This is a genomic window from Chromobacterium alkanivorans (genome assembly GCF_016937655.1).
Taxonomy (GTDB): Bacteria; Pseudomonadota; Gammaproteobacteria; order Burkholderiales; family Chromobacteriaceae; genus Chromobacterium; species Chromobacterium alkanivorans.
Map to the genome: position 1 here is coordinate 1 of NZ_JAFHKL010000019.1, position 56,452 is coordinate 56,452.

The 56,452-nt window shown below is 67.9% G+C and carries 51 protein-coding genes and 1 tRNA gene (1 of these 52 cut by a window edge); 29 read left to right on the top strand and 23 right to left on the bottom strand.

Going from position 1 to position 56,452, the window contains the following annotated elements:
* Nucleotides 1-157: 157 nt before the first annotated feature.
* A complete protein-coding gene (locus tag JW897_RS22610; RefSeq protein ID WP_205467732.1) occupies nt 158-2,698 on the bottom strand; it encodes a TonB-dependent receptor in 2,541 nt (846 codons plus the stop codon).
* Nucleotides 2,699-3,412: 714 nt separating this feature from the next.
* Between JW897_RS22610 and JW897_RS22615 the strand changes: the two genes are divergently transcribed.
* Nucleotides 3,413-3,772, top strand: a complete 360-nt coding sequence (locus JW897_RS22615; RefSeq protein WP_081557136.1) for a DUF2325 domain-containing protein — start codon at nt 3,413-3,415, stop codon at nt 3,770-3,772.
* A gap of 120 nt (nt 3,773-3,892) precedes the next feature.
* Here the strand turns inward: JW897_RS22615 and JW897_RS22620 are convergent, their stop codons facing one another.
* From JW897_RS22620 to hpnC, 8 genes are all read right to left on the bottom strand, one after another.
* Nucleotides 3,893-4,072 (bottom strand): zf-HC2 domain-containing protein, encoded by a 180-nt coding sequence (locus JW897_RS22620; RefSeq protein ID WP_048412672.1) that lies wholly within the window; start codon nt 4,070-4,072, stop codon nt 3,893-3,895.
* Complete coding sequence (locus tag JW897_RS22625; RefSeq protein ID WP_205467733.1) at nt 4,069-4,629, bottom strand: sigma-70 family RNA polymerase sigma factor; 561 nt, start codon at nt 4,627-4,629, stop codon at nt 4,069-4,071. The genes JW897_RS22620 and JW897_RS22625 overlap by 4 nt, the downstream gene beginning before the upstream one ends.
* 168 nt (nt 4,630-4,797) lie before the next feature.
* Nucleotides 4,798-6,159 (bottom strand): DNA repair protein RadA, encoded by a 1,362-nt coding sequence (gene radA, locus JW897_RS22630; protein WP_048412670.1) that lies wholly within the window; start codon nt 6,157-6,159, stop codon nt 4,798-4,800.
* A 27-nt stretch (nt 6,160-6,186) separates the two neighbouring features.
* Nucleotides 6,187-6,750 (bottom strand): hypothetical protein, encoded by a 564-nt coding sequence (locus tag JW897_RS22635; RefSeq protein WP_048412669.1) that lies wholly within the window; start codon nt 6,748-6,750, stop codon nt 6,187-6,189.
* 16 nt (nt 6,751-6,766) lie between these two features.
* On the bottom strand, nt 6,767-7,522 hold the full coding sequence (locus JW897_RS22640) for an SDR family oxidoreductase (protein ID WP_048412668.1): 756 nt from the start codon (nt 7,520-7,522) through the stop codon (nt 6,767-6,769).
* 61 nt (nt 7,523-7,583) lie between these two features.
* The gene (hpnE, locus tag JW897_RS22645) at nt 7,584-8,852 is read right to left on the bottom strand and encodes a hydroxysqualene dehydroxylase HpnE (RefSeq protein WP_205467734.1); all 1,269 of its coding nucleotides are present in this window, start codon (nt 8,850-8,852) and stop codon (nt 7,584-7,586) included.
* 7 nt (nt 8,853-8,859) lie between these two features.
* Nucleotides 8,860-9,705 (bottom strand): presqualene diphosphate synthase HpnD, encoded by an 846-nt coding sequence (gene hpnD, locus JW897_RS22650; RefSeq protein ID WP_205467735.1) that lies wholly within the window; start codon nt 9,703-9,705, stop codon nt 8,860-8,862.
* Between the two features lie 77 nt (nt 9,706-9,782).
* The gene (hpnC, locus tag JW897_RS22655; protein ID WP_048412666.1) at nt 9,783-10,595 is read right to left on the bottom strand and encodes a squalene synthase HpnC; all 813 of its coding nucleotides are present in this window, start codon (nt 10,593-10,595) and stop codon (nt 9,783-9,785) included.
* A gap of 177 nt (nt 10,596-10,772) precedes the next feature.
* On the opposite strand from hpnC, the gene JW897_RS22660 reads away from it, so the two are divergent.
* From JW897_RS22660 to JW897_RS22680, 5 genes are all read left to right on the top strand, one after another.
* Nucleotides 10,773-10,848: transfer RNA gene (locus JW897_RS22660), tRNA-Ala, on the top strand.
* Between the two features lie 167 nt (nt 10,849-11,015).
* Complete coding sequence (locus JW897_RS22665; RefSeq protein WP_205467736.1) at nt 11,016-11,801, top strand: substrate-binding periplasmic protein; 786 nt, start codon at nt 11,016-11,018, stop codon at nt 11,799-11,801.
* A 116-nt stretch (nt 11,802-11,917) separates the two neighbouring features.
* The gene (locus tag JW897_RS22670; protein WP_048412674.1) at nt 11,918-13,084 is read left to right on the top strand and encodes an MFS transporter; all 1,167 of its coding nucleotides are present in this window, start codon (nt 11,918-11,920) and stop codon (nt 13,082-13,084) included.
* Entirely contained in the window at nt 13,081-14,193 is a 1,113-nt protein-coding gene (locus JW897_RS22675) for a class II histone deacetylase (RefSeq protein WP_205467737.1), read from the top strand. Before JW897_RS22670 ends, JW897_RS22675 begins: the two co-directional genes overlap by 4 nt.
* Nucleotides 14,194-14,237: 44 nt before the next feature.
* Complete coding sequence (locus JW897_RS22680) at nt 14,238-15,062, top strand: MoaF C-terminal domain-containing protein (RefSeq protein WP_205467738.1); 825 nt, start codon at nt 14,238-14,240, stop codon at nt 15,060-15,062.
* A gap of 16 nt (nt 15,063-15,078) precedes the next feature.
* On the opposite strand, the gene JW897_RS22685 is transcribed toward JW897_RS22680, so the two are convergent.
* On the bottom strand, nt 15,079-15,873 hold the full coding sequence (locus JW897_RS22685) for an SDR family NAD(P)-dependent oxidoreductase (RefSeq protein ID WP_205467739.1): 795 nt from the start codon (nt 15,871-15,873) through the stop codon (nt 15,079-15,081).
* A gap of 133 nt (nt 15,874-16,006) precedes the next feature.
* On the opposite strand from JW897_RS22685, the gene hpaR reads away from it, so the two are divergent.
* Nucleotides 16,007-16,447 (top strand): homoprotocatechuate degradation operon regulator HpaR, encoded by a 441-nt coding sequence (hpaR, locus tag JW897_RS22690; protein WP_205467740.1) that lies wholly within the window; start codon nt 16,007-16,009, stop codon nt 16,445-16,447.
* 166 nt (nt 16,448-16,613) lie between these two features.
* Here the strand turns inward: hpaR and JW897_RS22695 are convergent, their stop codons facing one another.
* From JW897_RS22695 to JW897_RS22710, 4 genes are all read right to left on the bottom strand, one after another.
* Entirely contained in the window at nt 16,614-17,204 is a 591-nt protein-coding gene (locus JW897_RS22695) for a DUF3156 family protein (protein ID WP_205467741.1), read from the bottom strand.
* Nucleotides 17,185-18,690, bottom strand: coding sequence for an APC family permease (locus JW897_RS22700; protein WP_205467742.1), 1,506 nt, complete (start codon nt 18,688-18,690; stop codon nt 17,185-17,187). Before JW897_RS22700 ends, JW897_RS22695 begins: the two co-directional genes overlap by 20 nt.
* A 99-nt stretch (nt 18,691-18,789) precedes the next feature.
* A complete protein-coding gene (locus JW897_RS22705; RefSeq protein WP_205467743.1) occupies nt 18,790-20,121 on the bottom strand; it encodes an aspartate aminotransferase family protein in 1,332 nt (443 codons plus the stop codon).
* 37 nt (nt 20,122-20,158) lie between these two features.
* Entirely contained in the window at nt 20,159-21,658 is a 1,500-nt protein-coding gene (locus tag JW897_RS22710) for an aldehyde dehydrogenase family protein (RefSeq protein ID WP_205467744.1), read from the bottom strand.
* A 284-nt stretch (nt 21,659-21,942) separates the two neighbouring features.
* On the opposite strand from JW897_RS22710, the gene JW897_RS22715 reads away from it, so the two are divergent.
* Nucleotides 21,943-22,950 (top strand): helix-turn-helix domain-containing protein, encoded by a 1,008-nt coding sequence (locus JW897_RS22715; RefSeq protein WP_048412658.1) that lies wholly within the window; start codon nt 21,943-21,945, stop codon nt 22,948-22,950.
* 11 nt (nt 22,951-22,961) lie between these two features.
* On the opposite strand, the gene hpaA is transcribed toward JW897_RS22715, so the two are convergent.
* Nucleotides 22,962-23,864 carry a 4-hydroxyphenylacetate catabolism regulatory protein HpaA gene (gene hpaA / locus JW897_RS22720; RefSeq protein ID WP_205467745.1) on the bottom strand — a complete coding sequence of 301 codons (903 nt, stop codon included), beginning with the start codon at nt 23,862-23,864 and terminating at the stop codon, nt 22,962-22,964.
* A 254-nt stretch (nt 23,865-24,118) separates the two neighbouring features.
* Here hpaA and JW897_RS22725 point away from each other — a divergent pair, with 254 nt between their 5' ends.
* From JW897_RS22725 to JW897_RS22760, 8 genes are all read left to right on the top strand, one after another.
* Nucleotides 24,119-24,790, top strand: coding sequence for a fumarylacetoacetate hydrolase family protein (locus tag JW897_RS22725; protein WP_205467746.1), 672 nt, complete (start codon nt 24,119-24,121; stop codon nt 24,788-24,790).
* A complete protein-coding gene (locus tag JW897_RS22730; protein ID WP_205467747.1) occupies nt 24,787-25,557 on the top strand; it encodes a fumarylacetoacetate hydrolase family protein in 771 nt (256 codons plus the stop codon). The genes JW897_RS22725 and JW897_RS22730 overlap by 4 nt, the downstream gene beginning before the upstream one ends.
* 9 nt (nt 25,558-25,566) lie before the next feature.
* A complete protein-coding gene (gene hpaE, locus JW897_RS22735; protein WP_205467748.1) occupies nt 25,567-27,036 on the top strand; it encodes a 5-carboxymethyl-2-hydroxymuconate semialdehyde dehydrogenase in 1,470 nt (489 codons plus the stop codon).
* Nucleotides 27,037-27,123: 87 nt separating this feature from the next.
* Nucleotides 27,124-28,008 (top strand): 3,4-dihydroxyphenylacetate 2,3-dioxygenase, encoded by an 885-nt coding sequence (hpaD, locus tag JW897_RS22740; protein ID WP_205467749.1) that lies wholly within the window; start codon nt 27,124-27,126, stop codon nt 28,006-28,008.
* The gene (locus JW897_RS22745) at nt 27,989-28,378 is read left to right on the top strand and encodes a 5-carboxymethyl-2-hydroxymuconate Delta-isomerase (protein WP_048412652.1); all 390 of its coding nucleotides are present in this window, start codon (nt 27,989-27,991) and stop codon (nt 28,376-28,378) included. Before hpaD ends, JW897_RS22745 begins: the two co-directional genes overlap by 20 nt.
* Before the next feature lie 9 nt (nt 28,379-28,387).
* Complete coding sequence (hpaH, locus tag JW897_RS22750; protein ID WP_205467750.1) at nt 28,388-29,191, top strand: 2-oxo-hept-4-ene-1,7-dioate hydratase; 804 nt, start codon at nt 28,388-28,390, stop codon at nt 29,189-29,191.
* A 19-nt stretch (nt 29,192-29,210) separates the two neighbouring features.
* Nucleotides 29,211-30,014, top strand: a complete 804-nt coding sequence (gene hpaI / locus JW897_RS22755; protein WP_205467751.1) for a 4-hydroxy-2-oxoheptanedioate aldolase — start codon at nt 29,211-29,213, stop codon at nt 30,012-30,014.
* Nucleotides 30,015-30,084: 70 nt separating this feature from the next.
* Nucleotides 30,085-31,470 (top strand): MFS transporter, encoded by a 1,386-nt coding sequence (locus tag JW897_RS22760; protein WP_205467752.1) that lies wholly within the window; start codon nt 30,085-30,087, stop codon nt 31,468-31,470.
* 83 nt (nt 31,471-31,553) lie between these two features.
* Here JW897_RS22760 and JW897_RS22765 read toward each other — a convergent pair whose 3' ends face one another.
* Nucleotides 31,554-31,760: a hypothetical protein gene (locus JW897_RS22765; RefSeq protein WP_205467753.1), complete on the bottom strand. Its 207-nt coding sequence runs from the start codon at nt 31,758-31,760 to the stop codon at nt 31,554-31,556.
* Between JW897_RS22765 and JW897_RS22770 the strand changes: the two genes are divergently transcribed.
* The 3 genes from JW897_RS22770 (at nt 31,759) to JW897_RS22780 (ending at nt 35,631) form a co-directional block, all read left to right on the top strand.
* The gene (locus JW897_RS22770; protein WP_205467754.1) at nt 31,759-32,928 is read left to right on the top strand and encodes a p-hydroxyphenylacetate 3-hydroxylase oxygenase component; all 1,170 of its coding nucleotides are present in this window, start codon (nt 31,759-31,761) and stop codon (nt 32,926-32,928) included. The two genes, JW897_RS22765 and JW897_RS22770, sit on opposite strands and share 2 nt — an antisense overlap.
* Nucleotides 32,929-32,996: 68 nt before the next feature.
* Nucleotides 32,997-33,914, top strand: a complete 918-nt coding sequence (locus tag JW897_RS22775) for a p-hydroxyphenylacetate 3-hydroxylase reductase component (RefSeq protein WP_048412647.1) — start codon at nt 32,997-32,999, stop codon at nt 33,912-33,914.
* A gap of 133 nt (nt 33,915-34,047) precedes the next feature.
* Nucleotides 34,048-35,631, top strand: coding sequence for a GMC family oxidoreductase (locus JW897_RS22780; protein WP_048412646.1), 1,584 nt, complete (start codon nt 34,048-34,050; stop codon nt 35,629-35,631).
* 70 nt (nt 35,632-35,701) lie between these two features.
* Here JW897_RS22780 and JW897_RS22785 read toward each other — a convergent pair whose 3' ends face one another.
* The 5 genes from JW897_RS22785 to JW897_RS22805 form a co-directional block, all read right to left on the bottom strand.
* The gene (locus JW897_RS22785) at nt 35,702-36,589 is read right to left on the bottom strand and encodes a DMT family transporter (protein ID WP_205467755.1); all 888 of its coding nucleotides are present in this window, start codon (nt 36,587-36,589) and stop codon (nt 35,702-35,704) included.
* Between the two features lie 302 nt (nt 36,590-36,891).
* On the bottom strand, nt 36,892-37,785 hold the full coding sequence (locus tag JW897_RS22790) for a SphA family protein (RefSeq protein WP_205467756.1): 894 nt from the start codon (nt 37,783-37,785) through the stop codon (nt 36,892-36,894).
* Between the two features lie 62 nt (nt 37,786-37,847).
* On the bottom strand, nt 37,848-39,071 hold the full coding sequence (locus JW897_RS22795; RefSeq protein WP_205467757.1) for an MFS transporter: 1,224 nt from the start codon (nt 39,069-39,071) through the stop codon (nt 37,848-37,850).
* A 148-nt stretch (nt 39,072-39,219) separates the two neighbouring features.
* Nucleotides 39,220-40,197 carry a helix-turn-helix domain-containing protein gene (locus JW897_RS22800; protein ID WP_205467758.1) on the bottom strand — a complete coding sequence of 326 codons (978 nt, stop codon included), beginning with the start codon at nt 40,195-40,197 and terminating at the stop codon, nt 39,220-39,222.
* Between the two features lie 155 nt (nt 40,198-40,352).
* Nucleotides 40,353-41,339, bottom strand: coding sequence for a LacI family DNA-binding transcriptional regulator (locus JW897_RS22805; protein WP_205467759.1), 987 nt, complete (start codon nt 41,337-41,339; stop codon nt 40,353-40,355).
* Between the two features lie 313 nt (nt 41,340-41,652).
* Here JW897_RS22805 and ptsP point away from each other — a divergent pair, with 313 nt between their 5' ends.
* The 3 genes from ptsP (at nt 41,653) to JW897_RS22820 (ending at nt 46,902) form a co-directional block, all read left to right on the top strand.
* A complete protein-coding gene (gene ptsP, locus JW897_RS22810) occupies nt 41,653-44,169 on the top strand; it encodes a phosphoenolpyruvate--protein phosphotransferase (protein ID WP_048412640.1) in 2,517 nt (838 codons plus the stop codon).
* Nucleotides 44,166-45,113, top strand: a complete 948-nt coding sequence (gene pfkB, locus JW897_RS22815; protein WP_205467760.1) for a 1-phosphofructokinase — start codon at nt 44,166-44,168, stop codon at nt 45,111-45,113. Before ptsP ends, pfkB begins: the two co-directional genes overlap by 4 nt.
* A gap of 109 nt (nt 45,114-45,222) precedes the next feature.
* Nucleotides 45,223-46,902 (top strand): PTS fructose transporter subunit IIC, encoded by a 1,680-nt coding sequence (locus tag JW897_RS22820; protein ID WP_205467761.1) that lies wholly within the window; start codon nt 45,223-45,225, stop codon nt 46,900-46,902.
* A 95-nt stretch (nt 46,903-46,997) separates the two neighbouring features.
* Here JW897_RS22820 and JW897_RS22825 read toward each other — a convergent pair whose 3' ends face one another.
* Nucleotides 46,998-48,266, bottom strand: coding sequence for a hypothetical protein (locus JW897_RS22825; protein WP_048412637.1), 1,269 nt, complete (start codon nt 48,264-48,266; stop codon nt 46,998-47,000).
* A 169-nt stretch (nt 48,267-48,435) separates the two neighbouring features.
* Here JW897_RS22825 and JW897_RS22830 point away from each other — a divergent pair, with 169 nt between their 5' ends.
* Nucleotides 48,436-49,161 (top strand): substrate-binding periplasmic protein, encoded by a 726-nt coding sequence (locus JW897_RS22830; protein WP_205467762.1) that lies wholly within the window; start codon nt 48,436-48,438, stop codon nt 49,159-49,161.
* Nucleotides 49,162-49,228: 67 nt separating this feature from the next.
* Here JW897_RS22830 and JW897_RS22835 read toward each other — a convergent pair whose 3' ends face one another.
* A complete protein-coding gene (locus JW897_RS22835) occupies nt 49,229-49,786 on the bottom strand; it encodes a GNAT family N-acetyltransferase (RefSeq protein ID WP_240352343.1) in 558 nt (185 codons plus the stop codon).
* A 145-nt stretch (nt 49,787-49,931) separates the two neighbouring features.
* Between JW897_RS22835 and JW897_RS22840 the strand changes: the two genes are divergently transcribed.
* The 6 genes from JW897_RS22840 to JW897_RS22865 all read left to right on the top strand — a co-directional run.
* Complete coding sequence (locus tag JW897_RS22840) at nt 49,932-50,978, top strand: Tle-like phospholipase domain-containing protein (RefSeq protein ID WP_205467763.1); 1,047 nt, start codon at nt 49,932-49,934, stop codon at nt 50,976-50,978.
* A 335-nt stretch (nt 50,979-51,313) separates the two neighbouring features.
* Nucleotides 51,314-51,730, top strand: a complete 417-nt coding sequence (locus JW897_RS22845; RefSeq protein ID WP_205467764.1) for a hypothetical protein — start codon at nt 51,314-51,316, stop codon at nt 51,728-51,730.
* 255 nt (nt 51,731-51,985) lie between these two features.
* Nucleotides 51,986-52,960, top strand: a complete 975-nt coding sequence (locus JW897_RS22850; protein ID WP_205467765.1) for an ABC transporter substrate-binding protein — start codon at nt 51,986-51,988, stop codon at nt 52,958-52,960.
* Between the two features lie 19 nt (nt 52,961-52,979).
* On the top strand, nt 52,980-53,810 hold the full coding sequence (locus tag JW897_RS22855; RefSeq protein ID WP_205467766.1) for an ABC transporter permease: 831 nt from the start codon (nt 52,980-52,982) through the stop codon (nt 53,808-53,810).
* A 156-nt stretch (nt 53,811-53,966) separates the two neighbouring features.
* Entirely contained in the window at nt 53,967-54,758 is a 792-nt protein-coding gene (locus tag JW897_RS22860) for an ABC transporter ATP-binding protein (RefSeq protein WP_048412630.1), read from the top strand.
* Nucleotides 54,759-54,785: 27 nt separating this feature from the next.
* Nucleotides 54,786-56,452 carry the 5' portion of an ATP-binding protein gene (locus JW897_RS22865; protein WP_205467767.1) on the top strand. It continues 169 nt past the right edge of the window, so 1,667 of the gene's 1,836 nt are visible here — the first part of the coding sequence; the start codon lies at nt 54,786-54,788; the stop codon falls past the right edge of the window.

The following is a 56,452-nucleotide window of genomic DNA, read 5'->3' on the forward strand; positions in this document are numbered from 1 at the left end:
CCCACAATTGCTGCGGCTTGGGCCGGCACCTACCCCGTCTTGTGAACGGACCGGAGGCCGGCTCGGCCGCCATCTGCCACTCCGGCTTTCGCGTGAAAGCCGGTTCCTGCGTCCTCCCTCCTGCCGGGACGGCGAAGACCGCCCCGGCATGGCGGAGTTACATCTTGTAGCTGGCCTTCACGAAGTAGGCGCGGCCCACCGCGTCGGTGAAGCGCGGGTCATAGCCCTGGGGCGTGGTTTCGCCCTGATTGCTCCACGGCGGCAGCTGGTCGAACAGGTTCTTGATGCCGGCGGTCACCGTCAGTTGCTTGTTCCAGGCGTAGGAACCGGACAGGTTCCAGGTGGAGTAAGGCTTGACCATGTGGCTGGGGTCGGAATCGGTGTAGCCCGATTTGTAATCCTGAGCCAGGATGCCGCTCCACGATCCGCGCATCCAATTCAGCGCCAGATTGTGCTGCCAACGGAAAGTGGGGCTGCCGTTGACGTAGGCGCCCAAGTCGCTGTGGTAGTCGCCGCCCTTCTCGTACTGGAAACTGTGTTTGCTGATATAGGTGCCGTCCAGGTTCACCGTGAAGTCGCCGATGGAGGTGCGCGGCAGACGGTAGGAGAAACCCAGATCAACGCCAGCGGCGCTGGTGTTGCCCAGGTTGTCGGTGAGGTCGGTCACGTACAGCAGGTTGTTCTTCGAATCCCGGACAAACAGGTTGGCGTATTTGACCGGGTTGGCGAAGATGGTCTGCTCGTTCAGCAATCCGATGGAGTTCTGGATATTGGTCCACCAGAAGTCCACGCTGGTGGTCAGGTCCTTGACCGGCTCCAGCACCATGCCGAAGGAGATGGACGAGGACTTTTCCGGCTGCAGGTTCTTGTTGCCGCCCGTCATCAGGTTTTGCTGAGTCTTGACGCAAGAGGTCGAGCCGGCGCCGGGCTGAGCCACGCCGCCCGGACACAACACCGGGTCGGTATAGTTCTTGGCGGTCAGTTGCTGCTGGGCCGGCTGGTTGATGTCGTACAGCGACGGCGCGCGGAAGCCGGTGCTGGCGGAGCTGCGCAGCAGCAGTTGCGGCATCGGCTGGTACTTCAGCGAAACCTTGGGGTTCACCGAGCTGCCGGAGTCGCTGTAGTGGTCGTAACGCACCGCCAGGTTGGCGTCCAGGTGCTTGATCACCGGGATGTCCACCTCGCCGTACAAGGCCTGGGCGTTGCGCTGGCCGCTGCCGTCGTTGGTCTTGGTCAGACCAGTACTCAGCGTATCGGTGGACAGCGCATGGTTATAGGTATGCTCGATGGTCTCGCGGCGCGCCTCGGCCCCGATGGCCACCGCCAGCATGCCTGCCGGCAATTGCAGCACTTCCTTGCTGACCTTGAAGTCGGCAAGGTCGAGCTTGGACTTGGCCTGCTCGATGCGGCCGCTGGACGAGAATGGCTTCCAGGCTGCCGGATCGGCGGTGCCCGGATCGAAGCCGTTGTTCAGCGCGTTCTGCAGCTTGCTCTGGCTCAGATAGCCGCCTTGCAGATCGTGAGTAACCTTGCTTTCCGAGTGGCCGAGGCCGGCGCGGTAATCCCAACCGGCGATCAGGCCTTCCAGATTCATCTGCAGACGCTGGGTGGTGGCGGTGGTGCTGTCCACACGCTCGCCGGCCGGCACCGAACGGCCATAGACCGGGAACGGCCCGTCCGCCGGGTTCTGGCCCGGCGCGGTCGGCGAGCTGACGTCGCCGGCGAACGGGGTAGGCGCCACCCAGGTAGTATTCTTGGTCTCGGTCACCAAGTATTGCAGCGACAGCTCGTGGTCGCCGATGCGAGTAGTGCCTTTGAGCACGCCGGTCTGCTGTTCGATCTCGGGCTGGATCGACGGGTACAGCGAATACAGCTGCGAACAAGCGCCGCTGCCGTCCGGCGTCGAATACGGCGGCGCGCAATTGGGCGAACCGGTGATCAGGTCGCCGCTGGGCAACAGGTAGTTGGGGGGGAAGCTGTTGACGCTGCGCTTGGTGCTGCTGGTGATCTGGGACGCGAAATCGCGCTGGGTGGCCATGATCTTGTTGGTCTTGTGATACTCGTAAGCGCCGTAGATGTTGAAGCCGTCCTTGCCCAGGTCGCCGTAGCCGTAGGACAGGTTGACGCTGCGCTCTTGGCCGCCGGAACGCTGCGGAGACAGCAGCTCGCCGCCGATGGACAGGCCCTGCATGGTTTTCTTGGTGATGAAGTTGATCACGCCGCCGATGGCGTCGGTGCCGTAAATGGCCGAGGCGCCGTCGCGCACCACTTCGATGCGGTCAATCACTGTCAGTGGAATGGCGTTGAGGTCGACCGAGGTGCCGTCCATCGGCTGGTTTACGATGCGACGGCCGTCCAGCAGGATCAAGGTGTACTGATGCCCCAGGCCGCGCAGGCTGGCGTAGGAGGCGCCGCCGGTGGAGGCCCCTACCGCGGCATTGGCGCCTTGGGAGGACTGATTGGAAGCTAGGCTGTTGACCACTTGCTCAACCGACGTCATGCCCTGTTTGATCAGGTCGTCGGTCTTGATGATGGTCATCGGGATCGCCTGCTCCTGCTTGATGGAGCGCTTGATGTTGGAGCCGGTGACTTCCACCCGGTCCAGGGTGGCGCTGTTGTCGTCGGCGTAAGCCAGAGACGCGGCGCCGACACCGAGCATGGCGAGCGCCAGCGCGATTTTCTTCTTGCGACAATTCATGATTCTCCAATCCCTTGTAAGTTCATTTGGCCACTGACCTCGTCGGGTTTATGGCTCTATCGAGAGCATCGTCGTGCTCATTTTTTGATCTGAACCGAAGGCGATCCGAGTGTGCGAATTAATCATGACCAGCGTCAATAAACTTTTCCGCGGCCGCCCCCCGCCATCTTCAGAGCGAGCAGGCACTATGTTTGAAGCAATACTTCTTAACGACTCAAAACCGTTATTAAACAAGCGTCTAACCGGAATTCGAAATCCACGCCCCAGAAAAACCAAATGCATATTTAGAGCAGTCGCTACAAAAAACAAGCATGTTTCAATCCCATAGTCATGTTGCTTTTTTGCAATCGCGTTAAAAACCGGGCAGCGTAAATACTTCTTATTCTTTGTTTTTAACACTTGTTACATGTGAAAACCTGATAACAGCCATGATTTATTGGGATGCCGCTCTCTAAGCCTGGAACGTCGCGCGCCTCAGCCGCCAAAACGCCGATCCCCATCGCCGGCCGCCCTCGCCGCCCCCACCGGCCAGCGCATGAGCCGCGCTCATGCGAAGCCTGCAACCTCTCCGCCCGGCGGGGCCAAGCGGCGCAAGCTGCGCGGCCGATCCGCCACAGTTCACCCCTGTCCTGATTGCCATTTTCAAAGTTTGTGATTGACCAGCTAAATGATAACGATTATCATTTCTAAAAATTCACCCAGGAGGGATGTCCAATGAATGCCATGCTTGTGGGAGCCGATACCCTCGGCAATATTCCGGATGTGCTGCGCGATTTCGGCATCAACATCCATCGTCACGTCAGCGGCCGCAACAGCTCGCACCAACGCAAGGTGGACCGCCTGCCGGCCGGCACCGACCTCTTGATCCTGTTCACCGATTTTCTGGGCCACAACGTGATGCGCCATTTCCGCGAACTGGCCTCGGAAAACCAGATCCGCTTCATCGCCTGCCGCCGTTCGGTCTGTGCGCTCAAGCAATCGCTCACCGGAGCCGGCCTCAACGACAGCCAGTGCGCCGCCTGCCCGCATCAGTGCGCGGCGGCCAAGAGCAGCGGCGGCAAGCGCAAGCGCTGAGTTTTTTCTTACCACCCTTGAAATTAAAAGCCGGCTCCTGCCGGCTTCTTTTTATCCCGCGCCGCGGGCAAGAAAAAACCGGCCACAAGGCCGGTTGCTCGCCGCGCTTCAAACAAGCGGCTATTCGCCGCGCCCCGCCTTCCGCGCGGCCTCGCTCAACTGCTTGAGCTGCTGAGAGAAATTGCGGCAATTGCCGCACATGAACAGGTGCACGCGCAGGCGCACGTATTCCCACTGGCTCAAGGGACGGTCCTGAGAGGCCGAGATCAAACGGCTGGCCTGACGACAACTCAACTTCATACGCTAGCCTCCCGGCTCCAGCGGATCGAAAAACACTCCCGCAAGCTCATGCGGGCGCGATACAGCAATACGGAACAGTTGGTCGCGGTGATCTCCAGATTCTTACAGATCTCCGCAATCTCCATGCCCATCACCTCGCGCATCACGAACACCATCGCGGTGCGGCGCGGCATCACTTCCGAGCACTGTTCGAACACCTCCCAGAACTGGCGCGAAACCAGGGACTGCTCCGGGCCGCTCCAGGCCTTGACCGGCTCGCGCCAGTGGCCGTCCCGGCTGAACAGGCCGTCGAAATCTCCGTCGTCGGCCTCGTCCTCCAGCGATTCGAACAACTTCTCCTTGCCCTTGCGGCGCAAGGCGTCGATCAGCTTGAAGCGCAGGATGGAGGTCAGCCAGGTGCGCAGCGTGGATTTGCCGCTGAAGGAGGCGCGCGACTCCAGCGCCGCCAGCAGCGTCTCCTGCACCGCCTCATCGGCGGCGTCTCTTTCGCGCAGCTGCGCCAGCGCGTAGCGGAACAGATACGGCCGTTCCGCTTCTATGTCTCGGTCTTCTATCATTCCCTATCCGCTTTCTTAGAGTCTGTTTACAATCTCGCGAACTAAAGCGAGACAAGGCGAAAACAGCTGAGAAAGCGGAGTGTACACACGGTACATGAGCATTTCGAAGTTGTACTCACCGTGCCACGCTCCACGACGCGCAGCAGATCGTAAACAGGCTCTTACCGCTCATTCGCGGCAGAAGTCCACCGCCTGGTCCAGGCGCTCCACCGCGATCACCTGCAGCCCCTCTATCGGCTGGCGCGGCCGGTTGGCCTGCGGCACGATGGCGCGGGTGAAGCCCAGCTTGGCGGCCTCTTTCAGACGCTCCTGGCCGCGCGCCACCGGGCGCACCTCGCCGGCCAGGCCCACTTCGCCGAACACCACCAGCTTTTCCGGCAAGGCCTTGTTGCGCAGCGAGGACACCATGGCCAGGATGATGGCCAGGTCGGCCGCCGGCTCATTGATCTTGACCCCGCCCACCGCATTGAGGAACACGTCCTGATCAAAGCAGGCGACGCCGCCGTGGCGGTGCAGCACCGCCAACAGCATGGCCAGCCGGTTCTGCTCCAGGCCCACGGTCAGGCGCTTGGGCTGGAAGCCGTGGCAATCGTCCACCAGCGCCTGGATCTCCACCAACAACGGGCGGCTGCCCTCTTGGGTGACCAGCACGCAGGAACCGGACACGTCGTCGCGATAGGAGGACAGGAAGATGGCCGAGGGATTGGACACGCCCTTGAGGCCGCGGTCCGTCATCACGAACACGCCCAGCTCGTTGACCGCGCCGAAGCGGTTCTTGATCGCGCGTATCATCCGGTAATTGGAGTGGGAATCGCCCTCGAAATACAGCACGGTGTCCACCATGTGCTCCAGTACGCGCGGGCCGGCCAGCGAGCCTTCCTTGGTGACGTGGCCCACCAGCAGGATGGTGATGCCGGTCTGCTTGGCCATTCGCGTCAGCTGCGCCGCGCATTCGCGCACCTGGGACACCGAGCCCGGCGCCGAGGTCACCTGGTCGGTGTACAGGGTCTGGATGGAGTCGATCACCGCCACTTCCGGCTGCTCGCGCTTCAGCGTTTCCAGAATGGCTTCCAGCCGGATTTCCGCCAGCAGGTTGACCCGCTCGGTGGCCACCGACAGTCGGGTCGCGCGCAGCGCGATCTGCTGCGGCGATTCCTCGCCTGACACGTAGAGCACCTTGCGGCGCGCGCCGATTTCGGACAAGGCCTGCAGCAGCAGCGTGGATTTGCCGATGCCGGGATCGCCGCCGATCAGGATCACCGCGCCGCGCACCACGCCGCCGCCCAGCACCCGGTCCAGCTCGTCGATGCCGGACGGGTCGCGCGGCACTTCCTCGGTTTGCACATCGGACAGTTTCTGCACCTGGGTGGCGCTGTCGCTCCAGGATTGAAAACGGGCGTTGGCCGCAGGCGCGGCCTGCACCGCCTCGGTCAGGGTGTTCCAGGCATTGCAATGCGGACACTGGCCCTGCCATTTGGGCGTTTGACCGCCGCACTCGGCGCAACTGAAAACGGTTTTGATTTTTGCCATCAGGACAACGGAAAGAAGTGGACGGGCTCAGCCGTGCGAACCAGGCGCAGGGCTGTTCTTATTGAGTTCATTGATGATGTTGAGCAGACGTTTCTGCTCCGGCTCCGCGCCGGAGGCGGCCTTGGATTTCTCGCCGCCCTCGCCGGCGGGCTTGTTGCGTATCGCCGCCAGCACCGCCTCCACTTGCGGATCGGTGCGCGCGGCGCGCTCGGCCTCTTCGTTGCTCAGCGGCCTGGGGCCGGAGGACGAAAGGTTGGCGCTGGATTTTTCCGTCGGCGCGGACGCCGCGCCGTGGCTGCTGGCGGTGGGCGCCGGCATGCCGGCGGGGGCGGACGCTTCCTTGGGCGGCTCCATGGTGTCCAGCTTGTTCTTGGCCATGTACTCGTTCATCTCGCGCCAGCCGGCATAGATCGCCGCCTTGTCGGCTTCGGGATTGCGCAGATAGCACTCTTCCAGCGAACGGCCGGTCTGACGGCAGGCCGCGCCTATCGCCTTGTTGGCGTCCTTGGTCAAACCGGTGACGTTGCCCACCCAGTTGCAGCCGGTCAACGCCAGCAACAGCGGCAACCACAGCCATCGCCCTATGCTCATGCCTCGCCCCTTCCCCTCAAGCGCGCCGGGCGCGCAAATCCAGTTCCACGATCTCGCCGCTGCGGCCCTGGCTGGCGGGCCCCAGCCAATACACCAGGTGCGGCATCAAGTCCGCCAGATCGCCGCGCTCGGACTTGTCCTCGCCCGGGTGAGTGCGGTTGCGCTGCGGCGAATTCACCGGCCCCGGGATCAGCTGGTTGACGCGCAGCTGCGGGTAAACGTCCCATTCGTTGGCGGCCACCTGGGTCAGGTAGTTGAGGCCGGCCTTGGACGCGCCGAAACCGCCCCAGTACGGCGCCGGGTGCAGCGCGTGAGTTTCGCCGACGAACAGCACCGCCGCGTCCGGCGAGTCCTTCAACAGCGGCAGACAGGCCCGGGTCAGCGCGAACGGCGCCACGGTATTGATCCGGTACTGGTCCATCCACTCTTCCACCGTCTGATTGGACAGCGGCGACAGCGCGTAAAAATGCGAGGCGCAGTGCAGGATGCCGTCCAGCCGGCCTAGCTCGCGTTTGATCATCATCGCCAGATTGTTGAAATCGCCCTCCGCCGCCTTCAGCAAGTCCAGCGGCACCGCCGCCGGCTCCGGCCCGCCGGCGGCCGCTATTTCATCGTAGACCTTCTCCAAGCCTTTGACGCTGCGCGCCAGCAACACCACGGTGGCTCCGTGGCGCGCCAAAGTCAGCGCGGCTTCACGGCCTATGCCCTGGGTGGCGCCGGTGACCAGCACCACGCGGCCTTGAAATGCGTTAGAGGCGATATCTGTCGTCATTTTTTTTCGCTATCTTGTAATCAGGGCCATCGGCGGCGCGCTTCTGCGGCCGCCGGATGGCTCACAGTCTTCCAATCACCGCGCGGGCGGCTGCGACGCCGCTTCGAACGGCCCCCTCCAAAGTGGCAGGATAATCAGCATGCGTCCAATCTCCCGCCAAATAAAGCGATTGTACCGGGCTTGGCTGCGCCGGTCGCCTCATATCGACCAAACTGGCAAAAGTGGCCCGCCGCTCCGCCAGCACCCGGAAATCAAGCCGCCGGCCGGCGCGCGGATCAAGGCGGCGCACGTCGGCCTCCACCAGAGCAGCCAGTTCCTCTTGCGCAAGCGCGTCCAGATGCTGCGGCGCGCTCATCACCGCGGCCACCCAGCCGGTTTCGCCCATCAACGCGCCGCGATCGAACAGCCAGTCGGCGACGCCGCCGCTGCAGGCGCACATCGGCGCCGGCAGGCGGAGCGCGCCTTCAAACTGCAGGTAGACGGTGTAGATGGGCCAATAACGATAAGCATCGGTCAGCTGGCGCAGCGCTGGATCCGCCGTCAGTTCCGCCGCGTGATACGGCGCCACCGCCAGCACGGCGGCATCGAAACGCTCGCCGTCCACGCTCACCCCCGTTGAATCCTCCGCCACGCCGCGCACGCGCCGGCCGGCGCGCAGATCCGCGCCGCGCGCGGCCAGCCAGCGCCAGGCCGGCTCGGGGAACAGCGCGGACAAGTCCGCTTTCGGCAGCAAGAGATCGCTGGCGGCGCGGTCCGCGCCCAGGCTGTCGCGCAGCACCGCGGCCAGCACCCGCATCGACGCCAGCTCCGGCGGCGTATTGAGGCCGGACAGCACCAGCGGCCTCCAGAACTCGCGGATCAGCGCCTCCGACTGCCCTTGCTCCGTCAGCCATTGCGTCACCGCGCAATCCGGCTCCACCCGCCAGCCCCGTCCTTTCAAACGCTGCAGGGCCAGCGCCAGCCGCGCCTTGTCACCCCAGCTTACGCCGCGCGCCGTCAACAGGCCGGCGGCCAGGTGCAAGGGCGCCGGCAGCCGCGGGCAACGCAGGCTGATGCCGCCCTGGCGCCGCCAATTCATCGGCAGGCGCAGCAAGGCCCGGCTCTCGTCCACGCCCACCGTCGCCATCAGCCGCAGGCATTCGCGGTAGGCGCCGATCAGGATGTGCTGGCCGTTGTCCAGCCGGCTGCCGGGCACGCCGATGCGGCGCGCGCGGCCGCCCGGCTCGCGCCCGGCCTCGAACACGGTCAGCTCCGCCCGGCCGGCCAGCTCCACCGCGGCGGCGAGGCCGGCCCAGCCGGCGCCGATCACGGCGACGCGCGGCTTGCTCATCGGCGGCTCACGGCCGGTAGCCGAAGGTCCAGGTTTTCCATGCCAGCCACAGTTTGCGGATGGGGGTCAGCGACAGCCGCTGATTGAGCACCTTGGCCGGGCCGTCCAGCTTGATTTCCTCCAGCGTGGCGCGGTAGATCGCCGCCATCAGCAGGCCGGGACGCTGCGCCTTGCGGTCCGCGGCCGGCAACATCTCCCAGGCTTGGCGGTAATACTGCTGCGCGCGTTCGATCTGGAATTCCATCAGCGCCTTGAAGGCCGCGCTTTCCTCGTAGTGCAGGATGTCCATCGCCGGGCAGTTGAAGCGCTGCAACTCCTCCATCGGCAGATAGATGCGGTCGCGGCGCGCGTCCTCGCCCACGTCGCGGATGATGTTGGTCAGCTGGAAGGCGATGCCCAGCTCGTGCGCGTACTCCAGCGTCTTCTCGTCGCGATAGCCGAAGATGCGCGCCGCCAGCTGGCCCACCACACCGGCCACGCGGTGGCAGTACAGCAGCAGGTCCTGGAAGCGCTGATAGCGCGCCATGCTCAGGTCCATCGCCATGCCGTCTATGATTTCCTCCAGCTCGCTCTGCGGCAAGCCGAAGGCGCGCGCGTGCGGCTGCAGCGCCTGCATCACCGGGTGTTCCGGCGCGCCCTGGTAGAGCTTGGCCACTTCGCCGCGCCACCAGGCCAGCTTGGCGCTGGCCACATTGGGATCGTGGCATTCGTCCACCACGTCGTCCACCTCGCGGCAAAACGCGTACAGCGCGGTAATCGCGCGGCGGCGCGGCTCCGGCAAGAATCGAAAGCTGTAGTAGAAGCTGGAGCCGCTGGCGGCGGCCTTGTCCTCGCAATACTGATCAGGCGTCACGCGCCACTCCTGTCCTAGCGGCGGCCGCGGCGGGCCGCCGTCCTTCAATCATATTCATCGTCGTCGCGCCGCGGCGCTCACTTGGCGCGCGCCGCGCGCCACAGCATATAGAGCCAGTCGCGCCAGTTCAGCACCGGACGGCTGCGGAACACGTCGCCGCCGGAGTCGTGCAGTTTCTTCAGGATGCGCTCCCCGCCCAGGATGATCAGCCTCAGCTCCAGCCCCATCCTGCCCTTCAATACTTTGCCCAGCGGCGCGCCGGCCTGCAACATCTTGCGGGCGCGCTCGATCTGGGCGCGCATCATCGGCTGCCACAGGCCGCCGGCGTCGCGCGCGGCGATCTGCGCCTCGGTCACCCGAAAGCGCTGCAAATCCTCCTGCGGCAGGTAAACCCGGCCCTTGCGCCAGTCCAGCTCCACATCCTGCAGGAAGTTGATCAGCTGCAGCGCGGTGCAGATGCCGTCCGACATCGCCAGCGAGCGCCTATCATTCTCGCCGTACAGGGCCAGCATCAGCCGGCCCACCGGGTTGGCGGAGCGGCGGCAGTAGTCCGCCAGCTCCGCGTAATCGCGATAGCGGGTTTTTTCCACGTCCTGGCGGAAAGCCGCCAGCAGATCGTGAAACGGCTGCAAATCCAGGCCGTGCTCGGCGATCGCCGCCGCCAGATTGCGCATCAACGGCGTATCCGGCGTCTGGCCGGCGCCGATGCGCTCCAGCTCCGCGCCCAGCCGGTCCAGTTCGGCCAGCCTCCGCTCGGGGGCGTCGTCGCCCTCGTCCGCCACATCGTCGGCGTAGCGCGCGAAATGGTAGATCGCATGCACGGCGCGGCGCATCCTGCGCGGCAGCAGGACGGAGCCCACCGGGAAATTCTCGTAATGCCCAACCGACATCGGCTTGCTTCCTGTTGTATGGCCGGCGAATCGGCGATTATAACCGAGCATCCCGGCGCGCTCCTATGCCGCCGGCCGCGCCGCCTCCGGAAAATTATCCAAAAAAAGTGAAGCCGGCTATTTACAAGCCAAGGGCCCTGCCATATACTGCGCAGCACTGTGAAACGCAGCCGGTGCGGGGGTATAGCTCAGTTGGGAGAGCGCTTGCATGGCATGCAAGAGGTCAGCGGTTCGATCCCGCTTACCTCCACCAAAAACTGCGCCACAGACAAGACGCCGCCCGATGCGGCGCGCAGCGAAAGCCGATTCCGAGGAATCGGCTTTTTGCATTTCTCCCCCGCCTTTTCCCGCTTGCCTTTTTTTGTTGCGGCGCAAATAACTAAAGCAAGTTCATTCCGCCTCCCGTCGCGGAGCCTCCGTATGCCGCGAGTCCGCCTGATCTTCCTGCTGCTGTCGCTGTGCGCGCCCGTCGTCGCGGCCGAGCCGCGCCCGGCCGCCCTGCGGCTGTGCACCGAGGACATGGACTCGCCGCCGTGGCGCAGCCAGAACGGCCCCAGCCTAAGCCTGCTGATGCTGAAGGCCGCCGCCCAGAAAACCAATATCAAGCTGGAAATCCGGGAGATGGCCTGGATACGCTGCCTGAGCGAGGTGCAAAACAATCAGATCGACGGCGTGTTCGAGATCAGCTTCAAGCCGGATCGCCTGCGCATCGGCGTCTACCCGATGAAGGGCGACGCCCCCGATCCGGCGATGCGCATGCATCTGGACGGCTATAGCCTGTACCGGCTGAAGGGTTCGAAACTGGAATGGGACGGCCAGAGCCTCAGCCATCTGGACGGCGCCGTCGGCGCTCAGACCGGCTTCTCGGTGATCGCCCAACTGCAGGCGCTGGGCGCGCCGGTCGACGACAGTTCGCGCAACCCGGAACAGAACCTGAACAAGCTGCTGGCGCGCCGCATCGGCGCCCTGGCCCTGCCCACGCTGACCGGCGACAGCCTGCTGGCGAGCAATCCCCTCTATAAGGACAGGATAGAAAAAGTGGGACCGGACCTGGTCGCCAAGCCTTACTACCTGATCTTTTCCCGCCGCTTCGCCGACGGCCATCCCAAGCTGACCCGCCAACTTTGGGAGGCCATCGCCCAGACGCGGGAATCTCCCGACTACCGCAAAGCCCTGCAAGACGCGCTGCGCCAGCTCAACCGCTGACGCCCCCTGTTGCGCCCCCGCTATCCCAAATCGGCAAAACGCCGCGCGCCCGCTTGCCCCTCCGCGCGAATCTTGCGAGCGTAAGCCTGGTTCACGACTCGCGCCGCGGGGAAAACATGACTGCTCGCCTGCCTGCCCACACCGCCGAGCCCGTCCGCGGCGGCGGCCTGATCGCCCTGATCGCCTTCGCCGCCGTCGCGCCGCTGGTGCTGATGACCGCTCCGGCGCTGGCCAGCCAATTGGCCGGCCAGTTCGGTCTGGGGCCGGAACGGATCGGCCGCCTGTTCGCGGTGGAGCTGGGCGCGATGAGCCTGGCCACGCTGCCGGCCTATCTCTGGCTGCCGCGCGTGGACTGGCGCCGCGCCGCCGCCTGCGCCGGCGGGCTGTTCATCGCCGCCAACCTTGCCTCCTGTTTCGCCGCCACTTACGCCGAACTGCTGCCCTGCAGGCTGCTCAGCGCGCTGGCCGGCGGCTCGCTGATGATTCTGTGCCTGTCCACCGCGGCGGCCAGCGCCAACCCGGACCGCGCCTACGGCCTATGGGTTTCCGGCCAACTGGCGCTGGGCGCCTTGGGACTGGCGCTGTTTCCGGCCTGGTTCGCCCGCTACGGCATCGCCGCCTGTTATCTGAGCCTGGCGGCGCTGATGGCCCTGTGCCTGCCGCTGGCCCGCTGCTTCCCGCCCTCGGCGGCCAGGCCCGGCCGGCCGGCCGACGCGGAGGCGCAGCCCTGGCGCCCGGCGCTGGTCGGCGCGGCCGCCACCTTGTGCTTCTACGTCAGCCTGAGCGGCACCTGGACCTTCATCGGCGGCATCGCCGCCCAGGCCGGCCTGACGCCGCGGCAAAGCGGCGATTGGCTGGCGCTGGCCACCTTGATGGGCATCGTCGGCTCGGTCTGCGCCGCGGCGATAGGCGGCCGCGGATCGCGCCGCCGTCTGCTGATCGCCGGCTACGGGCTAATGCTGCTGTCGCTGGCCCTGCTGCTGGGCGCGCCGCGCGTCGGCCGCTTCGCGGCGGCGGCGCTCGTCTTCAAATACGCGTGGACCTTCATCCTGCCCTTCATCCTGGCCACGCTGGCCGCGCTGGACCGCAGCGGCCGGCTGATGAGCACCGTCAATCTGGCCATAGGCGGCGGCCTGGCGCTGGGGCCGGCGCTGGCCGGAGAATTGATGGCCGCCCACGGTCAAAACCCGCAAACCCTGCTGCTCGTTTCAATGGGGCTCGCCGCGCTGTCGCTGGCCCTGTTGCTGACGCTGCGGCCCACAACGATCAGGAGTCCGCAATGACCTCCCGCACCGCGTTTCTCTTTGACGAGCTCTGTTTATGGCATAGCGTCGGCCCGCACGCGCAGATCCTGCCGGTGGGCGGCTGGGTGCAGCCGCCGTCCGGCGGCGGCCACGCCGAATCCCCGGACAGCAAGCGCCGGCTGAAAAGCCTGATGGACGTGTCCGGCCTCAGCGCCCGGCTGCAAGTGCGCGGCGCGCCGCCCTTGGCCGAGGAGGATCTGCTGCGCGTGCACACGCCCGCCTATCTGCAACGCTTCAAGGCGCTCAGCGACGCCGGCGGCGGCGAGTTGGGGCCGCAGGCGCCGATAGGCCCGGGCAGCTATGAAATCGCCAAATTGTCCGCCGGCCTGGCCTGGGCCGCGGTGAACGCCGTGCTTGCCGACGAGGCCGACAAGGCTTACGCGCTGTCGCGCCCGCCCGGCCATCACTGCTCGGCGGACGGCGCAATGGGCTTCTGCTTCCTGGCCAACGCCGCCCTCGCCGCGGAACTGGCCATCGCCCGCCACGGCCTGAGCCGCGTCGCCATCGTCGATTGGGACGTGCACCACGGCAACGGCACCCAGTCGATTTTTTACCGACGCGGCGACGTGCTGACCCTGTCCCTGCATCAGGACGGCTGTTACCCGCCCGGTTCCGGCGGCGCCGAGGAGCGCGGCGAGGGCGACGGCCTGGACGCCAATCTGAACATTCCGCTGCTGCCCGGCGGCGGCCACCAGGCCTATCTGGACGCGATGCGGCTGCTGGTCTTGCCGGCGCTGCGACGCTTCCGGCCCGAATTGATCATCGTCGCCTGCGGCTACGACGCCAACGCCGTCGATCCCCTGGCCCGGATGCAGGCGCACAGCGACACCTTCCGCGCCATGACGCGGCAACTGGCCGACTTCGCCGACGCCGAGGCGGGCGGACGGCTGGTCCTGTTGCACGAAGGCGGCTACTCCGAAGCCTACGTGCCCTTCTGCGGCCTGGCCGCGCTGGAGGCGCTGTCCGGCGTCCGCACCGAGGTGGCGGACCCGCTGCTGGAGCTGATCGTCGCGCAACAGCCCGGCGCGCCGATGCGCCAACTGCAGACGCGCTTGCTGGAAGCGCAGGCCGAGCGGCGCGGATTCTGAGCAAACCTGGCGATCACGCCGTCCACCCGATAAGGAACTGTCCCATGTCCAACCCCACCCCCGAGTTCATCCAAGTCGGCGCGCTGGCCGACGGCTTCGCGCCCGACAGTCTGACCCTGCCCCGCTGCGCCGAACTCGACGGTCAAAGCCTGCGGCTGTGCTTCGACGACGACAGCGCCGCGGATTGCCGGCTGGAGCCCGGCGGCGACGCGCGCGTCGTCATCGTCCGGCCGGGGCTGGCCTCGACGCTGGCCGGCGTCGACGGCTGCCACGCCAGCTCCTTGCGGCCCGGCGTCTATTTCCTCGACTTCCGTCACCAGGGCCCGGCCGCGCTGTCGCTCAGCCTGGTCCTGGACCTGACGCAACGCCGCTTCACCCTGGTTCGGGGCAACTTGCCCGACGCCGCCGCCGCGCGGATCTGCGCCTTCGACCGGGTGGCGCACCAGCTGGAGCTGACCGGCGTGGACGTCGAATTCCTCCACGGCGCGCTTGATCAGCCCGCCGCGGCCGTCCCGCCGCATCCGCCCAGCCGCGACTTGATCGGCATGCGCAACCGCTACCGCTACAGCCCCACCGAGTGCTACGAGCACATCTACCTGAACGACAGCTTCTACGCCTGGCATTGCCTGGAAGGCGTGGAGCGCGGGCTGGCCGACGTCGACCGCTGCCACTGCCTGCAAGTGGCGGAGCGGCTGTATTTGTTCGTCTGGCGCGAGAAGATCATTCCCACCCTGGGCGTGATCCTGATCGACCTGGAAGGCATGCGCACCGATGGCAAGATCTTCGGCTATCAGGACGGAGACTTCGGCGCCGCCCGCAACTTCCGGGTGGGCGCGCAGGCCAGCATCGTCAACCACACTCGCGCTTGAAGCGCCGCACCGGCCTTCAGTCCCGTTCCAGCCGCGAATACGCCAGCGTCGGCACATCCACCGCCATCGCGCCACCGTCGGCGGTCAGGCAAGCGCCGCTGACGATCGCGGCCTCGTCGGACAGCAGAAAGCGGCAGATCGCGGCGATCTCCGCCGGCGTCGCCGGCCGGCGCAAAGGCAGGTCGGCGGTGACGCGCCGGTAGGCGGCGTCCAGGTCTTCGCCATGGGCCGCCATCAGCGGTCGCATCTCCTCGTCCGCCATCGGCGTGCGCACCCAGCCCGGGCACAGCGCGTTCACCCGCACCGCCGGCCCGTAGTCGCGCGCCAGCGAGCGGGCCAGCCCCAGCAGGGCGTGCTTGGCCACCACATAGCCGCAGGCTTGCGGCCCGGCCGCCAGCCCGGCGATGGAGGCCATCAACACCATGCTGCCGCCCTGCGAGATCAGGTCCGGCAGGCAGGCGCGGGCGCTGACGAAGGCGGTGTCCAGATTCGCGCGCATCGCGGCGCGCCAGGCCTCGTCGTCGGTTTCCAGCGCCGCGCCCAGGCCCAGGCCGCCGGCGCAGGCCGCCAGCCCGTCCACCCGGCCCCAGCGCGCATGAATGCGCGCCAGGAAATCCTCCCAGGCCGCGGCGTCGGCGGCGTCCCCCGCCAAGGCCAGGCCCCCGGTTTCCTCCGCCAGCGCCAGCAACGGACCGGCCCGCCTCCCCACCAGGGCCAGCCGCGCGCCCTCGGCGGCGAAACGGCGCGCGCAGGCCGCGCCGATGCCGGAGCCCGCTCCGGTGATCACAATGGTTTTATCGAGCAAAGACATCGCAGCCTCCTTTGAGCTAACGCTCCTCGAACTCGCCGACGGCAAGCGTCGGCATTATGTTAATATATTCATTTAATGAACCAGACAGCCCCGCCTCCGTTCTCATTCCGCGACTAGAAGCAAAGGAGCCGCCATGAACCCCACGCAACGCCCCTGTCAATATCAACTGCCGCAACGCCTGCTGCGCGCGCGCGAAGCGGTGATGAGCTACTTCCGGCCGGTGCTGAGCCGCCACGGGCTGTCGGAACAACAATGGCGCGTCTTGCGCCTGCTGGCGGAGCACGGCGACATGGAGGCCGGCGACATCGCCCAGCGCGCCGGCATTCATCCGCCCAGCCTCAGCGGCATTCTGATTCGGATGGAAAGAGACGGCCTGGTCTACCGCAACCGCGCCCAGAACGACAATCGCCGCCTGATCGTCTCCTCAAGCCAGCGCGCGATGACGCTGACCCAGAGCATCATCCCCTTGTCCAACGACTGCTACCGCCGGATCGAGGCCCATTTTCCCCCGGCCAAGCTGCAGGCCCTGCTGGCTTTGCTGGACGAGCTGGAAAACCTGCCCGCGCCGTCTTAGAACGTGTTTACGATCTCGCGAGCAAGAGCGAGACAAGGCGAAAACCGCTGAGAAAGCGGAATGTACAAGTGGTACATGAGCATTTCGAAGCGGTTTTTAACGCCGTATCGCCAACGCGCAGCAGATCGTAAACAGGTTCTTAGAACCTGTTTACGATCATTCCCGACTAAGCCCGCCCCGCCTCCGCCGCCAGCAAGACGCGGCGGCAGGCGGCCAGGCTGGCCAGCAGCGCCAGGCCCTGCACTCCGCGCAGGCCGATGTAGCGCCGCAGCGGCGGCAGACGGCAGGCCACCTCGCTGGCGCCGTAAGGCTCCAGGCACACCTGCCAGCCGTCCCGGCCGCCCAGCAGCTCGCAGCGCTTGAAGTCCAGCGGCGACAAGGCGGTGCGCAGATCCGCGTCCGAGCGCAGGCGCTCCAGCAACGGCGCCAGCGCCGCGGCGTCTCCGTCCAGCAAGTCGACGACGATGCCGCTGCGGCGCCAGAAGCCGCCGTGACGCAGGCGGATGCGCGCGCGGCCGGGCTCGCCCGGCACCGTCAGCCGGAACTCGCAGGCCACCAGATGCGCCAGCCAGCCGGCCTCCACCCGCTCCCGCGCCGAAAAGCTCCAGTCCCCGTGCGGAAACCGAAAGCGCCGCTCCTCCTCCGCTTCTGCGGCCAGGCCGTCCAGCTCCGGCCAGTCCAGGCTCAGCCGCGCCAGCGTCGCGCCCGGGCGATAGCCGTCCGGCCTGCGCCAGGCCTCAACCAGCCGCGGCCACACGTTCCAGCTCCCGCCGCAGGGCGTCGTCGTCCTCGCCCGCGCGCTGCGCGTTCAGAATCTGCTCCAGCGGCACCGGCCGGAAAGGGTTGACCTTTTGCACCAGCAAGGTCCACAGCAGCGCGTACAGCAGGGTCAGCCCCAGCATCCAGCCGAAGGGCACGTAGATGTCGCGCGCCTGCATGCCCGGCGGGGTGATGAAACAGATCGCCAGCACGATGCCCAGCGCGGAGCCTATCTGCGGCAGCGGAAACCACGGCGAGCGGTAGGCGCGCGGGAAATCCGGCCGCGTCAGCCGCAACCTCACCACGGACAGGGTCACCAGCAGATAGGCCACGCCCCAAGAACAGACCGCCGCCAGCACCAGAGGCATGATGCGGTCCAGATCGCCCTGGATCAACCAGGCGTGGACACAGGGAATCAGCACCGCCGCCGCGATGCCGCACCACGGCGTGTTGAAGCGCGGATGCAGATAGGCGAAGCAGCGCGGCAAGGCGCCGTCCTGGGCCATGCCGTACAGAATGCGCGGCAGCGCCGCCATCAGGGTGTTGATCGTCGCCGCGCCGGCCAGCAACAAGCCTATCCCCAGCCAGATCTTGCCGAACGGCCCCATCACCCGTTCGGCGAAGGCCGGCAGCGCCATCGGCGTGTCCAGCAGCCGCGGGCCGTCGGGATGAGCCGGATCCAGCGGGGTATTGGCCACCTGCCGCACCATGGCCGCGCCGTACAGCAGCATGGTGACGGCCACGCCGCTGAGCCCTATCTTCAGAGCCCGCGGAATGGCGCGTCCGGAATCGCGCAACTCCGGCGCCAGCGGCGTCACCAGCTCCGCGCCGACGAACATGAACATCGCCATGCCCACCAGGCTGAGCAGCAGGCCGGGATCGTCCAGCCGCAGCGGCGCGCCGAACCAGCCGCCCAGATCCACCGCCGGCGCGTGCAGCAGGCCGGCCACGCCAAACACCGTCAGCGTCGCCCACATGCAGAAGGTCAGCGCCACCTCGGCCTTGCCGAACAGCGTCACCCCCAGCGCGTTGAGCGCGCCGAAAACGATGACCAGGCCCACGCCCACCATCCAGGCGCTGCCGCTCTTTTCCAGCATGGTGTTCAGGTGATCGAAATTCACCAGCGCCATGATGCCGGACAGAATGGTCTCGGCGGTGCCGGCGAACACATGCACCAGCAGATAGGCCGACAGGGTGCCGGCGATGGCCAGGCCGCGGCCCAGGCCGGCGCTGATGTAATCGTAGACCGCGCCGGAAGTCGGCAGCATCGCCGCCGCTTCGGCGAAAGTGGTGGCCTGCGCCTGCATCATCAGATAGGCGATCAGCATCGCCAAGGCGAAGGTGCCGCCGGCCATGCCGAAACCGCTGGTGGCGGTCAGTATCACCGGGCTGGCCATCACCACGCCCACCGAGCTGGCCAGCGCCACCGGAAAGCCCACCACGCCGCGGCTCAGGCTGCGGCTCAAACGTTCGCTTACAGACATGCTTCCTCCCTCTCCATCCGTCGTCGCGCCGGCCGCCGCTCTTCACGAGCCTGGCGGCGTGCCGGCGCGGCCGGTCGCTCCCCGTTCGGGCCGGCCCGCTCAGGCCTCGGCCAGTCCGGCCTCCAAAGCCGACGCAATGACGTCGGCGTGCTCGCGCTGCAACACCAGCGGCGGCGACAGGATGATCTTGCTGCCCACCGGCCGCACCAGCGCGCCGGCCCGGCGCGCGATCTCCGCCACCTTGTCGGCGTAGCCGCTTTGCGGATCGATGGGCTCCCGGCTGGCCTTGTCCTTGACCAGGTCCAGGGCCAGCATCAAGCCCTTGCCGCGCACCTCGCCCACCGCCGGGTAACGCTCGGCCAGCGGCCGCAGCCGCTCCAGCAGATAGTCGCCCATTTCCGCCGCCCGGGCCGGCAGGTCTTCCTCCTGCACGATGCGCAGATTGGCGAGGGCGGCGGCGCAGGCCACCGGGTGGCCGGCGTAGGTGTAGCCGTGCATGATGACGCCGTCGAAGTCGCCGTTGGCGGCGAAAGCGTCCGCCACCCGCTGGTTGACCACGGTGGCGCCCAGCGGCAGATAGCCGGAGGAGATGCCTTTGGCCAGGCACATCAGGTCCGGCTTCACCCCCCACAGCCGGCTGCCGAACATGGAGCCGGAGCGGCCGAAGCCGGTGACCACCTCGTCGGCGATCAACAACACGCCGTGGCGGTCGCACACCTCGCGCACCCGCGGCCAATAGCTGGCCGGCGGCACGATGACGCCGCCGGCGCCCTGGATGGGCTCGGCGATGAAGGCCGCCACCGTGTCCGGGCTCTGGAACAGGATTTCGCGCTCCAGCATCCGCGCGCAGATCTCGGCCAGCTCCTCCGGATCTTCGGTGAACGGATTGCGGTAGGGCCACGGGGTCTCCACGTGGAAGCAGCCGGGCAGCAGCGGTTCGTAGTTGCGGCGGAACACCGTGTTGCCGTTGACCGAGCCGCCGCCGAAGTGGGTGCCGTGGTAACCCTGTTTCAGCGAGATGAACTTGACCCTGTCCGGCTGGCCCTTGAGCCGCCAATACTGGCGCGCCAGCTTGAGCGCGGTTTCCACCGCGTCGGAGCCTCCGGAGCTGAACACCACCCTAGCCATGTCCTCCGGCCGCAGCATGTCGATCAGCAGCGCGGACAACTCCTCCGCCCGCGGATGGGAAATGCCGTCGAACAGCTGGAAATACTCCAGTTCGTCCAGTTGCCGGGTGATCGCCTGCTTGATTTCGGGGCGGTTGTGGCCAACGTTGACGTTCCACAGCCCGGCCACGCCGTCCACCAGCTTGCCGCCCTGATCGTCGAACACATGGCAGCCCTCGCCGCGCACGATGCGGATGGGTTGCCGCTCTTTCATCGCGTTGGGATGCAGCATCGGGTGCCAGAAACGGGCCTTGTCGTAAGACATGTCTTTCTCCTGAATGAAAGTGGAAGCGCGTCCGCGCTCAATGGGCGATGCAGACCGACTTGATCTCGGTGAAGCTCTCCACCGCGCCCTTGCCGAATTCGCGGCCGAGGCCGGACTCCTTGTAGCCGCCGAAGGGCATGCCCGGGTCCAGCGGAATATGGCTGTTGACCCAGACCGTGCCCGCCTGCAGCCGCGGCACGATGTCCAGCGCCGCCGACAAATCATTGGTCCACACGCTGGCGGCCAGGCCGTAGCGCGTGTCGTTGGCCAGCGCCACCGCCTCGTCCACCTCGTCGAAAGACATCAGCGCCAACACCGGGCCGAACACCTCCTCGCGCGCCACCGGATTGTCCGGCGCCAGCTCCGTCATCACCGTCGGCCGCACGAAATAGCCGGGCAAATCGGCGGCGCCGCCGCCGGTCAGCACGCGGGCGCCGGCGGCGCGGCCGCGCTCGATCAGTTGGCACACCGCCTGCTGCCGCCGCTGCGACACCAGCGGGTTGACCTGGGCGTCCAGATCCATGCCCGGCCCCAGCCGCATGCCGGCGACGGCGGCGGACAGCGCCTCGGCGAACAGATTGAATTTGCTGCGGTGCACGTACAGCCGCGAGGCGGCGGCGCAAACCTGGCCCTGATTAAGAAAACCGCCCAGCAAGGCGCCCCGCACCGCCTGGTCGATGTCGGCGTCGCCCAGCACCAGCATCGGGTTCTTGCCGCCCAGCTCCAGCGCCAGCCGGGTCATATTGTCCAGCGCGGCGTGGCCTACGGCCTTGCCCACCTCGGTGGAGCCGGTGAAGCTGACCTTGCCGATCAGCGGGTGCCCGGCCAGCGCGCGGCCCGCCGCCTCGCCGCGCCCGGTCACCACGTTGAAGACGCCCGGCGGCACCCCTGCCTCCAGCGCCAGCTCCGCCAGGCGCAGCGCGCTCAACGGCGTCTCGCTGGCCGGCTTCAGCACCGCCGTGCAGCCGGCCGCCAAGGCCGGCACCGTTTTCCACAAGGCGATCATCAAGGGGAAATTCCACGGCGCGATGCCGGCGGCCACGCCCACCGGCTCGCGCCGGGTGAAGGCGGTGAAGCGCGCGCCCGGCGGCGCCGGAATCGACACGTCCAGGGTTTCGCCGGTGATCTTGGTGGCCCAGCCCGCCATATAGCGCACGTATTCGATGGAGCCGCCCACCTCGATGGCCCGCGCCAGGTGGATGGACTTGCCCTGGTTCAGCGTTTCCAGCTGCGCCAGTTCCTCGGCGTTCGCCTCCAGCAAATCCGCCAGCTTCAACAAGACGCGCTCGCGCTCGGCCGGCCGCAGGCCGGACCAGACGCCGGATTCGAAGGCGCGCCGCGCGCTGGCCACCGCCGCGTCCACATCGGCGGCCTCGCCGTCCGCCACGCTGGCGATCACCGCGCCGCTGGCCGGATTGCGCACCTCCTTGCGCCGGCCCGACAGCGCCGCCCGCGGCTTGCCGTCTATCCACAGCCCGTGTTCCCGTTCCAGAAAAGTCCGCACCGATTCCAGCACCGGCACCAGGTTTTGATTCATCCGCGTCTCCTTTTCGATCAAGCTTGCCGCCGCGTCGGCGCGGCCGGCGATGGCCCAATATACCCAGCGCCGCCGCCGCGGCTGATCCCAAATCGGCAAAGCGCGGTCCGGCCCTTCGCGTTGCGGCGCAGCATGTCGCCAGATGGAAACATTCAGCAAAAACAACAGCTAACCGCGCCGCTAAGGCTGGACATTTCGATTTGAATAACATATTAATCATTTTGCGATCCAGGAAACTGGACTGAGAACAGGCGGACTCCACCCCCACCCACCGGAGAAAGCAGATGATTGCCGCAGCCCGTTGTTTTGACGACGCCCACCTGCACGCCGAGGCCCTGCCCGGCTGGGAGCAGCTGTACAGCCAGATCAGCGGCGGCCGCTTCCGCAGCACCTTGAGCCGGGTGCGCACCGCGCGTCTGGACATTTTCCGCGAGAGCTTCAACCAGCGCGTGGTGCAGCAAGGGCGCGCGCCCGGCGGCATGATCCATTTCGCGCTGCCTATCCGCGCGCCGTCGCCGCTGAGCCTGCAAGGCGTGGCCGTGCCCGACAACGCCCTGATGGCGCTGCGCGGCGGCGAGGACTTCGTGTTCCATCTGCCGCCGGGCGCGGACTCGGTCCAGGTGTCGGTGCCTTACGAGGACCTGGCCGAGTTGACGCCGGCGCTGTGCCGCCCGCTGCGCGAGGCCCGCGGCAAGACGCCGGTGTTCCCGGCCCGGCCGGCCGCGCTGGCGGCGCTGCGCGCGCTGCTGAACGGCGTGTTCGAACAGGCTTTGCTGGACCCGGCGCTACTGTCCTACGCCGGCAACCAGAAAGTGATCCAGCACCAGTTGCTGGACCTGTTGCAAGACGCGCTGGCGGACGGCGCGCTGGGCGAGCGCCGCGGCAACCTGACCTTCGCCACCCATTGCGACATCGTCCGGCGCAGCCAGGCGCTGGCGCTGGCCAAGCCGGACGAGCCGGTGACGGTGCTGGAGTTGTGCAGCCGGCTGCGCGTCAGCCGCCGCACGCTGCAAAACAGCTTTCAGCTGGTGGCGGACACCACTCCGGTCGATTATCTGCGCTCCATCCGCCTGAACGCGGTGCGCCGGATGCTGCTGAACCCGACGCGGCCCGGCCACGGCGTGCGCGACGCCGCCGGCGCCTGGGGCTTTTACCACCTGGGCCATTTCGCCGGCGATTACCGCAAGCTGTTCGGCGAAGCGCCGTCCCACACCCGCGCCCGCGCGCTGGCGCACCTGGACGCGCCTCCCGGCGCGCGCGGCCTGGAGGCGGTCAACGACACGACGAACTAGGCCGCGCGGACTCAGGACTGCCGGCGCGCGCGGTAGTCGCTGGGAGAGCGCCCCGCCAAGCGCTGAAAGAAGCGGGAAAAATAAGCCGGGTCCTTGAAGCCCAGGTCGTAGGCGATGGCGTGCACCGAGGCGGCGGAGTAGATCAGCAGACGCTTGGCTTCCTGCAACAGCCTGTCGTGCGCCAGCCGCTTGGACGGCAGGTCCGCCAGCCGGCGGCACACGTCGTTGAGCCGCGCCTCGCTGACGCCCAGTTCGGCCGCGTAGCGGTCCAGGCTCCAGTGTTCTCTGTAGTGCGCCTCAATCAAGCCGTTGAAGCGGTGGTAGAGCCGCCACTCGTCGCGGCGCGGCCCCTGCCGCGGCCCCGGCAGGCCGGACAGCCGCAGCACGTCCACCAGCACCAGCTGAGCCAGGGCTTGCCGCGCCAGTTCCGCGCCCGGCGCCTGCGCCTCGCTCTCCCGCTGCAGCTGGGCCAGCCGCTCGGGCAGGCGCCGCGCCATATCGGCCCATTCCGCCGGCACCTCGGCCAGTTCCACGCAGAACGGCGCGCTCAACGCGTCCGGCCCCGCCTCCTCCAGCCAGCCGCGCGCCAGCTCCTGGCGCAGGGTCAACACATGGCCGTCGGCCTCCGGCCCGGTGATGAAAGCGTGCGGCACCGTCGGCGGGGTCAGGAACAACAGCGGCGCGCGCGCCTGGTAATGGTCCTCCTCCAGCTGCAGCCGAATGTCGCCGCTGGCGAGATAGTGCAATTGCAAAAAGCGATCGTGCCGGTGCACCGGCATATTGCGGCCGAAAAAGGCCGCCAGCCGCCCAAAGGATTCGCAATGGATGTCGACGGACTCGTAAGGGCTGTCGTAGGCCTTGCCGATGTCGATATTGGGTATGCGCGCGCCCAGGCCGCGCGGGTTTCTGCTCATCGCCGTCCCTCCCTTGTGACATTTTCGCCATAGTCGGCCGCCCTCTCCGCTCGACCTCGCCAAAAGGCCGCCGCTCAGGGCTCAGCGCCGGATCGGCCGCCCGGGCCGCCGCCGCTCAAGCGAGGCTTTTCGCGGGTTAGCCCGCAACGCAGCATGGATAAACATTGACAGCGGCCCGCCGTCATCGTTATAAACTTTAACATGTTAATGAATATTTGAACAACGGCAATTCATTCAATAACAAGGAGTTAAGCATGAGCCTTGTCCTAGACGCCGCAAACGAGCGGCCGGCGTCCATCTACGGCGCGGCGCTCAACCACCGCCGTCTGCAGACGGCGCTGGCGGCGGAGTACGAACAGCCGCCCTATCAGCGTCCGCCGCGGGCGCCGGTGCTGTTCGTCAAGCCGCGCAACACCGTCAGCGCCGCCGGCGCGCCGATTCCCTTTCCCGCCGACGCCGACGCCGTCTACGCCGGCGGCGCGCTGGGCGTGCGCATCGCCCGCGACGCCTGCCGCGTCAGCGCCGCCGACGCGCTGTCCCATGTCGGCGGCTACGCGGTGGTCAACGAGGTCAGCCTGGCCGAAACCAGCTTCTACCGGCCGGCGATCCAGGCCAAATGCCGCGACGGCTTCTGCCCCGTCGGTCCCGAGGCCGGCCCCGACGCCATCGACCCGCAGCGGGTGCAGGTGCGCACCTACGTCAACGGCGCGCTGGCCGAAACCAACGACAGCGCCGACTGGCTGCGCGGCGTCGCCCAGCTGATCGCCGACGTCAGCCAGTTCCTGACCCTGTACGCCGGCGACCTGCTGATCGTGGCCACCCCGCCGCGCGGCGCGCGGCTGCGGCCGGGCGACACCGTGGCGGTGGAGATAGACGGCATAGGCCGGCTGGAAAACACCGTCGCGGCCGAGGAGGACATCCGATGAGACAAGCCCGAATCCGCTACCAGGGCCGAACCTGGCGCGCGCAAGCCGACGCCGACGGCGCGCTCTTGCTGCCGGACGGCCGCCGCCTGGGCGAAACCGAGGCGGAATGGCTGCCGCCGTGCCAGGGCACGCTGTTCGCGCTGGGCCTCAACTACGCCGACCACGCCGCCGAACTGGATTTCAAGCCGCCCAGCGAACCGCTGGTGTTCCTGAAGACCCCGGCCACGCTGACCGGCCACCGGCAACGCTCGATGCGTCCGGACAATGTTGAATATATGCACTACGAGTGCGAACTGGTGGCGGTGATAGGCAAGACCGCGCGCAAGGTCAAGCGCGCCCAGGCGATGGACTACGTCGCCGGCTACACCGTGTGCAACGACTACGCGGTGCGCGACTACCTGGAAAACTACTACCGGCCCAATCTGCGGGTGAAAAACCGCGACGGCCTGACCCCTATCGGCCCGTGGCTGGTGGACCGCGACGAGGTGCCCGACCCGCACGCGCTGGAACTGGCCACCTACGTCAACGGCCGCCGCGTGCAAAGCGGCAATACCCGCGACATGGTGTTCGACATCCCCTTCCTGATCGAATACCTGTCCGCCTTCATGACGCTGCAGCCGGGCGACATGATCGCCACCGGCACCCCGCAAGGCCTGTCCGACGTGCGCCCCGGCGACGAGGTGACGGTGGAGGTGGAAGGCGTGGGCCGCCTGGTCAATCACATCATCAGCGAAGCGGACTGGCTCGCGCGCCGGAACGCGGAATAAGGAAACCCCATGATCAAACACTGGATAGACGGCCGCGAAGTGGCCAGCCGGGACAGCTTCGTCAACTACAACCCGGCCACCGGCGAAGCGCTGGGAGAAGTGGCCGCCGGCGGCGCCGAGGAAGTCAATCTGGCGGTGGCCGCCGCCAAGGCGGCCTTTCCCAAGTGGGCGGCCACCCCGGCCAAGGAACGCGCGCGGCTGATGCGCAAGCTGGGCGAACTGATACAGCGCGAAGTGCCGCGGCTGGCGGAACTGGAAACCCTGGACACCGGTCTGCCCATCCACCAGACCCGCAATGTGCTGATCCCGCGCGCCTCGCACAACTTCGACTTCTTCGCCGAAGTCTGCACCCGCATGAACGGCCACAGCTATCCGGTGGACGATCAGATGCTCAACTACACGCTGTACCAGCCGGTGGGCGTGTGCGCGCTGGTGTCGCCGTGGAACGTGCCCTTCATGACCGCCACCTGGAAGACCGCGCCCTGCCTGGCGCTGGGCAACACCGCGGTGCTGAAGATGTCCGAACTGTCGCCGCTGACCGCCAACGAGCTGGGCCGGCTGGCGCTGGAGGCCGGCATCCCGCCCGGCGTGTTCAACGTGGTGCAGGGCTACGGCGCCGACGCCGGCGAGGCCCTGGTCAGCCATCCGGACGTGCGCGCGGTGTCCTTCACCGGCGGCACCGCCACCGGGCGGCGCATCATGCAGAACGCCGGCCTGAAGAAATACTCGATGGAGCTGGGCGGCAAATCGCCGGTGCTGGTGTTCGACGACGCCGACTTCGAGCGCGCGCTGGACGCCGCGCTGTTCACCATCTTCTCCCTCAACGGCGAACGCTGCACCGCCGGCAGCCGCATCTTCGTGCAAAACGGCATCTACGATCGCTTCGTCGCCGAATTCTCCGCCCGCGCCCAGCGGCTGATCGTCGGCGATCCGCAGAACCCCGACACCCAGGTGGGTTCGATGATCACCCGCCAGCATTACGACAAGGTCACCGGCTATATCCGCATCGGCCTGGAAGAAGGCGCGCGGCTGACGGCCGGCGGCCTGGAACGTCCGGCCGGCCTGCCGGAGGCGCTGGCTTCCGGTCACTTCATCCGCCCCACCGTGTTCGCCGACGTCGACAACCGCATGCGCATCGCCCAGGAGGAAATCTTCGGCCCGGTGGCCTGCCTGCTGCGCTTTCACGACGAGGCCGAGGCGTTGCGGCTGGCCAACGACGTCGACTACGGCCTGGCCTCCTACATCTGGACCCAGGACATCGGCAAGGCCCACCGGCTGGCGCGCGGCATCGAGGCCGGCATGGTCTTCGTCAACAGTCAGAACGTGCGCGATCTGCGCCAGCCCTTCGGCGGCGTCAAGGCGTCCGGCGTAGGCCGCGAGGGCGGCGAGTACAGCTTCGAAGCCTTCGCCGAGGTGAAGAACGTCTGCGTGTCCATGGGCGGACATTTCATCCCGCGCTGGGGCGTGGAAAGCCACTGACAAGCAAGCCAAGGCCGCGTAGACGGCCGCTTCCGCAAACAGACAGGAACGCGGGCGCCCCGCCCGCGCAGCACAAAGGAGAACGCAATGGGAACCTTAGCCCTGGCGGCCAAGATCACGCACGTGCCGTCCATGTATCTGTCGGAACTGCCCGGCCCGCATCAAGGCTGCCGCCAGGCGGCGATCGACGGCCACAAGGAAATCAGCCGCCGCTGCCGCGAGCTGGGCGTCGACACCATCGTGGTGTTCGACACCCACTGGCTGGTCAACTCCGGCTACCACGTCAACTGCGCGCCGTCCTTCGAAGGCGTGTACACCAGCAACGAACTGCCTCACTTCATCAAGAACATGCCCTACGCCTACCCTGGCAACCCCGCGCTGGGCAAGCTGCTGGCCGAGGCCGCCACCGCCGCCGGCGTGCACACCCGCGCCCACGACGCCACCACGCTGGCGCTGGAGTACGGCACCCTGGTGCCGATGCGCTATATGAACGCCGACCGGCATTTCAAGGTGGTGTCGGTGGCCGCGCTGTGCACGGTGCACGATCTGGCCGACAGCGCGCGGCTGGGCGCGGCGATGCGCGAGGCGGTGGAGCGCGATTACGACGGCCGCGTCGCTTTCTTCGCCAGCGGCTCGCTGTCGCACCGCTTCGCCCAGAACGGCACCGCCGACCAATACCTGCACAAGGCCTGGAGCCCCTTCCTGGAAAGCATGGACCAGGAGGTCATCGCCATGTGGCGGGACGGCGACTGGAAAACCTTCTGCGACATGCTGCCGGAGTACGCCGAGAAGTGCCACGGCGAGGGCTTCATGCACGACACCGCGATGTTGCTGGGCGCGCTGGGCTGGGACGGCTACCGCGGCCGCGCCGAAATCATCACCCCCTACTTCGGCAGTTCCGGCACCGGCCAGATCAATGTGGTGCTGCCGGTGGAACCGCAGGGAGAGCGCCATGCCGCACTTCATCGCTGAATGCACCGACAATCTGCGCGAGCAGGCCGACCTGCCCGGCCTGTTCCGCCAGGTGCACGACTGTCTGGCCGCCAGCGGCCTGTTTCCGCTGGCCGGCATCCGCAGCCGCGCCCACTGGCTGGACACCTGGCGCATGGCGGACGGCGAAGCCGACTACGCCTTCGTCCATTGCACCTTGCAGATCGGCAGCGGGCGCAGCGAGGCCCAGCGCCGCGCCGCCGCCGAACAAGTATTCGCGCTGATCCAGCGCCACTTCGAGCCGCTGTTCGCCCAGCGCTACCTGGCGCTCAGCTTCGAGCTGACCGAGCTGTCCGCCACGCTCAACTTCAAGCACAACAATGTGCACCAACGTTTCCGCCAGCCCTCCTGAGGAGCCCGCATGCTGAGCCAAGACCAGATTCGCGCCGCCGCGCGCCGCCTGCACGACGCCGAACGGGAGCGCAAACAGATCCGCCAGCTCTCGCTGGACCACCCCGAGATCACCATAGAGGACGCCTACGCCATCCAGCGCTGCTGGGTGGAGATGAAGCTGGCGGCAGGCCGCAAGCTCAAAGGCCACAAGATAGGCCTGACCTCGCGCGCGATGCAGATGTCCTCGCAGATAAACGAGCCGGACTACGGCGCGCTGCTGGACGATATGTTCTTCAACGACGGCGCCGACATCCCGACCTCGCGCTTCATCGTGCCGCGGGTGGAGGTGGAGCTGGCCTTCATCCTGGGCCGCCCGCTGTCCGGCCCCGGCGCCACCCTGTTCGACGTCTACGACGCCGCCGACTACGTGATCCCGGCGCTGGAAATCATAGACGCGCGCAGCCAGTCCATAGACCCGGACAGCCAGCGCCCGCGCAAGGTGTTCGACACCATCGCCGACAACGCCGCCAACGCCGGCGTGGTGATGGGCGGCCGGCCGGTGCGGCCGCGCGAGCTGGACCTGCGCTGGGTGGCGGCGATGATGTACCGCAACGGCGTGATCGAGGAGTCCGGCGTCGCCGCCGCGGTGCTCAACCACCCGGCCAACGGCGTGGCCTGGCTGGCCAACAAGCTCTCGCCGTTCGACGTCGAACTCAAGGCCGGCCAGGTGATTCTGGCCGGCTCCTTCACCCGGCCGGTGCCGGCGCGCGCCGGCGACACCTTCCACGTCGACTACGGCCCGCTGGGCGCGATCAGCTGCCGCTTCGTCTAAGCCCGTCCAAGGAACCGCCATGCAACTCCCCGCCAACCCCTTCAAGGCCGCGCTGCGCGACGGCCGCCGCCAGATCGGCCTGTGGCTGGGCCTGGCCAGCCCCTACAGCGCCGAACTGCTGGCCGGCGCCGGCTTCGACTGGCTGCTGATAGACGGCGAACACGCGCCCAATGAACTGAACGACGTGCTGCGGCAACTGCAAGCCATCGCGCCCTATCCCAGCCACCCGGTGGTGCGCGCCGTCAGCAACGACCCGGTGCGCATCAAGCAGCTGCTGGACATCGGCGCGCAAACGCTGATGCTGCCCATGGTGCAAAACGCGGACGAGGCGGCGCGGGCGGTGGCCGCCACCCGCTACCCTCCGCGCGGCGTCCGCGGCGTGGGCAGCGCGCTGGCGCGCGCCTCGCGCTGGAACCGCGTGCCGGACTATCTGACGCGGGCCGACAGCGAAATCTGCGTGCTGGCCCAGGTGGAAACCCGCCAGGCCCTGGCCGCGCTGGACGCCATCGCCGCCACCGACGGCGTGGACGGCGTCTTCATCGGCCCGGCCGACCTGGCCGCCGACATGGGCCACCCGGGGCGGCCGGACCACCCGGACGTGCGCGCGGCGATGGACGACGCCATCCTCCGCATCCGCGCCCAGGGCAAGGCCGCCGGCATTCTGATGGCCAACGAGGCCGAAGCGCGCCGTTTGCTGGAGCTGGGCGCCAACTTCGTCGCCGTCGGCGTCGACACCACCCTGCTGGCGCGCCGCGCCGAAGCGCTGGCGGCGGCCTTCCGTCACGACGCGCCCGGCCAGCCGCCGCCCCCGTCCGCCTACTGAGCCGCGGCGGCCATACAACAACAAGACGCCGCCCGGAGCCGATTCGGCTCCCCCTAGAGGAGAACCCAAGATGAGTCATTCCCCCACCCGCCCCAGCGCCAGCCAGCGCAAAGTCGCCTACGCCACCGTGATCGGCACCGCCATCGAGTGGTACGACTTCTTCATCTACGCCAGCGCCGCCGGCCTGGTGTTCAACAAACTGTTCTTCACCCCGGCCGGCGAGCGCTTCGCCACCCTGATCGCCTTCGCCTCCGTCGGCGTCAGCTTCCTGTTCCGGCCGCTGGGCGCCTTCCTCGCCGGCCACTACGGCGACCGCCTGGGCCGGCGCGCGATGCTGGTGCTGACCCTGGTGCTGATGGGCGCCTCCACCGCGCTGATCGGCGCGCTGCCCACGTATGAGTCCGCCGGCCTGCTGGCGCCGCTGGCGCTGATCCTGCTGCGCATCCTGCAAGGCATTTCCGCCGGCGGCGAATGGGGCGGCGCGGTGCTGATGGCGGTGGAACACGCGCCGCCCGGCCAGCGCGGCCGCTACGGCGCCTTCCCGCAGATAGGCGTGCCGCTGGGCCTGCTGCTGGCATCCGGCGTGTTCGCGCTGATGAGCGGGGTGATCTCCCCCGGCGACGCCTTCCTGGAATGGGGCTGGCGCGTGCCCTTTTTGTTCAGCGTCGTGCTGCTGTTCATCGGCCAGTGGGTGCGCCGTTCGGTGGAGGAAAGCCCGGTATTCGAGGAAATCAAGGCGCGCAAGGCCGGATCGCGCACCCCGGTGCTGGACCTGTTCCGCCGCCACGCGCCGCTGGTGCTGCTGGCCGCGCTGGTGTTCGCCGGCAACAGCGCCGTCGGCTACATGACCACCGGCGGCTTCATCCAGAACTACACCACCGACCCCGCCGGCGCGCTGCGCATGGAACGCACCCCGGTGCTGCTGGCCGTCGCCTTCGCCTCCGCCTGCTGGATGGCCTTCACCTGGCTGGCCGGCGTCTGGTCTGACCGCATCGGCCGCCGCCGCGTCTACCTCGTCGGCTTCGGCGTGCAGCTGGCCGGCGTGCTGACCCTGTTCCCGCTGGTCAACAGCGCCAGCCTGCCGGCGGTGCTGCTGGCGCTGTGCTGGCTGTCCGTCGGCACCGGCCTGACCTATGGCGCGCAATCGGCGTTCTACGCCGAACTGTTCCCCGCCTCGGTGCGCTTCTCCGGCGTGTCCATCTCCTACGCGCTGGGCGCCATCCTGGGCGGCGCCTTCGCGCCGATGATAGCCAAGGCGCTGATCGCCCAAACCGGCTCCACCGCCGCGGTGACCGCCTACCTGGGCGGCATGACCCTGATCGGCCTCGCCTCCGCGCTGCTGCTGCGCGACCGCAGCAACATCCCGCTGGGACCGGAGCACGAAGCCGAACAGGCCGCGTCGCCGATACGCTGGCATGCGCCCGCCGCCGCCGGCGTGCGCGCCGAAATGCCATGAAAAGTACCTAAGACAGCTTGAAAGATGCATTCCAGCGCATGGCGTCGCTATCCATAATGCAAATTCGATGAATGTGTTCATTATTAAAGCGCCCACTCAAGGCGCGGATAGCCACTGAGCCTGTTCAAAGGCTGGCGAGCAAAAGCGAGATAAGGCCCGGCGGCTGAGACAGCGGTTTCGGCCAGCTGACGCACGAGCGTTCCGCAAGCGTGCTCGGCGCGCCAAGTCTCGCTCAGCGCAGCAGACATTGAACGGGTTTCAGCGTCGTCAAACACAAAGGAGACCGTCATGCGCCACCCCAACCCCTTGCTGGAAACCCTGCTCCCCGTCCTGCCCGCCATCGCCGCCAACGCGGAGCGGGCGGAACGCGAGCGCACCGTGCCGGCGGAAAACATCGCCCTGCTGAAAGGCATGAGCTTTCACCGCGCCTTCCAACCCAAGAAATACGGCGGCCTGGAGATCAGCCTGCCGGAGTTCGCCGACTGCGTGGCGGCGCTGGCCGGCACCTGCGCCAGCACCGCCTGGGCCGCCAGCCTGCTGGCCACCCACAGCCATCAGATCGCGCTGTTCTCCGCCCGGCTGCAAGAGGAAGTCTGGGGCGAAGACAGCGACGCCACCGCCAGCAGCAGCATCGCGCCGCTGGGCCGGGCCGAAGCCGCGGACGGCGGCGTGCTGCTCAGCGGCGAAATGGGCTGGAGCAGCGGCTGCGACCACGCCGAATGGGCGATACTGGGCTTCCGCCGCCCGGGCCCGGACGGCGAGCCGCAATACTGCTTCGGCGTAGTGCCGCGCGCCGACTATCAAATCCGCGACGACTGGCACGCCGCCGGCATGCAGGGCAGCGGCACCAAGACGCTGCTGGTGGACAAGGTCTTCGTGCCGGAACACCGGATCGAGGCGGCCAAGGACATGATGGAAGGCCGCTCCTCCGGCTTCGGCCTCTACCCGGACAGCAAGATCTTCTACGCGCCGTACCGGCCCTACTTCGCCAGCGGCTTCGCCGCCATCAGCCTGGGCGTGGCCGAGCGCATGCTGCAAGTGTTCAAGGAGCGCAGCCGCAACCGCATCCGCGCCTACACCGGCGCTCAGGTGGGCGCCGCGCTGCCCGCCTATATGCGGCTGGCCGAATCTACCCACCAGGTGCTGGCCGCGCGCGCCTTGCTGGAAGCCAGCTGGCGCGATCACGCCGAGCACGGCGCGGCCAAGCGCTATCCCACGGCGGAGACGCTGGCCTTCTGGCGCACCAACCAGGCCTACGCGGTGAAGATGTGCATCCAGGCGGTGGACCGCCTGTTCGAATCCATGGGCGGCAATTGCTGGCGGCTGGAAAACGAGGCGCAGCGGCTGTTCCGCGACTCCCACATGACCGGCGCCCACGCCTACACCGACTACGACGTCTGCGCCCAGATCCTCGGCCGTTCGCTGCTGGGCCTGGAGCCGGACCCCAGCATGGTTTGAACCCCGCCTCCTCCCGCTCCCACCCGCGCCGCGCCGGCCCCTGCGCCGGGCGGCCTTGAGGACACGCCATGAACGCACCCGCCCCTGCCCACGACGCGCGCGCGCTGCGCCGCGCGCTCGGCAACTTCGCCACCGGCGTCACCGTCGTCACCGCCTCCGCGCCGGACGGCGAACGCGCCGGCGTCACCGCCAACAGCTTCAACTCCGTCTCGCTGGACCCGCCGCTGGTGCTGTGGAGTCTGGACAAACGCTCCGCCAGCAACGCGGTGTTCGACCAGGCCGGCCACTTCGTCGTCCACGTGCTGGCCGCCGACCAGATCGAACTGTCCAACCGCTTCGCCCGCGCCGCCGCCGACAAATTCGCCGGCCTGACGCCGGAAACCGGCCGCGGCGGCGCGCCGCTGCTCGACGGCTGCGCCGCCCGCTTCCACTGTCGGCTGCACCAGCGGCTGGACGGCGGCGACCACTGGATACTGCTGGGTCTGGTAGAAGCCTTCGACGACGGCGGCGCCGCGCCGCTGCTCTACCACCAGGGCATGTACGCCGCCGCGCTGCCGCGCGGCCGGCCGGAGGCTGCGGAACCGCTGCCCGGCTGGCTGGGCGACAACCTGCTCTATCTGCTGACCCAGGCGCTGCAGGCCTACCAGGCCAGCTACCGGCCGCGCCAGCTCGCCGCCGGCCTGGGCGGCGGCGAAGCGCGGGTGCTGCTGGTGCTGGAACAACAGCCCGGCCTTGACGCCTGCGCGCTGCAACGCGAGGCGGCGCTGCCGCCGGGAGAGCTGGAACTGGCGGAAGCGGAACTGCTGCGCAAGGGCCTGCTGACGCGCGACGCGGACGGCTACCGCCTCAGCGCGGCCGGCCGCGAACAGGCCGCCACGCTATGGCGCGTCGCCCAGCGACAGCAGCAAGACATGCAGGCCGGCCTGGACGCTCAGGATCTGGCCGCCTGCAAGCGCGCGCTGCGCGCCTTGATCCGCCAGACCTGAGCCGCCCCCCTCCCGCGTCCGCGGCGGTCAAGACCCGGGGCCTTCCCGGTCAAGGCCACCGCGCGCGGCCGCCCTATGCTGGAGCGGCCGCCCATCCTCAGTCGGAGGGCGGCGCGACAACAAGGGAGACACCATGCGCGACTACGACTACATCCTCATCGGAGCCGGCTCCGCCGGCTGCGTGCTGACCCACAGGCTGATAGAAGCCGGCAAGCGCGTGCTGCTGCTGGAAGACGGCCCGCCGGACGACAACCCCTACATCCGCATGCCGGCCGCCTTCATCAAGGTGCTGGGCAGCGAACGCACCGTCACCTACCGCAGCGAACCGCAGCCGGAAGCCGCCGGCAGACGCATCCACGTCCCGCAGGGCCGCACCCTGGGCGGCGGCAGCTCGGTCAACGCCATGGTCTACATCCGCGGCCAGGCCGCCGACTACGACGACTGGGCCGTCCAAGGCTGCGCGGGCTGGGATTGGGCCCAAGTGCTGCCCGCCTTCAAGAAGGCGGAAAGCCATATGCGCCTGTCCGAGCCCTATCACGGCGTGGACGGCCCGCTGACAGTCAGCGACACCCGCTACCGTCATCCGCTGAGCCTGGCCTTCGTCCAGGGCGCGCAGGAAACCGGCCTGGCTTACAACGACGACTTCAACGGCCGCCATCAGGCCGGCGTCGGCTTCTACCACACCACCACCGTCGACGGACAGCGCGGCAGCACCGCGGCCACCTATCTGGCCGCGGTCCGGCAACGGCCCGGTCTGGACCTGCGCACCGGCTGCTACGTGCAGAAAATCCTGTTCGACGGCCATCGCGCCTGTCAGGTGGAATGGCGCGACGCCGGCGGCGTCCAGCGCGCGCGCGCCGCGGCGGAAATCGTGCTCTGCGCCGGCGCGCTGTCCAGCCCCAAGCTGCTGATGCTGTCCGGCGTCGGCCCGGCCGCCCAGCTGCGCGAACACGGCGTCGCCGTGCTGCGCGACGCGCCGGCGGTGGGCGCCAATTACCAGGACCATCTGGAAGTGTCGGTCTACGGCCGGACGCGCGCGCCCATCAGCCTGCTGGGCCAGGACCGCGGCCTGGCCGCGCTGCGCCACGGCCTGCAATGGCAGCTGTTCCGCACCGGCTTGCTCAGCTCCAACGTGGTGGAGTCCGGCGGCTTCGTCGACACCGCCGGCGGCGGCCGGCCGGACATCCAGTTCCACGTGCTGCCCACCCTGGTGGGCGACGTGGACCGCGAACCGCTGCCCGGCCACGGCATTTCCATCAATCCCTGCCTGCTGCGCCCCAAATCGCGCGGCAGCGTCGCGCTGGCCGGCGCCGACCCGGCCGCGCCGCTGCGCTTCGACAGCGGCGCGCTGCGCGAGGCCGAGGACCTCGCCGGCCTGTTGCGCGGCGTCAAGCTGGCGCGCCGCATCCTGCGGGCGCCGTCGATGCGCCGGCTGATCGCCGAGGAGCTGCTGCCCTCGCCGGCCGAGGACGCCGACGACGCGCTGCTGGAACAGCACATTCGCCAGTTCGCCAAAACCGTCTACCACCCGGCCGGCACCTGCCGCATGGGCGGCGACGCCGACGCGGTGGTGGACCCGCGGCTGCGCGTCAACGGCGTGGCCGGCCTGCGCGTCTGCGACGCCTCGGTGATGCCCAACATCGTCTCCGGCAACACCAACGCGCCGGTGGTGATGATCGCCGAGCGCTGCGCGGAGTTCATGCTTTCCGGTCAGTAAGCGCCCCCCGCCTTCGTTTCAAGCTCCTGCGACGGCGGGGATGGAGCCATCCAAGCCGCGCAGCGAAGGGTTAATCCGCTCCGGCGCGGCTTGCCTTCAAATGAAACTCCGTGATCAGCATGCCCAGAATAATCAGCCCCGCCCCCAGTAAATTCAAAGGCGACAAGCGGTCGCCGGCCAAAAAATAAGCAAAAACACCGCCAAACAGCGGTTCCAGCACAATGATCAATGCGATTCGATTGGGCGAGGAGGCCACTTGAGCCCGAGTCTGCACATAAAAACCGACTGCCGTTCCCAAGAGGGCGATAGTAAGAATCGCGGCAATCGTCTCGCTTCGAAAGGGCACCGCAAACTCATTCAAGGCCAATGACTGCAGCAAGGACAAGCCTCCCACGACCGCGACCTGGACAAAGGCGATGTTTAATACCCGCGCTGTTTTGCTGACCTTGGACAAAACAACGATGTGCAAAGCGAAGGAAACCGCACAGAGCACAACCAGCATATCTCCCCAATGAATGGTCAGATTTTTCAAGGTCAGCAAAGCAAGCCCAATCGTCGCCGCGGCTGCGCCTAATAGCTGACGTTTTTCCGGGCGCACCTTTAACAGCCAATAAGCGAACAAGGGGGTAAAGACAACGGCCAAGCCCGTAATAAAACTGGCATTGGAAGCCGTGGTGTAAGCCAAGCCTTTGGTTTGGAAAAAGAAGGCCAGGTATAGCGCGACTCCAGCGGCGACTCCTCCGAAAACATCCTGCCGCGAGAATCGACTCCCTTTTACCCGCGCCACGATCCACATCGCCATCGCGGCAATGAGAAACCGGTAGGCGTTAAACGCCGAGTCGCTTAGATGGTTCAGCGCATCGTGAATAGCGACAAACGACCACCCCCATAAGACAGTGACTAAAATCAGCGCGATTTCCCATCCTTGTCTGTGACGGCGTGGATCAAGCTTACTCATGGATTTTTCTTTCCAACTAAGCGACAACGTGCGGGGGAGACGCGCAATAAGCGATCAACTTGCTCCCTATGGCGAATTTGGGACCGACAGGCAGCGGTCGTCCGGACTTCATCGCGGGGCGGGAAGCGCAGCGGGATTGCACAAGAATCCCAATCATGCGGCATCTCGATGACGGCCCGGTGAAGAAAGAACGAAGAAGAAGCCAAAACAGAAACTGAAGACGAGTACGCGCAGAAGCGTGGATCCGCCAAGAAAAACCGGGCGCGAGCGCCCGGCCGTGTCGGCGACAAACCGCCCTCCCGCTACAGCGGCGCCACCAGTTTGAGCCACAAGGCGCTGCCTTCCGGCCGATTGCGCGCCGCGAACTCCTGCAGCCACCTCAGCTCCAGACCGGCCTTGTCGAACTGGTAGCGCACGGCGGGGCCGACGGCGAAAACCTGGCCGCGAAAGCCGTTGCCCGCCACCGCCCGGCCATACTGGGTGTCGTCCGTGGTCTGCTTGATGAAATAGCCGTTCAAGCCCAGCCGCCAGGCCGGGCCGGCCGCGTAGCTCAGCGAGTAATCGAAGTGGAACTGCTGGCCGGACTGGTAATCGATGTCGCGATTCTTGCCGTTGAAGGTGTAGCTGATCTTGGACGACAGCTCCCAGCCGGACGCCGGCAGATAGGAAAAGGCGAACACCGGCCGCAGCGAATAATGATTGGCCCCCAGGTTCAACATCCGATCGCGCTCGTAGCCGCCGGTGGGCAGCACGATGTCGGCCGCCAGCGCCGTGTGCAGCGGCCCGTCATCGCCCCAGGCCAACACCGGCCCCAGCACCGCGTCGCCCAGGCCGCTGCGGCTGTCGTGTGCGCCGCCGGCGTCCAGGCTCAGGCTGGCCAGCGGCGCCAGCGCGAAACCGCCCAGCCGCCCGCCCCACAGCGTCCGGTCCGACATGTACAGCAAGCGCGGCACCAGCACGTCGGCGCGCAGTTTGAAGCCCGGCACGGCGGCGTTGCCGGCGTCGTCGTTGAAACGGTTGGCCTGGTAATGGGTGTAGTAGAACACGCCGTACCAGCCGGCCGGCGGCAAGGCTCCGGCGAGAAAACCCTCGGCGCCGGCGCCTATGGTGTCCGCGCCGGACTGGGTGGCTTGCGCCGTCGCGCAGGCCAGCGCCGCCGACAGCCCGGCCAGCGCCTTGATCCATTTTTTGTGCATGATATTCCCCGTCATGGAGGGCGACGTCCCGTCGCGGCGGGACGCGCAATGAGAATGGCGGCTCAGCGCAGCGCCCGTTCGGCTTCCAGCGCGGCCCCGCGCGGCCTCAGCCGCAGCGGCGCGGTTTCGCGCAGGCCCAGCGACAGCAGCGCCGGCAACAAGGCGCCGGCCATGGCGATCCACATCACGATGGACAGGCCGTAGCGATCGGCGGCGAAGCCCGCCACCGTAGGCGCGACGAAACCGCCGGCCAGCTCGCCCACCCCCATGATCATGCCCAGCGCGGTGGCGATGCGCCGCGGCGACACCGTCTCCGCCGGAATCGTGGCCATGAACAGGGTGAAGCAGCCCAAGCCGGTGTAGCTGAGAAAGACCAGCGGCAGCAGCCAAGCCATGCGGTCCACCTCCAACAACACCAGCGGGCAGCAGGCGGCGATCAGGGAAAACGCCACCATCGCCGGCTTGCGGCCGATGCGGTCAGAAATCGCCGGCACCAGCGCGCCCCACGCCACCCAGGCGAAGCCCAGGCTGCTCATCACCGCCCCCATCGCCTGGGGACTCATGCCCTTGACCTGGATCAGAAAGGTGGGCGTGAACGAGATCAGGATGATGAACCAGGTGATGTAACTGCAGGCGATCAGCACGCACAGCAGAATGTTGCGCTCGCCCAGCAGCTGGACGAAGCCGCCGCCCCGACCGGCCGACGCCGGCGCGGGCGCCGGCTCGCGCACATGCCGCCACGCCAGCCAGGCGATCAGCAGACCAGGCAGGCAGGACAGGTAGAAGGCGGCGCGCCAGCCGTAGGATTCGGCCAGCGCCACCAGCAGCGGCGGCCCCAGCACCGCGCCCAGCAAGCCAGGCGCGGAGCCGTTGACGATGCCCATATTGAAACCGCGCCGCGCCGGCGTGGACGCCGCCGCCAGCAGTGACTGGGAAATGGGCAGCACCGGTCCTTCGGCCACGCCCATCAGCGCGCGGAACAACAGCAAGGACAGAAAGCCGGCCACCAGACCGGAGGCGGCGGAAAACAGCGAGAACGCCAGCACCGCCGCCACCAGCATCGGCTTCTTCACGCCGCGCCGGTCCGACCACGCGCCCAGGCCCAGTCCGGACAGCGACCAGGTCAGCGCCAGCGCCGACGCCAGCATGCCCAGGTGCGCGGGGCTCAAGCGCAGCTCGGCCGCCATGAAGGGGAATAAAAAGGACAGCGCCAGCCGGTCGAAAAACACGAAGCCGAAACTCAGCGCCAGGATGGCCAGCAGTTTGTTTTCATAGGAGAGGCGCATGGCGGGCCTCTCTTTCGCAAGCGGCGCGCGCGCAGCCGCCCGTTGATGTGCGCATGATGGTGTCTCCTCATTATTAGGTGGGCGTCCGTCGCGCTCGACAGCGCGGCGAACCCGTCCACTCTAACGATGGGAAGAACGCGAAATTTGCCTAATGAGGACAGTCTTGTTGTCTGGGAAGGACGCGCGCGGCCAAGGCCTCGGCCCGGGTCTGACTCGGCGTTTCACCGTAACGGCGTTTGTAACTGCGGCAAAAATGGGCGATGTGGTTGAAGCCCCAGCGGAAGGCCAGCTCGCTGACCGAGAGATGGCGCAGCGCCGGATCGGCCAGGTCCACGCGGCAGCGCTCCAGCCGACGACCCCACAGATGGCGCGCCACCGATTCGCCCTCCTGCTCGAAGATGCGGGCCAGCTGGCGCGCGGACACGCCCACCGCGCGGCTGATGCGTTCGCAGTCCAGGTCGTCCTCGGCCAGATGCCGTTCGATATAGGCCTTGGCCCGCCACAGGCTGCACAAGGTGGAACGGGACGCCGGCAGGCCCTGGCGCGCGCTCCACAGCGAGTGCAGCCACTCCAGCAGCTGGCTGGCCAGATGCCGCCGCGCGGCCGCGCCGCCGCAAAGCAGGCGATGGGCGGCCAGGGCGTCCATGCCGGCGGCGCGCTCGATGCGCACCAGGCCGCGCTCGTTCCATACGCCCACCTGTTCCTGGAACAAGGACCGCGGAATGTCCAGCACCGCCATCGCCATATCGGCCGGAAAGCCGTGGCCGTAAGGGCGCGCGGTATCGTACAGCACCACGTCGCCCGGGCCGTGGCGGGCGCATTCCACGCCCTGGTGGCTGAAGCCCTCGCCCTGCAGCATCAGACAGGCGAAGATGGAGTCCCGGCCGTCCCGGCTCAGGCTGTGGCCGCTACGCGTCACCGCGTGCTGGTTGGCGCGTATCGTGGCCATGCGCAGCAAGCCGAAATCCCGCCAGTCCCGCGACGCCTCCAGCCGCTCTTCCGGGCGGCGGTCGCACTCCACCCGGACCAATAGGCGGTCCACCTCGCTCAGCCAGAAATCCAGCTTGTCGCCGTCCGCCGCCTGGCGGGTGGAAAGATGAATGTCGCCGGCGAAACGCGTGTCCATGGCGGGCCTCCCTCTAGCGGCCGCCCGGCTGGGCGGCGATGGCTGAAACGGCATCGGCAAATCATGGCACAACATTTAATACATTAAAAATTGAATCCGCGGACGCCGGTCCGCCCGCCCGCGCGGCTGTCTCGCCCCCGCCACAGCCGCGGCGGCTAACCGGCGGCCAGGCTGGAGCCCCGCACCACCAGCCGGCCGGTCAGCACCACCTTGCGCGTCGGCCGCTGCGGCTGTTCCAGCCGCTCCAACAGCATGGCCATCGCCGCGCGGCCGATCTCGTCCACCGGCTGCTCTATCACCGTCAGCCCCGGCCCGGCCAGCTCGGTCCAGCTGTCGTTGTCGAAACCGGCCAGCGCCAGCTGACGCGGCAGTTCCAGACCCAGCGCGCGCACCGCGCGCATCGCGCCCAGCAAGAGCAGGCCGTTGCTGATCACCAGCGCCTGCGGCGCCTCCGTCTCGGCCAGCCAGGCGGACACCGCCTGCTGCGCCGCCTCGGCCGTGGGCGCGACGAAGCGCGCCGGCGCGGCCAGCCCGGCGGCCGTCAGCGCGGCGGCGAAGCCGGCGTGCCGTTCCGCGCCGGTGCTGCTGGTATTGCCGAACAGCCCGCCGATGCGGCGGTGGCCCTGCTCGCGCAGATGGCTGACCAGCAGGCCGGCGGCGGCGGCGTTGTCCAGCACCACCGCGTCGGCCGCGCCGCCGGGCGCGGCGCGGTCGATCAGCACCACCGGAAAGCCCAGCGCTTCGGCGTCCAGCGTCTCCGCCGTGGCGCGGGTGGCGGCGAAGATCACCCCGGTGACGCGCTCCTCCTGCATCAGCCTGAGGTACATCGCCTCCTTGTCCGGGTTCTCGTCGGTATTACACAGAATCACCCGCATGCCGGCCTGGTAGGCCACATCCTCCACCGCGCGGCTGACCGCGGTGAAGAAGGGGTTGCGGATATCGGACACGATCAGGCCTATGGTGTCGCTGTGCCGCGAGCGCAAGCGCCGCGCCGACAGATTGGGCCGATACCCGGTGGCGGCGATGGCCGCCTCCACCTTGGCCTTCAGCGCTGCGCTCACCGGGCCCTTGGCCAGGGCCCGCGACACGGTGGCCACCGACACGCCGGCCGCCAGCGCCACATCCTTGATGCTGACCGTCATATGAAATCGTTTTCTCTCGCCATGATCGACATTGGGTTTCCCCAAGCATACCCCCAAAGCGTAATTTTACAACACTGGCGCTTGAGACAGCACAAAGATGTAGCGGCAGCGCTACGACTATGTTGACAGTAAAAATGTAATCGTTTTCAATTCACTCAGCGCATGGACGGCCCCGCCCCGCCGCAAAGACAGCTGGCGAGCGCGGACCGATCCGCTATACAGAGCCTGTTCGGAGCCCAGCCCCCGCCGCGCGGCGGAGCCTGAACGGATTCCAAGCACAGCGCTGCCACCTGAACCGACTGAAGAGACCGCCATGCACGACACCGGATCGCCCTCCTCCTTGATCCAGCCCGAACTGATCCGGCTGGGCTGTCAGCCCGCAGACAAAGAGGCGGCCATCCGCCTGGCCGGACAATTGCTGGCCGACGCCGGCTGCATAGAACCCGCCTACATCGACAGCCTGCTGCGGCGCGAGGCGGTGGCCAACACCTTCCTGGGCAACGGCCTGGCCATTCCCCACGGCATGGTGGAGGACCGCCAGTTGATCCGCCGCACCGGCATCGCCATCGTGCAGATTCCGGACGGCCTGGAATGGAACCCCGGTCAGCGCACCCGGCTGTTGTTCGCCATCGCCGCCCAGTCCGACGAACACATCACCCTGCTGCGCCGGCTGACCCGGCTGCTGCAGGACGAGGCCCGGCTCGAACAATTGTTCAGCGCCCGGGAGCCGGCCCAGGTGCTGGCCCTGCTGGAAGACGCGCCTGCGGCCGCGGCCGGCGACGCCGCCGCCGATCTGGCCGAGCGCGCGCAATGGATAGTCGACTACCCCAACGGCCTGCACGCGCGCCCGGCCGCGCAATGGGTGGAGGCCGCGCGCCGCCACGCCGCCCAGCTGCAAGTGCGTCACGGCCAGGACGCCGCCGACGCCAAAAACCTGATCAGCCTGCTGCAACTGGGCTTGCGCCACGGCGACACCGTCACCGTGTCCGCCCAGGGACCGGACGCCGCCGCCGCGCTGGCCGGCCTGCTGGCCGCGATGCGCGACGCCTCGGCGCAGGAACAGACCGACGCCGCGCTGGCCGCGCAAAAAGCGCAGCTGCTGGCGGCGCAACAGGGCTGGATTCCGCCCGGCCATCCGCTGTCCATCGCCGGCGTCGCCGCCAGCCCCGGCCTCGCCATCGGCCATGTGCGCGTGCTGCACGCCGGCCAGCTGAAAGTACCGGACCGTCCGGTGGCGCTGGGCGAAGGCGGCGACCGCCTGCACGCGGCGCTGAACGCCACCCGCGCCGAACTGAACGAACTGGCCGCGGCCACCGCCAGCCGGCTGGGCAAGGCCGAGGCCGGCATTTTCCAGGCCCAGGCCGAACTGCTGTCCGACACCGATCTGATCACCCTGACCTGCCAATTGATGGTGGGCGGCCACGGCGTGGAATGGGCCTGGCACCAGGCGGTGGAACGGATGGCGGAACGGCTGGCCGCGCTGGGCAATCCGCTGCTGGCGGCGCGCGCCGCCGATCTGCGCGACGTGGGCCGCCGCGTGCTGCGCCAGTTGGACCCGGCGCTGAACAGCGCCACCCTGGCCGACATCGACGGCGACGACTGCATTCTGCTGGCCGCCGACCTCACCCCGTCCGACACCGCCACCCTGGACACCGGCCGCATCCGCGCGCTGGCCACCGCCCAGGGCGGCCCCACCTCGCACACCGCCATCCTGGCGCGCACCCTGGGTCTGCCAGCGCTGGTGGCCGGCGGCCCGGCGCTGCTGGACATCGCCGACGGCACCCCGGCCATCCTGGACGGCATCGGCGGCCGGCTCTACCTGAACCCCGGCGAGCAGGATCTGGCCTCGGCCCGCGACTGGTTGCAGGCCCAGCAGCGCACCCAGCAGCAGCAGGCGGAACAGCGGCAGCGCCCGGCGGTAACCCCGGACGGCCACCGCGTGGAAATCGCCGCCAACATCAACCGCCCGGACCAGGTGGCCGCCGCGCTTGACGCCGGCGCCGAGGGCGTGGGCCTGATGCGCACCGAATTCCTGTTCCTAGAGCGCGAGCAGGCACCCAGCGAGGACGAGCAGTTCCACACCTACAGCGCCATGCTGGACGCGCTGGACGGCCGGCCGCTGATCGTGCGCGCGCTGGACATAGGCGGCGACAAGCAGGTGGATTACCTGAAGCTGCCGGCCGAGGAAAACCCCTTCCTAGGTATGCGCGGCTCGCGCCTGCTGCTGCGCCGCCGCGACCTGCTGGAGCCGCAGCTGCGCGCGCTCTACCGCGCCGCCCGCGGCGGCCAGCCGCTGTCCATCATGTTCCCGATGATCACCTCGCTGAAGGAAATCACCCGGCTCAAGGGCTGGTGCGAAGGCCTGCGCCGCGAACTGGACGCGCCGGCGGTGCCGCTGGGCATCATGGTGGAAGTGCCGGCCGCGGCGCTGCTGGCCGACCAGTTGGCCGAATACGTGGACTTCTTCTCCATCGGCACCAACGACCTGACCCAGTACACGCTGGCGATGGACCGCCAGCACCCGGAGCTGGCGGCCGAGGCCGACAGCCTGCACCCGGCCGTGCTGCGGCTGATCCAGCACACCGTGGCCGGCGCCGCCCGTCATCAACGCTGGGTGGGCGTGTGCGGCGGCATCGCCGGCGACCCTTTCGGCGCCGCGCTGCTGACCGGCCTGGGCGTGGCCGAGCTGTCGATGAGCCCGCGCGACGTGGCCGCGGTCAAGGCCAAGCTGTGCGCCAACGGCCAAGACCGGCTGCGCGAGCTGGCGCAGCAGGCGCTGGCCTGCGACAGCGCCGACGAAGTGCGCATGCTGGCGCGGGAGCTGACATGAGCGCGCGCGTCCACACCGTCACCCTGAATCCGGCGCTGGACCAGACCATCGCCCTGGCCCGGCTGACGCCCGGCGCGGTCAACCTGGCGCAAAGCGCCAGCAGCAACGCCGGCGGCAAGGGCGTCAACGTGGCCAGCTGCCTGGCGGACTGGGGCGCGCCGGTCGGCGTCTGCGGCCTGCTGGGCCGCAACAACAGCGAAGCCTTCGAACAGCTGTTCCTGGACAAGCGCATCGCCGACCACATGCTGCGCCTGCCCGGCGACACCCGGGTCAACATCAAGCTGGCCGACCTTTCCAGCGGCGACACCACCGACGTCAACCTGCCCGGCATCGCCGCCGGCGAAGCCCAGCTGGAGCAAGTGGGCGCCGAGCTGGCCGCCCGGCTGCGCCCCGGCGACATCGTGGCGCTGTGCGGCAGCCTGCCGCCCGGCCTGCCCGCCGACAGCTATCTGCGGCTGTGCCGGCTGCTGCGGCCGCTGGGCGCGCGGCTGCTGCTGGACAGCAGCGGGGAGGCGCTGAGCCAGGCGCTGAACGGCGACGCGCCGCCGCACTGCGTCAAGCCCAACCGTCACGAACTGGAGCTCTGGGCCGGCCGCGCGCTGCCCGACACCGCCGCGGTGCTGGCTTGCGCGCGCGGGCTGCTGCAGCGCGGCGTGGAACAGGTGGTGGTGTCGCTGGGCGCGGACGGCGCCTTGTTCGCCTCCCGCGACCGCGCGCTGCTGGCTTCCTTGCCCGCGCAACAGCCGCTGAGCACCGTGGGCGCCGGCGACGCGCTGGTGGCCGGCCTGGCCGCGGCGCGGCTGGACGGGCTGGACCTCGAGGCCGAAGCCCGGCTGGCGGTGGCCTTCGCCGCCGCCAAGCTGGCGCGCGTCGGCCCGCACCTGCCGCCGCCGGAACAGGTGCGCGCCCTGGCGACGCAAGTCCGGCTGCAGAGCCTGGACTAAACGCCGGTTTTCGATCCGCCGCACATCGGCGGACGAGCCGCGGCCAGACCATCCGGCATCAGGGACTTTGCCTGCGGCTCCAAACCAAAAACACAAGGGAAACAACGCCATGAACCTACTTGCCATCATCGACGCCGGCGAGCGCAGCACCCAGGGCCGGCTGGCCGCGGAAGCGCTGCGCCAGGCCGCCCAAGGGCTCGGGCACTCTCTGAGCCTGGAACTGGACCGCGCGCCGCCGCTGGCCGCGGCCGAACTCGCCGCCGCCCAGGCCGCGCTGTTGATCGGCGTCGTCGCCGATCCGCGCCTGAACGGCCTGCCGGCGCTCAGCCTGAGCCTGGACCAGGCCTTGGCCGACCCGGCCGACGCCGTCCGCCGCGCCGCGGCGCTGAGCGCCCCGGCAGGCAAGGCGCTGCGCATCGTCGCCGTCACCTCCTGCCCCACCGGCATCGCCCACACCTTCATGGCGGCGGAAGGGCTTAGCCAGGCCGCTCAGGCGCTGGGCCACGCCATCCGCGTGGAAACCCAGGGCTCGGTGGGCGCGCAGAGCGCGCTCAGCGCCGGCGAGATCGCCGAGGCCGACCTGGTGCTGATCGCCGCCGACACCCAGGTGGAGTTGAGCCGCTTCCACGGCAAGCGCCTGTTTCAAAGCGGCACCAAGGCCGCCATCAACGACGGCCAGGCGCTGCTGCGCCGCGCCATCGCCGAAGCCGCGCCCCATCAGCCGGAAGCGGCCGACGCCGCGCCGGAAAAAGCGGCCAGCGAGCGCAGCGGCCCGTACAAGCACCTGATGACCGGCGTCTCCTTCATGCTGCCCTTCGTCACCGCCGGCGGCATCATGATCGCGCTGGCCTTCGCGCTGGGCGGCATCTACGCCTTCGACGACGCCCACAAAGGCACGCTGGCCTGGGCGCTGTTCCAGATCGGCGCCAAATCCGCCTTCGCGCTGATGGTGCCCATCCTCGCCGGCTACATCGCCTACTCCATCGCCAACCGTCCCGGCATCGCGCCCGGCATGGTGGGCGGCATGCTGGCCGCCAGCCTGGGCTCCGGCTTTCTCGGCGGCATCATCGCCGGCTTCATCGCCGGCTACGGCACCGATTGGCTGAATCGCAAGATCCAGCTGGGCCGCAATCTGGACGGCCTCAAGCCGGTGCTGATCCTGCCGGTGCTGGGCTCGCTGCTGGTGGGCCTGCTGATGATCTACGTGATCGGCGGCCCGGTGGCCGCCTTGCTGGGCATGCTGACCGAGGCGCTGAAGAGCCTGCAGGGCAGCAGCGCGCTGGTCTTGGGCGCCATCATAGGCGCGATGATGGCCTTCGACATGGGCGGCCCGGTCAACAAGGCCGCCTACGCCTTCTCCACCGGCCTGATCGCCAGCCAGGTCTATACGCCGATGGCCGCGGCGATGGCCGCCGGCATGACGCCGCCGCTGGGCATCGCGCTGGCCACCAAGCTGTTCGCCGACCGCTTCAGCGCCGACGAGCGCGAGGCGGGCAAGGCCGCCGGCGTGCTGGGCCTGGCCTTCATCAGCGAAGGCGCCATTCCCTTCGCCGCGCGCGACCCGCTGCGGGTGATCCCGGCGCTGATGCTGGGCTCCGCGGTGGCCGGCGCCATCTCCATGCTGGCCGGGGCGGAACTGAAGGTGCCGCACGGCGGCGTCTTCGTGCTGCCCATCCCCAACGCCGTCAGCCACCTGGGCTTCTACCTGCTGGCGCTGCTGGCCGGCACCGTGGTCACCGCGATCGCGCTGCGCGCCTTGAAAAAGCCCGCCCAGGCCGCAGCGGCCTGAGCCGGGCGCCCAAGCAAAAGCCCCTCCCCGCCGTAAGCGGGAGGGGCTTTTCTACGCGGGCTTCAAGACCGCGGCGCCGCGAAGCGTAAACCTCCTCAGAGACGCAAGCCCACCCCCAGCTGCGGCCGCGCCAGCCCGGCCAAGGCCATCTGCACCGAGGCCGAGGCGCGCTCGAACGCCTGGTCGATGCGCAGCTCGTCCCCCGGCCCCGCCATCTGCAAATCCGCCTTCAACATCTTGCCGATGCCGGACAGGGTCTCCGTCACCTCCGCGCCGCGCTCGTTGAAACGCTCCAGCAGCTTGTGCAGGGGGTAATGCTTCCTGGCCACCGCCGAATCCTTGCCGGCCAGGTAGTTGCGGCCCACCGTCTCCGCCAGCGAGCAGCCTTCGCGCTTGAACAGGTAATCGATGTCGTTGAAGCGCTCCGCCTCGAACGCCTCGCCAAACTTGGCGCGGCCAAAATCGATGGCCTTCAGAAACACCGCGCCGTCCTCCTTGCGTTCGTGCACCAGCAGGTTCTGCATGTGCAGATCGCGGTGGGACAGCTGATGGCAGTAGAAAGTCCTGGCCATGTCCACCAATTGCGCCGCCACGCTGCGGGCCTGGTCCAGCGACAACAGCGGCAGGCCGACGTCCAGTTCGCGGCTGACGATGACCGCAGGGTCGTACTGCTCGACCCGGGCGTAGGCGAACTTGTCGCTGACACCCGGCGGCGCGGCGATCTGCTGCTGGGTGGACAGATAATCCCGCAGCGCCGGGCGGGATTCGGCGTACGCCTCCAGCTGGCCTTCGCGGACGAAATCCGCCCGCCCCACCTCGTCCCGCGCCTGCAACACCCCGGTATCGGCGTGAAAGCGCTTGTGCACCCCGCCGGAAGCGAAATCGCCGTCCAGCAGATACATCAGCCCCGGCGAGACGTCCATCCGGTAATCCGCCAGCGACGCCGCCTGCGCTTGCGCCTGTTCGGCACCCAGCGGCGCGCCCAGGCGCGCCAGAATCACCTCCCGCCCCTCCGGCGACAAGCGCTCCGTTTTCAGCGGCTGGCCGTTGATGCAATAACTGATCTTGCCGCCGCCCTGCTCCGGCGCCACCGCAACCGTGAACAAGGTCCGGTTGCTGGGCGTGGCCAGCTGCGCCAAGCGATTGAAAATATCGAAGGAGCGCGCCGGCGACTGGCTGTCCACCAGCTTGAACAGCGTGTTCAAGGCATCCTGTTTTTTCTCGGCGCGGAACACGTCCTTGAACTTGTCCCACAAGCCCATGTGCGTGGCCGTCTGCCGGTCTCCGCTCATCATGCGGGCCACGCGCTCGTTGCTGAGGGAAAACGCCGGACCGCCGGCGCTGAAACTAATGGAAGAAGACATCGCGGCTTACCTGAATAGTGCGTATGGACTCCGCCGCGCCCTGTAAACGGGGCGGCCCTTGCAGCCATTCTCGGCAAGGCGGCGTCCGGGCGCTTGCAAAAACCGCCCGGCTTGCCGCTCCGCCCCGCTCCGGCTATACCGACGGAAGGCGGCGACGACGGGAGCAACCATGAGGCGTGTGTTGAGCATGCTGTTGTTTTGCGGGGCAGCCTGGGCGGCCCAGCCGGAGACTTGGCGCATCGCCGGCGACATCCAGTTCGCGCCCTACAGCTACCAGAACGAAGCCGGCGCCAAGCCCCAGGGCCTGGACGTGGAGATTGTTCAGGCGGTGATGGCGGAAGCCAGAATCCCCTATCAGCTGCACCTCTATCCCTGGGAACGCGTCAAGCAGATGCTGGGCAACGGCGACGTGGACATGGCCTTCCAGTTCGCCGGCACCGCCGAGCGGCGCGGCCAGTACGAACTGGCCGGCCCGATACGCACCGGCCGCACCGTGTTCATGGTGTTGAAGCAGAACGGCCTGCAAAACTGGAACACCCTGGCCGATCTGGCCCCGCTGACCATAGGCCAGGTCCACGGCTACGCCTACGAATCCGCCTTCGACAAGGCCCAGCTCAAGCGCGACGCCAGCGCCACCAATCCCGAGCAACTGCTGCTGATGCTGCTGGCCGGCCGCATCGACCTGATCGTCGGCGACCGCGGCCAGTTGCTCTACTACGCCCGCCAGCTGCGCGCGCTGCCGCATGTGCGCATCCTGTCCAAGCCGCTGGTGGAAATGCCGCGCTTCGTCGCCTTCGCCAAGGGCGACAGCCGCGCCGCTCAATTCAACGCCGCCTTGGCCCGGCTGCAGCAAAACGGCAAGCTGCAGACGATTTACAACCACTGGCAGCAATGAGCGGCCGCCGCACCATGCCGCGGGCGACAAAAAGGCCGCCTGACGGCGGCTGTTCTCCCCCCCGGCTTCACACCTCAGGCGCCGCCGCGCGCCACTCCGCCGCCGACAAGCGATACAGGCAGTGGCGCCGCAGCGGATGCCCGGGCGCCAACGCCGGATGATCGAAATCCCGGCCGCTGTCGCGCATGCCCAGCCGCCGCATCAGCCGCTGCGACGGCAGATTGGGCAAGGCGGTGAAGGACACGATCTCGTCCAGCGCCAACTCGTCGAAACCGAAGGCCAGCGCCCGGCGCGCGGCCTCGCTGGCGTAGCCGCGGCCCCAGGACTCGCGCCGCAGCCGCCAGCCCACCTCCACGCAGGGCATGCACGGCAGTTCCGCGCGCGGCACCGCCAGACCGACGAAACCGATGAAATCGCCGGACGCCTTCTCCTCCACCGCCCAGAACCCCCAACCGCGCTCCGCTATCCATCCACGCTGGCGCGCCATGCCTTCCGCGCTCTCTTCGGCGCTCAGCAAGGCCGGAAAATAGCGCATCACCTCCGGGTCCCGCCCCATCGCGACGAAGGGCGCCAGATCCTCGTCCCGCCACTGGCGCAGCAATAAACGCTCGGTTTCCATTTCCATCGCGGCTCCTTCCGCTGCGTGTATTTTCGTTCCGGACTCGCCATTATCACGGAACCGTAACCGCCGGCTGAGTAAAATCTGCAAGGCAAACCGCCCGCGCGCCCTTAGCATGCGGCGAATCAACTTTCACTCGCGTCTGCCCACCATGCTCATTCAAGCCTCCCGCGCCGCCGCGTCCCGGCCGGCCGCCGCCGAAACCGAAGCCGCCCGCCCCAAGACCGCGCCCAGCGCGATGCCGACGCGGCTCAGCCAAGCGGAAAACCGCGCCGACGCCCCCGCCTCGTCCCGAACCGCGCCGCGCGCCAACCCGCTGGACGGCCTCTGCGCGCCGCAGACGCTGGAAAGCCTCAAGCCCGAGCCGGCCCGGCAAAGGCTCAAGGACAGCGCCCTGCTCGCCAACTTCCCCTATAGCCGGGACCTGGACAGCCTGCGCGCCACCCAGTGGAGCCCGGACGCCGAACTGGCGCGGCTGCTGGCCAAGGGCAGCAAGCTGGAGTTCCAGCCGCAGCAGGCGCGCCTGATGGACCCGGAAAGCGGCCTGGTGGCCTATGTGTTCCGCAACAAGGCGGCCGGGGAAATCCGCCTGGTCTTCGGCGGCACCACCAGCGGCCGCGGCGTGGGCGGCCTGGCTCAGCGCAATCTGAAAAACCTGGCCAGCGTCGCGCGGCAGTGGCGCGCCAACATCGGCAACGCCGCCTTTGGCGGCCGTCCCGCCTGCTACGCTCAGGCCGCCCAGCTCACCGCCAAGCTGCAAGGGCTGGCCGCCGGCCTGCCGCTGATGCGCGGCGGCGAGCCCGACTACACTGTCAGCACCGGCGGCCATTCGCTGGGCGGCGGCATGGCCGCCTACGCGGCGATGAAGCTGTCCACCCCGCAACGCCCCGTCCACGCCGAATGCTTCAGCAGCGCCCAGTTCGGCCGCGGCCTGCAGCGCGAACTGCTGGCGCGGCACGACAACAATCTGGATCAGGCGCGCGCGGCCTCGGCCCATATCCGCCATTACTGCGTCCAGGGCGATCTGGTGCCGGCGCTGGACGGCCTGCTGCCGGTGCGCCACGTCGGCCAGCTCTATCTGCTGCCGGCCAACCGGCAGGCCGACGACAGCCGCCTGGGCCGCCACGACAAATTCCTGGATCATGTGCAAGACTTCGTCGCCGGCGACTGGCAAGGACAATCGCGGTTTTACGCCTAGACTCCGGAGCCGCCGCCCGGGCAAGGCCGGGCGCCAAGATTGGCGGCCCGCCGGCCGATGCCGCCGTCTTGACCCCCAGATTCCCGCTAGGCACAATCGCAAACGCGCCGCCCCAACCGGCGGCGCCCAGATTGGAGTCTGGCCCCGCCGCCTCGGACCCAGCGCCGCAATCGCCTGGGCCGTGCCCTTGCACCATCAGTCATGCCTAAACGGGCAGGCCGTGGTGGGAGGGTGCTCGCACCCGCCGGGCCGTGGCGCCGGAACTCCAATCCTGCCATGCGCCTGCCATGAGCCTGCCGCCTCGCCGGCAGCCATGAATCAACAGGAGTGCGCGCATGTCAGTCAAATACCCGCCCCGTCGCCATTACCGCCCCAACCTCAAGCCCATCTCCTATCAGGAGCTGCCCTTCGCCGCGCGCTTGCCGGATCGCCCGCGCGTGCATTGCTGGCAAGTGCCGCCGGCCGACGACTATCGCCAGGCCTATTTGCTGGGACGCGAATACGCCGGCCATTTCATCCAGTACGTGCAGGACAATCCCGACGCCCCGGGACGCACCTTGCTGGCGCGCATCGCCGGCGACGTCGATTTCGCGGCGGAAGGCCCTGAACAGGGTTATTGGGCCGGCTTCTTCGCCCTGATCGAACAGGTGCTGGTCTTCCCCATCGACATCTTCGGCTATATAGACCGCATCAAGCTCCGGGAGGAGGCGCTGCGTCAGTTGGCGGAAAAACGGCCGGTCAATACTGAATAGATGCATCGTTTTCGCCGCCTAAGGCTGAGCCGATTCTGGCACAGCCGGCGGCGGCGCTGGCTGAATCCGGCCACAACGCCCCTCATCAACCATTGAAAATCAATAACTTGGCGCAAACAAAGCCTGGCACGCGCTTTGCCTAATAAGAACCATTGCAAAGCCGCGCAGCGCATCGCCGCGCCGAAAAATGCAAACATCGTATAAATAAAAGATCGCCGCGCTTCGCCCGGCCCCCGTCCACAAAGGAGAAACACCATGCAACGCATCCGCACCTGGCTCTGTCTCGCCGCCCTGAGCGGCGGTCTCTCGCTGCCCGCCCTAGCCGCCGACGTGGTGAGGCTGGGCAACCTCAAGTTCGCCCACTACGGCGCCATCAGCTATATGAAGGAGATTGCGCCCAAATACGATCTGAAGATCGAAGAACGCATGTTCGCCAAGGGCATAGACATCATGCCGGCCATCGTGGCCGGCGAAGTGGACATCGCCGCCAGCGCGGCGGACGCGGCGGTGGCCGGTCGCGCCGGCGGCGCGCCCATCTACGCGGTGGCCGGCTTCGCCAAGGGCGGCGCGCGCATCGTCGCCGCCAAGGACAGCGGCATCAAGAGCGTCAAGGACCTGAAGGGCAAGAAGGTGGGCGTGGCGCGCGGCGGCGCCCAGGAGTTGCTGCTGGCGGCGGAGCTGGCCAAGTACAAGCTCAGCTGGTCCGACAAGCCGGGCAAGGACGTGCAGGTGATCTACATGCCCTTCGCCGACCTGAACCAGGCCTTGATGGGCAAGCAGATCGACGCGATGAGCCAGTCCGAGCCGCAATCCTCGCAAGCCATCAACAAGGGCTTCGGCGTGGAAGTGCTCAAGCCCTACGACACCCCGCTGGGCGAACCGGTCCGCACCCTGGTGATGACGGAGAAAATGTACAAGGAACGCCGCGGCGTGGCGGAACGGCTGATCAAGTGCTTTGTGGAAGCCACCAACACCTTCATCAAGAACCCCAAGCTGGCGGAAAAATACGTGCGCGAGAACATGTTCAAGAACCAGATCAGCGCCGACGACTTCCAGGACGCGATCTCCAACTCCCCGTACAGCTACGACCTGAGCGTGGCCCACATCCAGACCACCACCGACATGATGCAGCAGTACGGCATCGGCAAGATGGCCAAGCCGCCCAAGGCGGCGGACTGGGTGAAGCTGGACTTGCTGAGCAAGGCCAAGCAGGACCTCAAGATTAATTGACGGCGGCGGGAGCGAATTCATGCAGCAGACTGTGTTTTCCCGGCTGGGCCAGGCCTGGTCCAGCCTGGCGGTGCCCATCGCCATCGTGTTGATCTGGCAGGCCAGTTCCAGCCTGGGCTGGATCAATCCGCAAATCCTGCCCTCGCCGCTGGCGGTGTTGCAGAAGTGGCTGGCCTACTGGCAACCGCTGGAGGCCTACGACCCGGCGTCCGGCGCCTACCTGTCCTGGCTGCTGTCCGGCGAGCTGGTCCACGACGTGGTGGCCAGCCTGTGGCGGGTGGTGCTGGGCTTCGCGCTGGGCGGCGGCCTGGGCTTGCTGCTGGGGCTGTTCATGGGCGTCAGCGACCCGGTGTACCGGGCCTTCAACCCCTTGATCCAGTTCCTGCGGCCGATTCCGCCCATCGCCTGGACCCCGCTGTCCATTCTGTGGTTCGGCCTGGGCAATCCGCCGGCGGTGTTCCTGATCACCATCGGCGCCTTCTTCCCCATCCTGATGAACACCATCTCCGGCGTGCGCAATGTGGACGGCATCTATATCCGCGCCGCGCGCAACCTCGGCGCCAGCCGCGCCACCCTGTTCCGCCGGGTGATCCTGCCGGCGGCCACGCCCTTCATCTTCACCGGCGCGCGCGTGGGCATGGGCACCGCCTTCATCGTGGTGATCGTCGCGGAAATGATCGCGGTGAACAGCGGCGTCGGCTACCGCATCATGGAGGCGCGCGAGTACTTCTGGACCGACAAGGTCATCGCCGGCATGGTCACCATCGGCATCCTCGGGCTGTTGATCGACGTGCTGATGCAGGGGCTGAACAATCGCCTGCTGAAATGGCATCGCGGCATCGACCAATAAAAACCGCTAACAAAACCGCTGATCCCGCCTTGCGCCTCCTGGTCTACAACGGCTGCTGCCCGCGTCGGCGCGCCTTGGCCCAGTAGGCTGCGCGGTTTTGTTATCGGCTCTAAAAAACTGCTCAAAGCCGCGCTGCGCGGCACGGAAGGATGAAACATGAGCGCCCAGATCGAAGTGCAACAGGTGCAAAAAGTATTCAAGACGCCGGGCGGCGACGTGATCGCCCTGCGCGACATCCAGCTGGACATCCGGCCCGGCGAGTTCGTCTGCCTGCTGGGTCCGTCCGGCTGCGGCAAATCCACGCTGCTCAACGCCATCGCCGGTTTCGCGCCGCCCAGCGGCGGACAGATTCTGGTGGCCGGCCAACGCGTCGCCGCGCCGGGGCCGGACCGCGGCATGGTGTTCCAGGAATACGCGCTGTTCCCGTGGATGACGGTGGAGCAGAACATAGGCTTCGGCCTGGAGATCCAGAAGCGCGGCCCGGCCGAGATTCGCGCCGCGGTGGAGCCCTTGCTGGACAAGCTGCACCTGCGCGATTTCCGCCACCGCTTCCCCAAAGACCTGTCCGGCGGCATGCGCCAGCGGGTGGCCATCGCGCGGGTGCTGGCGCTGGATTCGCCGGTGATGCTGATGGACGAGCCTTTCGGCGCGCTGGACGCGCTGACGCGGCGCTCCTTGCAGGACGAATTGCTGCGCATCTGGCAGGAATCCGGCAAGACCATCATCTTCGTCACCCACAGCATAGAGGAATCCATCTACCTGGCGGACCGGGTGGTGGTGATGACCTACCGCCCGGGCACCATCAAGCGCGATGTGCGGGTGGAGCTGCCGCGCCCGCGCGACCCCAGCGCGCCGGGCTTCAACGACCTGAAGCGGGAGCTGACCCGGCTGGTGATGGAGGAACATTCACGCCACGAAGCCGCGGAACTGCAAGCTGCGGTAGACTGAGGCATCGCCGATTCCCGATCCGCCGCCATGCTCGCACGCGCGTTGCGTTTCCTGCTGAAAAGCCTGCCTTCCCTCTTCTTGCTGGCCTTGGCGCTGGGCGGCGGCTGGGTGCTGGCCAGCCGCATGCTGTTGACCGAAGCGGAGCGCGAGGGCCGGCACCGGGCGGAAATGCACGCCGCCAACCTCGGCGCCACGCTGGAGCAATACCGCTACCTGCCCTATGTGCTGGCGCTGAACCAGGACATCCTCAACCTGCTGGCGGACCCGCGCAATCCGCGGCGGGTGGAGGCGCTGAACCGCTATCTGGAACAGGTGAACCGGCAGTCGCGCACCTCGGCGCTGTTCATCGTCAACGTGGACGGCATCGCGCTGGCGTCCAGCAACTGGATGTCGCCGTATAGCTTCGTCGGCAACAGCTACGCCTTCCGCCCCTATTTCCAGCAAGCGCTGGCCGGCCAGTCCGGCAGTTTTTACGGCATAGGCAGCACCAGCCGCGAACCGGGCTATTTCCTGTCCTGGCCGGTGCTGTCCGGCCGCCGCGTCGTCGGCGTGGCCGTGGTCAAGGTCAGCCTGGCGCCGCTGGAGGCCGCCTGGCGCAAAGGCGCGGAACCGGTGCTGGTCAGCGACCGCCACGGCGTCGCCTTCCTCAGCGCCAACCCGGACTGGAAGTTCGCCACCTGGCAGCCGCTGCCGCCGGCGGTGCGCCGCCAGATCGACGCCACCCGCCAATACCTGGGCGCCAAGCTGCATCCGTTCGCGCTGCTGCAGCCGCACGCGGGCTGGCGAGAGCAAGCCTGGCTGGCGCCGGACAGCGAGCGCAAACTGCTGGCCGGCCGCTATCTGCAAATCCGCCAGACCTTGCCGCAAACCGGCTGGACGCTGACCCTGCTGGTGGACATGCACGGCCGCAACCTGACCCTGCTGGCCATCATGAGCACGCTGCTGGCCAGCGGCCTGGGCCTGCTGACGCTGTGGCACTACTGGCGGTTGCGGCTGCGCCGGCTGCGCGAGCGGTTGGCGGCGCAACAGGCCTTGCAGCAGGCGCACGATCAACTGGAACGCAAGGTGGCGGAACGCACCCGCGACCTGGCGCTGAGCAACACCCAGCTGTCGGCGGAAATCCGCGAACGCATCCAGACCGAAAACAGCCTGCGCATCACCCGCGGCCAGCTGGCCGAAGCCAGCAAGCTGGCGGCGCTGGGCCAGATGGCGGCCGGGGTGGCGCACGAGATCAACCAGCCGCTGGCGGCGCTGCGCGCCTTCGCCGACAACGCGGTGACCCTGCTGCAACGCGGCCGCCCCGACGCCGCCAGCGACAATCTGGGCCAGATTTCCCAGCTGGTGGAGCGCATCGCCCACATCACCCGGGACCTGAAAACCTTCGCCCGCCGCCACCGCGGCCCGCTGGGCCAGACCAACCCGCTCGCCGCGCTGCGCGACACGCTGACGCTGCTGCAGCCGGCGCTGCGCGACGCCCGGGTGGAGTTGGAGCTGGATTTGCCGCCGCGCTGCCCGGACATCGCCTGCGACGCCATCGGCCTGGAGCAGGTGTTCACCAATCTGCTGGGCAACGCCATCGACGCGATGCGGCCGCAGGCGGACGGCCGGCTGGAGATCAGCCTGCTGCACAAGGCCGGCATGCTGGAATTCCGTCTGCGCGACCACGGTCCCGGCATCGCCGACGCCGATCTGCC

Coding starts and splice junctions, on each gene's coding strand:
- JW897_RS22610 (WP_205467732.1), bottom strand. CDS start 2,698: ATGAATTGTCGCAAGAAGAAAATCGCGCTGGCGCTCGCCATGCTCGGT.
- JW897_RS22615 (WP_081557136.1), top strand. CDS start 3,413: ATGAATGCCATGCTTGTGGGAGCCGATACCCTCGGCAATATTCCGGAT.
- JW897_RS22620 (WP_048412672.1), bottom strand. CDS start 4,072: ATGAAGTTGAGTTGTCGTCAGGCCAGCCGTTTGATCTCGGCCTCTCAG.
- JW897_RS22625 (WP_205467733.1), bottom strand. CDS start 4,629: ATGATAGAAGACCGAGACATAGAAGCGGAACGGCCGTATCTGTTCCGC.
- radA (WP_048412670.1), bottom strand. CDS start 6,159: ATGGCAAAAATCAAAACCGTTTTCAGTTGCGCCGAGTGCGGCGGTCAA.
- JW897_RS22635 (WP_048412669.1), bottom strand. CDS start 6,750: ATGAGCATAGGGCGATGGCTGTGGTTGCCGCTGTTGCTGGCGTTGACC.
- JW897_RS22640 (WP_048412668.1), bottom strand. CDS start 7,522: ATGACGACAGATATCGCCTCTAACGCATTTCAAGGCCGCGTGGTGCTG.
- hpnE (WP_205467734.1), bottom strand. CDS start 8,852: ATGAGCAAGCCGCGCGTCGCCGTGATCGGCGCCGGCTGGGCCGGCCTC.
- hpnC (WP_048412666.1), bottom strand. CDS start 10,595: ATGTCGGTTGGGCATTACGAGAATTTCCCGGTGGGCTCCGTCCTGCTG.
- JW897_RS22665 (WP_205467736.1), top strand. CDS start 11,016: ATGCCGCGAGTCCGCCTGATCTTCCTGCTGCTGTCGCTGTGCGCGCCC.
- JW897_RS22670 (WP_048412674.1), top strand. CDS start 11,918: ATGACTGCTCGCCTGCCTGCCCACACCGCCGAGCCCGTCCGCGGCGGC.
- JW897_RS22675 (WP_205467737.1), top strand. CDS start 13,081: ATGACCTCCCGCACCGCGTTTCTCTTTGACGAGCTCTGTTTATGGCAT.
- JW897_RS22680 (WP_205467738.1), top strand. CDS start 14,238: ATGTCCAACCCCACCCCCGAGTTCATCCAAGTCGGCGCGCTGGCCGAC.
- JW897_RS22685 (WP_205467739.1), bottom strand. CDS start 15,873: ATGTCTTTGCTCGATAAAACCATTGTGATCACCGGAGCGGGCTCCGGC.
- hpaR (WP_205467740.1), top strand. CDS start 16,007: ATGAACCCCACGCAACGCCCCTGTCAATATCAACTGCCGCAACGCCTG.
- JW897_RS22700 (WP_205467742.1), bottom strand. CDS start 18,690: ATGTCTGTAAGCGAACGTTTGAGCCGCAGCCTGAGCCGCGGCGTGGTG.
- JW897_RS22705 (WP_205467743.1), bottom strand. CDS start 20,121: ATGTCTTACGACAAGGCCCGTTTCTGGCACCCGATGCTGCATCCCAAC.
- JW897_RS22710 (WP_205467744.1), bottom strand. CDS start 21,658: ATGAATCAAAACCTGGTGCCGGTGCTGGAATCGGTGCGGACTTTTCTG.
- JW897_RS22715 (WP_048412658.1), top strand. CDS start 21,943: ATGATTGCCGCAGCCCGTTGTTTTGACGACGCCCACCTGCACGCCGAG.
- hpaA (WP_205467745.1), bottom strand. CDS start 23,864: ATGAGCAGAAACCCGCGCGGCCTGGGCGCGCGCATACCCAATATCGAC.
- JW897_RS22725 (WP_205467746.1), top strand. CDS start 24,119: ATGAGCCTTGTCCTAGACGCCGCAAACGAGCGGCCGGCGTCCATCTAC.
- JW897_RS22730 (WP_205467747.1), top strand. CDS start 24,787: ATGAGACAAGCCCGAATCCGCTACCAGGGCCGAACCTGGCGCGCGCAA.
- hpaE (WP_205467748.1), top strand. CDS start 25,567: ATGATCAAACACTGGATAGACGGCCGCGAAGTGGCCAGCCGGGACAGC.
- hpaD (WP_205467749.1), top strand. CDS start 27,124: ATGGGAACCTTAGCCCTGGCGGCCAAGATCACGCACGTGCCGTCCATG.
- JW897_RS22745 (WP_048412652.1), top strand. CDS start 27,989: ATGCCGCACTTCATCGCTGAATGCACCGACAATCTGCGCGAGCAGGCC.
- hpaH (WP_205467750.1), top strand. CDS start 28,388: ATGCTGAGCCAAGACCAGATTCGCGCCGCCGCGCGCCGCCTGCACGAC.
- hpaI (WP_205467751.1), top strand. CDS start 29,211: ATGCAACTCCCCGCCAACCCCTTCAAGGCCGCGCTGCGCGACGGCCGC.
- JW897_RS22760 (WP_205467752.1), top strand. CDS start 30,085: ATGAGTCATTCCCCCACCCGCCCCAGCGCCAGCCAGCGCAAAGTCGCC.
- JW897_RS22770 (WP_205467754.1), top strand. CDS start 31,759: ATGCGCCACCCCAACCCCTTGCTGGAAACCCTGCTCCCCGTCCTGCCC.
- JW897_RS22765 (WP_205467753.1), bottom strand. CDS start 31,760: ATGACGGTCTCCTTTGTGTTTGACGACGCTGAAACCCGTTCAATGTCT.
- JW897_RS22775 (WP_048412647.1), top strand. CDS start 32,997: ATGAACGCACCCGCCCCTGCCCACGACGCGCGCGCGCTGCGCCGCGCG.
- JW897_RS22780 (WP_048412646.1), top strand. CDS start 34,048: ATGCGCGACTACGACTACATCCTCATCGGAGCCGGCTCCGCCGGCTGC.
- JW897_RS22785 (WP_205467755.1), bottom strand. CDS start 36,589: ATGAGTAAGCTTGATCCACGCCGTCACAGACAAGGATGGGAAATCGCG.
- JW897_RS22790 (WP_205467756.1), bottom strand. CDS start 37,785: ATGCACAAAAAATGGATCAAGGCGCTGGCCGGGCTGTCGGCGGCGCTG.
- JW897_RS22795 (WP_205467757.1), bottom strand. CDS start 39,071: ATGCGCCTCTCCTATGAAAACAAACTGCTGGCCATCCTGGCGCTGAGT.
- JW897_RS22800 (WP_205467758.1), bottom strand. CDS start 40,197: ATGGACACGCGTTTCGCCGGCGACATTCATCTTTCCACCCGCCAGGCG.
- JW897_RS22805 (WP_205467759.1), bottom strand. CDS start 41,339: ATGACGGTCAGCATCAAGGATGTGGCGCTGGCGGCCGGCGTGTCGGTG.
- ptsP (WP_048412640.1), top strand. CDS start 41,653: ATGCACGACACCGGATCGCCCTCCTCCTTGATCCAGCCCGAACTGATC.
- pfkB (WP_205467760.1), top strand. CDS start 44,166: ATGAGCGCGCGCGTCCACACCGTCACCCTGAATCCGGCGCTGGACCAG.
- JW897_RS22820 (WP_205467761.1), top strand. CDS start 45,223: ATGAACCTACTTGCCATCATCGACGCCGGCGAGCGCAGCACCCAGGGC.
- JW897_RS22825 (WP_048412637.1), bottom strand. CDS start 48,266: ATGTCTTCTTCCATTAGTTTCAGCGCCGGCGGTCCGGCGTTTTCCCTC.
- JW897_RS22830 (WP_205467762.1), top strand. CDS start 48,436: ATGAGGCGTGTGTTGAGCATGCTGTTGTTTTGCGGGGCAGCCTGGGCG.
- JW897_RS22835 (WP_240352343.1), bottom strand. CDS start 49,786: ATGGAAATGGAAACCGAGCGTTTATTGCTGCGCCAGTGGCGGGACGAG.
- JW897_RS22840 (WP_205467763.1), top strand. CDS start 49,932: ATGCTCATTCAAGCCTCCCGCGCCGCCGCGTCCCGGCCGGCCGCCGCC.
- JW897_RS22845 (WP_205467764.1), top strand. CDS start 51,314: ATGTCAGTCAAATACCCGCCCCGTCGCCATTACCGCCCCAACCTCAAG.
- JW897_RS22850 (WP_205467765.1), top strand. CDS start 51,986: ATGCAACGCATCCGCACCTGGCTCTGTCTCGCCGCCCTGAGCGGCGGT.
- JW897_RS22855 (WP_205467766.1), top strand. CDS start 52,980: ATGCAGCAGACTGTGTTTTCCCGGCTGGGCCAGGCCTGGTCCAGCCTG.
- JW897_RS22860 (WP_048412630.1), top strand. CDS start 53,967: ATGAGCGCCCAGATCGAAGTGCAACAGGTGCAAAAAGTATTCAAGACG.